The organism is Streptomyces sp. GL_141 (assembly GCF_057834385.1).
In genome coordinates, this window is record NZ_CM174402.1 from 1,587,665 (window position 1) to 1,645,335 (window position 57,671).

At 71.9% G+C, this 57,671-nt stretch carries 17 protein-coding genes and 1 pseudogene (2 of these 18 running past the window's edge); 4 read left to right on the plus strand and 14 right to left on the minus strand.

Annotated elements, in window-relative coordinates; genetic code table 11:
* From AC3IX6_RS06955 to AC3IX6_RS07000, 10 genes and pseudogenes are all read right to left on the minus strand, one after another.
* Positions 1–2,292: pseudogene (locus AC3IX6_RS06955) on the minus strand (type I polyketide synthase); its annotated part reaches 930 nt to the left of the window's first position; the annotation flags it as partial.
* Positions 2,293–2,336: 44 nt separating this feature from the next.
* Positions 2,337–14,000: an SDR family NAD(P)-dependent oxidoreductase gene (locus AC3IX6_RS06960; protein WP_489369359.1), complete on the minus strand. Its 11,664-nt coding sequence runs from the start codon at positions 13,998–14,000 to the stop codon at positions 2,337–2,339.
* Positions 14,001–14,031: 31 nt separating this feature from the next.
* The gene (locus AC3IX6_RS06965) at positions 14,032–25,623 is read right to left on the minus strand and encodes an SDR family NAD(P)-dependent oxidoreductase (protein ID WP_489369360.1); all 11,592 of its coding nucleotides are present in this window, start codon (positions 25,621–25,623) and stop codon (positions 14,032–14,034) included.
* A gap of 2 nt (positions 25,624–25,625) precedes the next feature.
* Complete coding sequence (locus AC3IX6_RS06970; RefSeq protein ID WP_489369361.1) at positions 25,626–44,213, minus strand: SDR family NAD(P)-dependent oxidoreductase; 18,588 nt, start codon at positions 44,211–44,213, stop codon at positions 25,626–25,628.
* A gap of 12 nt (positions 44,214–44,225) precedes the next feature.
* Entirely contained in the window at positions 44,226–45,320 is a 1,095-nt protein-coding gene (locus AC3IX6_RS06975; RefSeq protein WP_489369362.1) for an alpha/beta hydrolase, read from the minus strand.
* Positions 45,317–46,078, minus strand: coding sequence for a 2-oxo acid dehydrogenase subunit E2 (locus AC3IX6_RS06980; RefSeq protein WP_489369363.1), 762 nt, complete (start codon positions 46,076–46,078; stop codon positions 45,317–45,319). Before AC3IX6_RS06980 ends, AC3IX6_RS06975 begins: the two co-directional genes overlap by 4 nt.
* On the minus strand, positions 46,075–46,302 hold the full coding sequence (locus AC3IX6_RS06985; protein ID WP_489369364.1) for an acyl carrier protein: 228 nt from the start codon (positions 46,300–46,302) through the stop codon (positions 46,075–46,077). The genes AC3IX6_RS06980 and AC3IX6_RS06985 overlap by 4 nt, the downstream gene beginning before the upstream one ends.
* Positions 46,299–48,170 carry an HAD-IIIC family phosphatase gene (locus AC3IX6_RS06990; RefSeq protein WP_489369365.1) on the minus strand — a complete coding sequence of 624 codons (1,872 nt, stop codon included), beginning with the start codon at positions 48,168–48,170 and terminating at the stop codon, positions 46,299–46,301. Before AC3IX6_RS06990 ends, AC3IX6_RS06985 begins: the two co-directional genes overlap by 4 nt.
* A gap of 6 nt (positions 48,171–48,176) precedes the next feature.
* Positions 48,177–49,208: a 3-oxoacyl-ACP synthase III family protein gene (locus AC3IX6_RS06995; RefSeq protein WP_489369366.1), complete on the minus strand. Its 1,032-nt coding sequence runs from the start codon at positions 49,206–49,208 to the stop codon at positions 48,177–48,179.
* 145 nt (positions 49,209–49,353) lie between these two features.
* Positions 49,354–49,779, minus strand: coding sequence for a nuclear transport factor 2 family protein (locus AC3IX6_RS07000; protein WP_489369367.1), 426 nt, complete (start codon positions 49,777–49,779; stop codon positions 49,354–49,356).
* 183 nt (positions 49,780–49,962) lie between these two features.
* Here AC3IX6_RS07000 and AC3IX6_RS07005 point away from each other — a divergent pair, with 183 nt between their 5' ends.
* Both AC3IX6_RS07005 and AC3IX6_RS07010 read left to right on the plus strand, forming a co-directional pair.
* Complete coding sequence (locus tag AC3IX6_RS07005; protein ID WP_489369368.1) at positions 49,963–51,165, plus strand: cytochrome P450; 1,203 nt, start codon at positions 49,963–49,965, stop codon at positions 51,163–51,165.
* 5 nt (positions 51,166–51,170) lie between these two features.
* Positions 51,171–51,368, plus strand: coding sequence for a ferredoxin (locus AC3IX6_RS07010; RefSeq protein WP_489369369.1), 198 nt, complete (start codon positions 51,171–51,173; stop codon positions 51,366–51,368).
* Positions 51,369–51,477: 109 nt separating this feature from the next.
* Here AC3IX6_RS07010 and AC3IX6_RS07015 read toward each other — a convergent pair whose 3' ends face one another.
* Positions 51,478–54,426 (minus strand): helix-turn-helix transcriptional regulator, encoded by a 2,949-nt coding sequence (locus AC3IX6_RS07015; protein WP_489371360.1) that lies wholly within the window; start codon positions 54,424–54,426, stop codon positions 51,478–51,480.
* Positions 54,427–54,799: 373 nt separating this feature from the next.
* Here AC3IX6_RS07015 and AC3IX6_RS07020 point away from each other — a divergent pair, with 373 nt between their 5' ends.
* A complete protein-coding gene (locus AC3IX6_RS07020) occupies positions 54,800–55,009 on the plus strand; it encodes a DUF6059 family protein (RefSeq protein WP_489369370.1) in 210 nt (69 codons plus the stop codon).
* Positions 55,010–55,110: 101 nt separating this feature from the next.
* Here the strand turns inward: AC3IX6_RS07020 and AC3IX6_RS07025 are convergent, their stop codons facing one another.
* Positions 55,111–55,335, minus strand: coding sequence for a hypothetical protein (locus tag AC3IX6_RS07025; RefSeq protein WP_489369371.1), 225 nt, complete (start codon positions 55,333–55,335; stop codon positions 55,111–55,113).
* A gap of 114 nt (positions 55,336–55,449) precedes the next feature.
* On the opposite strand from AC3IX6_RS07025, the gene AC3IX6_RS07030 reads away from it, so the two are divergent.
* Entirely contained in the window at positions 55,450–57,012 is a 1,563-nt protein-coding gene (locus AC3IX6_RS07030) for a hypothetical protein (RefSeq protein WP_489369372.1), read from the plus strand.
* 7 nt (positions 57,013–57,019) lie between these two features.
* Here AC3IX6_RS07030 and AC3IX6_RS07035 read toward each other — a convergent pair whose 3' ends face one another.
* Entirely contained in the window at positions 57,020–57,406 is a 387-nt protein-coding gene (locus AC3IX6_RS07035) for a CPCC family cysteine-rich protein (RefSeq protein ID WP_489369373.1), read from the minus strand.
* Between the two features lie 71 nt (positions 57,407–57,477).
* Positions 57,478–57,671, minus strand: the 3' end of a protein-coding gene (locus AC3IX6_RS07040; protein ID WP_489369374.1) for a hypothetical protein. It continues 427 nt past the right edge of the window; the window shows 194 of its 621 coding nt (coding positions 428–621); its start codon lies off the right edge, out of view — the gene reads right to left on this strand; its stop codon occupies positions 57,478–57,480.

Consider the following 57,671-nt stretch of genomic DNA (forward strand, 5'->3'; position numbering starts at 1 on the left):
CGCGGCCACCTGCCGGAACTCCTCCAGGATCGGATCCAGGTGGTGTGAGTGGAAGGCGTGGCTGACCCGCAGCCGCTTGGTCTTGACCCCTTGCCGACGCCAGTGCGTCGTCAGGTCGGCGACCGCCTCCGCGTCGCCGGATATCACCGTCGACTGCGGACCGTTGATCGCCGCCACCGCGACCCGGTGGCCGCTGGACAGCGACTCGTGGACGCGCAGGTGGTCGGCGGCGACGGCCGCCATCGCCCCGCCGGCCGCGACCGACTGCATCAGCCGTCCCCGGCCCGCCACCAGGGCCGCGGCGTCGGAGAGCGTCAGCACGCCCGCCGCGTGGGCGGCGGCGAGTTCACCGATCGAGTGGCCGATCAGGTAGTCGGGCCGCAGCCCCAGGTGTTCCACCAGGCGGAAGAGCGCGACCTCGACGGCGAACAGCGAGGCCTGCGTGTACAGCGTCTGGTCGAGCAGCGCCGCGTCCGCCGAGCGCACGGGGGCGAAGAGCACCGACAGCAGGGGCCGGTCCAGGTGCCGGTCCAGCTCCGCGCAGACCTCGTCGAGCGCCTCGGTGAACTCCGGCACCGACTCGTACAGTTCGCGCCCCATGCCGAGCCGCTGGCTGCCCTGACCGGTGAAGAGGAACGCGGTCCGGCCCGTGGCCGCGGCCTGGCCGCGGACCACGCCGACGGCCGGCTCGCCGGCCGCGATCCCGCGCAGTCCCCTGAGCAGGGCCTCCCGGTCCTCGGCGACGACCGCGGCACGGTGACCGAAGCGGGTACGGGCCGCCAGGGTCGCGGCGACGTCGGCGGAGGCGATCTCGGGCCGGTCGGCCAGGAACCGGCCGAGCCGGTCGGCCGCGTCCCGCACCGCGGTCTCGGTGCGGCCGGAGAGCAGCCACGGCACGACCCGCGGCTGCCGCGGCTCCCCCGCCCCTTCCCGCTCCGCCGGCTCGGCCGCCGGTGCCTGCTCCACGATCACGTGGGCGTTGGTCCCGCTGATGCCGAAGGAGGAGACTCCCGCGCGGCGGGGCGTGTCGGTCCGCGGCCACGGCACCGGCTCGCTGAGCAGTCGTACCTGTCCGGACGTCCAGTCCACGTACGGCGACGGGGTCTCGGCGTGGAGGCTGACGGGCAGGGTCTCGTGCCGGAGCGCCAGCACCGCCTTGATCACGCCCGCCACACCGGCCGCCGCCTGGGTGTGCCCGATGTTCGACTTGACCGACCCGAGCCACAGGGGGCGCTCCTCGGGGCGGTCCTGGCCGTAGGTGGCCAGGAGGGCCTGCGCCTCGATCGGGTCGCCCAGCGTGGTGCCCGTACCGTGCGCCTCGACCATGTCGACGTCCCGCGCGGCCAGACCGGCGTCTTCGAGCGCCCGGCGGATCACCCTTTCCTGGGAGGGACCGTTGGGCGCGGTGAGTCCGTTGCTCGCACCGTCCTGGTTGACGGCCGAGCCGCGGATGACGGCGAGCACGGGGTGGCCGTTGCGCCGGGCGTCCGACAGCCGCTCCAGCAGGAGCAGGCCGGCGCCTTCGCCGAAGCCCGTGCCGTCCGCGTCCGCCGAGAAGGGCTTGCACCTGCCGTCGGGGGCGAGCCCCCGCTGGCGGCTGAAGTCGGTGAACACCGCCGGGGTCGACAGCACGGTCACCCCGCCGGCGAGCGCCAGCGTGCAGTCGCCGCCGCGCAGCGCCTGGATCGCCAGGTGCATCGCGACCAGCGAGGACGAGCAGGCCGTGTCCACCGTGAGGGCGGGGCCCTCCAGCCCGAAGGTGTAGGCGACGCGGCCGGACGCCACGCTGGTCGCGCTGCCGCTTCCCAGGAAGGCCTCGTACTCGGCCGGCACGGTGCGCAGCCGGGTCGCGTAGTCGCCGTACATCAGACCGGCGAAGACACCGGTCTTGCTGCCGCGCAGGCTCCGCGGGTCGATGCCGCCGTGCTCGAAGGTTTCCCAGGCCACCTCCAGCAGCAGCCGCTGCTGCGGATCCATCGCGACGGCCTCGCGCGGGCTGAGCCCGAAGAAGGCCGGGTCGAACTCGTCGGCTTCGTACAGGAAGCCGCCCTCGCGGGTGTAGCTCGTACCGCTCTTCTCCGGATCCGGGTCGTAGAGGGACTGCAGGTCCCAGCCGCGGCCCGTGGGGAACCCGCCGATCGCGTCGGTGCCCTCGGACACCAGGTTCCACAGGTCCTGGGGGGTGCGGACGCCTCCGGCGAAGCGGCAGCCCATGGCGACGATCGCAACCGGCTCGGGGACCGCGGACTCCACCTCCCGCAGGCGCTCGCGGGTCTGGTGCAGGTCTGCGGTGACCCACTTCAGGTACTCGACGAGCTTTTCCTCGTTGTTGTCGCTCATTCGGGCCTCCGGCCTAGCTGCTGATCGATGAAGGCGAAGATGTCGCTGGTCGACGCGGAACTGATCTGGTCGGCGACTTCGGTGGATGTCGGGGCGGTGTCCCACTTCGCGAGGAGCCGCCGCAACTTCTGGGCCACCGCCTCGCGGACCTCCCCGTCGCCGGGCGCCGAGGTCACTGCGGCGTCCAGCCGTTCGAAGCGGTCCAGCTCGGCCAGCAGGCCCTTGGCGTCCGCCGGACGCTCGGCCTCCTGCGGGGCGAGCGCGGTGGCGATGTGTCCGGCGATCGCCGCCGGCGTCGGGTGGTCGAAGACCAGGGTGGCCGGCAGCCGGAGCCCGGTCGCGGCATTGAGCCGGTTGCGCAGCTCGACCGCGGTGAGCGAGTCGAACCCGAGTTCCTTGAAGGCGCGTTCCGGGTCCACCCCGCTCTCGTCGGCGTGTCCGAGCACCGCGGCCACGGTGCCGCGGACCAGGTCCAGCGTGACCTCCAGCCGCTGCTCCGCGGACAGTCCGCGCAGGCGCTGCGACAGGTTCACCGCCCGGGCCTTCGACGTCTGCCGGGACGGCGTCCGCACCAGCCCCCGGAACAGCGGCGGGAGGACGCCCGCGGCCGCCGCGGCGCGCAGCGCCGCCAGGTCCAGGGCGGCCGGAACGACCGCGATGGACCCGTCCGCCAGGGCCCGGTCGAAGAGGTCCAGGCCTTCCTGGGAGGTGAGGGCGCGGGCGCCGCCGCGTGACAGCCGGTCCACCTCTCCCGCGGACAGTCCCCCGGTCAGACCGGAGGTCTCCGCCCACAGGCCCCAGGCCAGCGAGGTACCGGGCAGTCCGGCCGCGCGGCGCTGGGCGGCGAGCGCGTCCAGGAAGGAGTTGGCGGCCGCGTAGTTGCCCTGTCCCGCGTTGCCCAGGGTGCCCGCCGCGGACGAGAAGAGCACGAACGCGCTCGGCTTCAGCTCGCTGGTGAGCTCGTGCAGGTGCCAGGCGGCGTCCACCTTGGGGCGGAACACCGCGTCCAGCCGCCGCGGTGTCAGCGACTGCAGTACGCCGTCGTCGAGTGCGCCGGCCAAGTGCAGGACGGCGGTCAGCGGGTGTTCGGGGTCGATGCCGTCGAGGACCCGGGCCAGCGCCGTGCGATCGGCGGCGTCGCAGGCGACGAGTGCGGCTTCGGCCCCGAGCGTGCCGAGCTCCTCCAACAGCTCGGCGGCGCCCGCCGCGTCCGGCCCCTGCCTGCTGATCAGCAGCAGGTGCCGGACTCCGTACGCGGAGACCAGGTGACGGGTCAGCAGCCGGCCGAGCGTGCCGGTGGCCCCCGTGATCAGGACCGTTCCCTCCGGGTCGATGCCGCCTCCGGGCGAGACGTCCTGCTCCGGCATCGCCCGTACCAGTCTGGGTGCCCGCAGTTGCCCTCCGCGCAGGGCCAGTTGGTGCTCTCCGGATGCCAGTGCGGCATCCAGGGAGACTCCGCCCGTGTCCTGCTCGGCGAGGTCGACGAGGACGATCCGGCCCGGGTTCTCGGACTGCGCCGAGCGGACCAGGCCCCAGACCGCGGCCGCGGCCAGGTCGGGTACCGAGTCGTCCGGGTCGGCGCTCGCCGCGCCACGGGTCACCACGGCGAAGCGGCTGTCCGTGTAGCGCTCGTCGGCGAGCCAGGTCCGGAGGGTCTCCAGTGCCAGCCCCGTCAGTTCGCGGACGGCTTCGGGCCCGGACCCGGGAGCCCCGGCGAGCGGGAGCACCAGCCAGTCCGGTGCCTCGCCGTCCGCGGTCAGGGCCGGGTAGGGCAGGGTGAACGGGTCGGGACCCGCCACCGCGACCCGTACGCCGGGGGCCGGCTGGGGCGCGGCCACGGCCGGCCAGGCGAGCGCGTACAGCGAGCGGTCGTCGCCGCCCAGGGCGCGCAGCTGCTCGGCCGGCATGGCCCGGACGGAGATCGACTCCACCGACGCCACCGGGACGCCCTCGGTGTCGGCGATCTCCAGGGCCATCGCCCGGGAGTCAGCGCCGACGGGCGACAGGCGCACCCGTACGGCGGAGCCGGCCGGCGCGTGCAGCCGGACACCGTTCCAGGCGAAGGGCAGCCGGACGGTGTCGGACACCTCCCCGGAGGCCATCGCGTGCAGGCAGGCGTCGAGCAGGGCCGGGTGCAGGGCGAAGCGGGAGTCCTCGTCGTCCTCGGGGAGCGCCACCTCAGCGAACAGCTCGTCGCCGGAGCGCCACAGTGCCCGCAGGCCCTGGAAGGCGGGCCCGTATTCGTATCCCTGGGCGAAGAGGTCGGCGTACCGGCCCTCGATGCCCACCTGCTGCGCACCGGCCGGCGGCCACTGGCCCGCGGGGAAGCCGGCCGGCCGCGCCGGGTCGCCCGGGGAGAGCAGGCCGGTGGCGTGCCGGACCCATTCGTCCTCGGCCGCGCCGCGCGAGTAGATCTCCACCGTGCGCCGGTCGGATGCCTCTTCGGGCCGGCCGACGGCCACCTGTACCTGAACGGCTTCCTCCGCGGACAGCACCAGCGGTGCTTCCAGGGTGAGTTCGTCGAGGGAGTCGCAGTCGACGCGGGCCCCGACGTGCAGGGCCAGCTCGACGAAGGCGGTGCCCGGCAGCAGTACCGTGCCCGCCACGGCGTGGTCGGCGAGCCAGGGGTGGGTCCGCAGCGACACCGATCCGGTGGCGATCAGGCCCTGGTCGCCCGCCAGGTCGACGCTCGCGCCGAGCAGCGGGTGCACGACCGCGGACATGCCCAGGCCCGCGGCGTCGCCCGCCGCGGCGCCGGTGGCCTCCAGCCAGAACCGGCTGCGCTGGAAGGGGTAGGTCGGCAGGTCCACCCGGCCCCGGTCACGGTCGCCGAGCAGCGGCGCCAGGTCGATCGGGGCGCCGAGGGTGTGCGCCTGGGCGACGGAGAGCAGGAACCTGCCGAGGTCGCCCTCGTCCCGGCGGAGGGAACCGACCACGCCCGCCGTCGCGTTCGCGGCTTCCAGGGTCTCCTGGATGCCGATGGCGAGCACCGGGTGCGGGCTGGACTCGACGAACAGCCGGTGGCCCTGGCCGGCGAGCCGTGCGATCACGTCCTCCAGGCCGACGGTCTGCCGCAGGTTCGTGAACCAGTACTCCGCGTCGAGCTCCGTGCCCCGCAGTGTCGTTCCGGTCACCGTGGAGTGGAAGGCGATGCGCGCCTCGCGGGGGGTGATCCCGGACAGCGTGGCGAGCAGCTCCTCCTTGATCTCGTCCACGTGCGCGGAGTGCGAGGCGTAGTCCACCTGGATCCGGCGGGCGCGGACGCCCTGCTCCACGCAGGCCGCCAGGAAATCGGCCAGGGCCTGCGCGTCACCGGAGACGACCGTGGAGCCCGGGCCGTTCACGGCCGCGACGCCGATCCGGCCGTCCCAGCCCGCGAGCAGCTCGCGGACTTCGGCGACCGGGAGCGGAACCGCGCCCATGCCGCCCTTGCCCGCCATCCTCGCGCCGATCAGCCGGCTGCGCAGTGCGACCACCTTGGCCGCGTCGTCCAGGCTCAGGGCGCCCGCCACGCAGGCCGCGGCGATCTCGCCCTGGGAGTGTCCGACCACCCCGGCCGGGCGGACGCCGTAGGACTGCCACAGCTCGGCCAGCGAGACCATCACCGCGAACAGCACGGGCTGGACCACGTCCACGCGGTCGAGCGACGGCGCGCCCTCGGCGCCCCGCAGCACGTCGAGGAGCGACCAGTCGGTGTACGAGGACAGGGCGGTGGCGCACTCGGCCAGCCGCTCGGCGAACACCGGCGAGCGGTCCGCCAGGTCGAGCGCCATGCCGGCCCACTGGGAGCCCTGGCCCGGGAAGACGAAGATCGCCTCGGCGGGATCGCCGGCCTGTCCCTGGACCACGTGAGGTGCGGGCCGGTCGGCCAGCAGTGCGTCCAGGCCCTGGAGCAGTTCCGTGCGGTCGGCGGCGACCACCACGGCCCGGTCCTCGAAGGCCGACCGCGTCGTCAGCAGGGCGTGGGCCAGGTCCGCGAGGGGCAGCGAGGCATCGGCGGCCACCAGTGCGCGGAGGCGTTCCGCCTGGTCCCGCAGTGCGGGGCCGCCGCGCCCGGACAGGACGAGGGGCACGGGCCCCTCGAAGGGATCGGAGGCCGCCGGGGCCTCCTGGTCCGGGGCCTGCTCCAGTACGACGTGCGCGTTGGTGCCGCTGATGCCGAAGGAGGACACGGCCGCGCGGCGCGGGTGGTCGGTCTCCGGCCATGCCCGGGCTTCGGTGAGGAGGCTGACCGCGCCGTCGGTCCAGTCCACCTCCGCGCTCGGCTCGCCGACGTGCAGGGTTTGGGGCATCCGGCCCGTACGGATCGCCTCGACCATCTTGATGATGCCGGCGACCCCGGCCGCCGCGAGGGTGTGGCCGATGTTCGACTTGATCGAGCCGAGCCACAGGGGATGTTCCGCGGGCCTGTCCCGTCCGTACGTCGCCAGCAGGGCCTGGGCCTCGATCGGGTCGCCGAGGGCGGTGCCGGTGCCGTGCGCCTCGACCACGTCCACCTGCTGGGCGCTCACTCCGGCGTTGGCCAGCGCCGCGCGGATGACCCGCTGCTGCGAGGGGCCGTTCGGGGCGGTGAGTCCGTTGCTGGCGCCGTCCTGGTTGACCGCGGAGCCCCGTACGACCGCGAGGATCCGGTGGCCGTTGCGCAGGGCGTCCGACTGCCGCTCCAGGAGCAGCATGCCGGCGCCTTCGCCCCAGGCCGTTCCGTCGGCGTCCGCGGAGAACGCCCGGCAGCGTCCGCCGGGTGACAGCGCCCGCTGGCGGCTGAACTCCACGAAGTTGCCCGGACCGGCCATGATCGTCACACCGCCGGCGAGCGCGTAGTCGCACTCGCCCTGCCGCAGTGCCTGGGCGGCGAGGTGGACCGCGACCAGGGAGGACGAGCAGGCGGTGTCCACGGTGACCGCCGGACCCTGAAGGCCCAGGGTGTACGAGATGCGGCCCGAGGCGACGCTCGTGGTGTTGCCGGTGGACAGGTATCCCTCGAAGCCCTCGGGAACCTGCGGGAGGCGCGAGGCGTAGTCGCCCGCGATCACGCCGGCGAAGATGCCCGTGCTGCTGCCGCGCAGTGCGGCCGGGTCGATCCCGGCCCGCTCCACGGCCTCCCAGGAGGTCTCCAGCAGCAGGCGCTGCTGGGGATCCATGGCCATGGCCTCTCGGGGGCTGATCCCGAAGAAGTCGGGGTCGAAGACATCGGCGTCGTGGACGAACCCGCCGGCACGCACGTAGGACTTGCCCACCGCGTCCGGGTCCTCGTCGTAGAGGCCGTCCATGTCCCAGCCGCGGTTCGTCGGGAACGGACCGATCGCGTCGGTGCCGTCGGCGACGAGCCGCCACAGGTCCTCGGGCGACGCGACGCCGCCGGGGTACCGGCAGGCCATGCCGACGATCACGATCGGGTCGTCGGAGGTCGCGAGGGCCTGACCGGCACCGGGCTGCGCCGGGCCGTCCTGCCCGCCGAGCAGCAGCTCGGAGCGCAGGAACTCGGCCAGGGCGACGGGGGTGGGGTGGTCGAAGACCATCGTGGTCGGCAGGCGCAGGCCGGTCACGGTGTTCAGCCGGTTGCGCAGCTCGACCGCGGTGAGCGAATCGAAGCCCGACTCGGTGAAGGCCCGCCCGGCGGTGATCGCCTCCGGGCCGGAGTGCCCGAGCACGGTGGCGGCCTGAGCCCGGACCAGGTCCACCAGCCGGCGTTCCCGGTCGGCCTCGGACAGGCCGGCGAGCTCGGCGCTCAGGGAGGAGCCGCTGGTGGCGGCGGCGCTGACGGCGCGACGCCCCGGAGTACGGAGCAGGCCGCGCAGGATTCCCGGCAGCTCGCCGGCCCCGGCCATCCGGCGGAGCGCCGGGAGGTCGAGCGCCGCGGGCACCATGAGGGCGCGGTCGGCCTCGGCCCCGGCCAGGAAGGCCCGCAGCCCCTCGGCGTCGGAGAGCGGGCGGACGGCGCTGCGGCCGATGCGGGCCCGGTCGCCGGCGGCCAGGTCCGCCGCCATGCCCGCACCGGCCCACGGGCCCCAGGCCAGCGAGGTGGCCGGGAGGCCGCGGAAGCGGCGCAGCTGGGCCAGCCCGTCGAGGAACGCGTTGGCGGCCGCGTAGTTGGCCTGCCCCGGGTTCCCGCTGATGCCGGCCAGGGAGGAGAACAGGACGAACATCGCGAGGTCGGTGCCCGCGGTGAGCTCGTGCAGGTGCCAGGCCGCGTCGACCTTCGGGCGCAGTACGGCCGCCAGCCGGTCGGCCGTCAGACCGCCGACCAGGCTGTCGTCGAGCACGCCCGCCGCGTGCACCACGCCGGTGAGCGGGTGCGCCGCGGGAACGGAGTCCAGCAGGGCGGCGAGAGCCGTCCGGTCCGCCGTGTCGCAGGCCTCGATCCGCACGCTCGCTCCGGCGGCCGTCAGTTCGGCCGCCAGCTCGCGGGCGCCTTCGGCCTCCGCACCCCTGCGGCTGGTCAGCAGCAGCCGGCGGACGCCGCGTTCGGTGACCAGGTGCCGGGCGATCCTTGCCCCCAGCGATCCGGTGCCGCCGGTGATCAGCACCGTGCCGTCGGCTTCCACGCCGGACGGCACCTGGAGCACGAGCTTGCCGACGTGCTTCGCCTGGCTCAGGAAGCGCATGGCCTCCGGCGACCGGCGCACGTCCCAGGCGGCGATCGGCAGCGGGCGCAGCACGCCCTGCTCGAACAGGCCCATCAGCTCGATGAGCATCTGCTGGATCCGGGCCGGGCCCGCCTCCATCAGGTCGAACGCCTGGTAGGAGACGCCGGGGTGCTCCTCCGCCACCCGCTCGGGCTCGCGGATGTCGGTCTTGCCCATCTCCAGGAAGCGTCCGCCGCGCGGCAGCAGCCGCAGCGAGGCGTCCACGAACTCGCGCGCGGTGGCGTCGAGCACCACGTCGACTCCCCGGCCCGCGGAGGCCGCCAGGAACTGCGCTTCGAAGTCCAGCGTCCGGGAGTTGGCGATGTGGGCGTCGTCCAGGCCCTGGCTCCGCAGTACCGGCCACTTGCCGGTGCTCGCGGTGCCGTAGACCTCCGCACCGAGGTGACGGGCGAGCTGGACGGCTGCCATGCCCACGCCACCGGCGGCGGCGTGTACGAGCACCGACTCCCCGGAGCGCAGGCCGGCGAGGTCCACCAGCCCGTAGTAGGCGGTCAGGAAGACGATCGGCACGGAGGCGGCCTGCGCGAACGACCAGCCCTCCGGTATGCGCGTGACGAGGTCCCGGTCGGTGACCGAGGTCGGTCCGACGCCACCGGAGAGCAGTCCCAGTACGGCGTCTCCGGGCGCGAGGTCGGTGACACCGGGGCCGACGTCCACGACGACTCCGGCGCCCTCGCTGCCGATCAGCGCACGGTCCGGGTACATGCCGAGGGCGATCATGACGTCGCGGAAGTTCAGACCCGCCGCTCGGACCGCGATGCGGACCTGCCCCTCGCCGAGCGGCTCCTCGGCGGGGACGGGGAGCAGTTCGAGGGCGTCGAGCGTCCCCGGGGTCGTGACGTCGAGCCGCCAGCCGTCCTCGGCGGGGGCCCGCAGGACGTCCTTGGCCGTCCGGCGGGCCAACTGCGGCCGGTAGGCCGCACCGTGACGGATCGCCAGCTCGCTCTCGCCGGCGGTGGCCGCCGCCGCGAGGACCTGGTCGGAGTCCTCCCGGCCGTCCACGTCGAGCAGCACGAAGCGGCCGGGGTTCTCCGACTGGGCCGTGCGCACCAGGCCCCGGACGGCCGCCGCGGCCAGGTCGTCACCGGCGTCGCCGGGGACCGCCTGGACGGCGGAACGGGTCAGGACCACGAGGGTGCTGTTGCGGTAGTGCTCGTCGGACAGCCAGTCCTGCACCAGGGCCAGGGCGCGGCCGACCAGACGGTGGGTGGCCCCGACGACGCCGTCGGGGTCGTCCGTCAGGGCCTCGGGGGCGGTCTGCGCGTACCCGAAGCGGGCAAGTACGAGACCGGGCGCCTTCGCGCCGGCGGGCGCCTGGGCCGCGAGGGAGGCCAGGTCCCGGTCACCGAGCTCCGTGAGGGCCTCGGCGGTGGCGGCCCGCTCGTCAAAGGGGGTGGCCACCCACTCCAGTTCGTAGAGGCCGTCCTGGACGGGCGCCGCGATCGACGCGATCTTGTCCGTGGCGACGGACCGCAAGGTCAGCGCGCCGACCGTGGCCACGGGCTGCCCGGAGTCGTCGGCGACGACGAGCGAGACCGTGTCGTTCCCGGTCGGGGTGAGCGCGACCCGGGCGCGGGTCGCACCGGTGGCGTGCAGGGTGATGTCCGTCCAGGCGAACGGCAGCCGGACCGAGCCGGCCGGCGAGTCCTGCGCGGTGATCGCGAGCGCGTGGAGCGCGGAATCCAGGAGTGCGGGGTGGATTCCGAAGCCGGCGGCGGCCTGGTGCTGCTCCTGCGGCAGCTCGACCTCCGCGTACACGGTGGCACCGACCTGCCAGGCCGCGCGGAGACCCGCGAAGGCCGGCCCGTAGTGATATCCGAGCTGCGCGAGCCCCTCGTAGAAGCCGTCGACGGACACCGCCGTGGCACCCTTCGGCGGCCATGCGGCGAGCGTCGGCGGCTCTTCCGTACCCGGCGCACCGACGAGCTGACCGGTGGCGTGGCGCAGCCAGTCACCCTCCCCGCTCCGCGAGTGCACGGCGACGGTTCGGCGGCCGGACCCGTCCGGTGCGTGGACGGTCACCTGGATCTGGACGCTGCCGGTGGCCGGCAGGACCAGCGGCTGTTCGAGGGTGAGGTCCTCGACGGTGGAGCAGCCGAGTTGGTCGCCCGCACGGATCGCCAGCTCCAGGAACGCCGTCCCCGGAACCAGAACCGTGTCACCGATCCTGTGGTCGGCCAGCCAGGAGTGGGTCGACAGCGAGAGCCGGCCGGTGAGGATGAGCGAGTCGCTGTCGGCGGGCTGGACCGTCGCGGAGAGCAGCGGGTGATCGGCGGCGGCCAGGCCGAGCCCGGCGGGGTCACTGCCGATCGGCTTCTTCAGCCAGTAGGGCTGCCGTTGGAAGGCGTACGTGGGGAGCTCGACGACTGCGGAGCCCGGGAGGAAGCCCTCCCAGTCCACGCCGACGCCGTGCGTGTGCACGGAAGCCAGGGCGGCGAGGAGGGAGCGCTTCTCGACACGGTCCTTGCGAAGCAGAGGGACCACGACGGTGCCCTCGGTGTCGGCCAGGCATTCGTTCGCCAGGCCGGCCAGGGTGCCGTCCGGACCCAACTCCACGAACGCCGTCACGCCGAGACCCGCCAGGGTCGCGATGCCGTCGGCGAAGCGGACGGCCGACCGCGCCTGCACAGCCCAGTACTCGGCCGTGAACTCCTCGATCAACTGCCCCGTGACATTCGAGACCACCGGGATCCGCGGAGCCGAGTACGTCAGCTCGCGGGCTACCTCGGTGAGCTCGCCCAGCATTCCGTCCAGGTGCGCGGAGTGGAAAGCGTGACTCACCTTCAGCCGGGTCGCCTTCACACCCTCGGCGCGGGCAATCTCCAGGACCTCGAGAACAGCCGCCTCGTCACCCGAAATCACCGTGCTGCCAGGGCTGTTGAACCCCGCCACATCCACACCAGTACGGCCCTCAAGCCAACCGGAAACCTTCTCCTCACCCGCATTCAGGGCCACCATCGCCCCACCCTCGGCAATACCGTCCATCAGACGCGCCCGCGCACACACAAGCCGCGCAGCGTCCTCAAGCGAGAGCACACCCGCAACATGGGCGGCGGCGAGCTCGCCGACGGAGTGACCCACCAGATAGTCCGGCGTCACGCCGTAGTGAGAGAGGAGACGGAAGAGGGACACCTCGATCGCGAACAGCGCCGGCTGAGTGAAACCGGTGCGCTGAAGCAGCTCCGGCTCACCCTCGATCACCCCGGCAAGCGAACGATCCAGGTGAACGTCCAGCGCCGCGACAACCTCATCGAACGCCGCCGCGAACACCGGCTCCGCCGCATACAACTCACGACCCATCCCCACACGCTGACTGCCCTGCCCAGAGAACAAGAACGCCACCGAGCCGGCCGATACGGGCCCGCCCGGGATCAGCGTCCGCAGTCCGTCGAGGAGCTCCTCGCGGGACTCCCCCACCACCACCGCACGGTGATCGAAACGAGCACGCGACACCGCCAGCGAACGACCCACCGCCGCGACATCCAGCTCCGGACGCTCCTCCAGGAACGACACCAGCCGGTCCGCCTGCTCCGACAGAGCAGCCCCCGTCTTGGCGGACACCACCCACGGCACCGGACCCGTAACGGGCTCGGCTACGGCTTCCTCGGCCTCGGCCTCGGCGGGAACGGCGACGGCCTGCTCCACGATCACGTGGGCGTTCGTACCGCTGACTCCGAAGGAGGAGACGCCGGCGCGGCGGGGGCGGTCCAGCTCTGCCCAGTCGCGCGGCTGCGTCAGCAGCTCCACCGCGCCGGCCGACCAGTCGACCTCGGGGGTCGGCTCGTCCACGTGCAGCGTGGGGGGCATGATCCCGTTGCGGATGGCCATGACCATCTTGATCACGCCCGCGACACCCGCCGCGGCCTGCGTGTGACCGATGTTCGACTTGATGGATCCCAGCCCCAGCGGGTTGTCGTCCTGGCGGGCCTGGCCGTAGGTAGCCAGGAGCGCCTGTGCCTCGATGGGGTCGCCGAGCTTGGTGCCCGTGCCGTGCGCCTCGACCACGTCCACCTCGGACGCCGACAGGCGGGCATTGGCCAGCGCGGCGCGGATGACCCGCTCCTGGGAGGGCCCGTTGGGGGCGGTCAGACCGTTGCTCGCACCGTCCTGGTTGACGGCGGAACCACGGATCACCGCGAGCACCTGGTGGCCGTTGCGCTCCGCGTCCGACAAGCGCTCCAGCACCAGCAGACCCACACCCTCGGCGAATCCGGTGCCGTCCGCGGAAGCGGACATGGACCGGCAGCGGCCGTCGGCGGACAGTCCGCGCTGCCGGCTGAACTCCACGAAGAGGCTGGGGCTCGCCATGACGGTGACGCCGCCGGCCAGCGCGATCGGGCATTCGCCGTCGCGCAGGGACTGCACCGCGAGGTGGAGCGCGACGAGCGAGGAGGAGCAGGCGGTGTCGACCGTGACCGCCGGACCCTCCAGCCCGAAGGTGTAGGCCAGCCGACCCGAGGCCACGCTGGTGGTGTTGCCCGTCAGCAGGTAGCCCTCCAGCTCGGGCGGGGTCTCACCCGGGCGCGTCGCGTAGTCCTGCGCGATCGCGCCGACGAAGACTCCGCCCTGCCGGCCGCGGACCGAGGCCGGGTCGATACCGGCTCGCTCGAAGGCCTCCCAGGCCGTCTCCAGCAGCAGCCGCTGCTGGGGTTCGATGGCGTCCGCTTCCCGGGGGCTGATGCCGAAGAACTCGGCGTCGAAGCGGTCCGCGTCGTGGAGGAAGCCGCCCTTGGTGACGTAGGTCCGGCCCGGGCTGTCCGGGTCGGGGTCGAACAGCGCGTCGGCGTCCCAGCCGCGGCCGTCGGGGAAATCGGTGATTGCGTCCACGCCTTCGTGGACGAGGTTCCAGAGCGACTCGGGCGAGTCCACTCCTCCGGGGAACCGGCAGGCCATACCGACGATCGCGATGGGCTCGTGCCGGCCGGCCTCGGCGTCGCGGAGCTCCCGGCGGGCCTTCTGCAGGTCGGTCGTGACCCGCTTCAGGTAATCGCGAAGCTTCTGCTCATTGGACATCGTGCGTCAACACCTTCGAAAGAGAGGCAGGTCAGGCAGAGCCGAGTTCACTGTCGATGAAGTCGAAGATCTCGTCGTCCGTGGCGGACTCCAGATCCCGCTCGTCATCGGGGGCCGCTTCCGCGTGGCTGTCCAGCGTCCGCAGGAGGTCCCGCATCCGGTCGGTCAGCAGTTGGCGGGCGGCTGCGTCCAGCAGGTCGAGCTGGAGCCGGTCCAGGTCGGCAACGACCGACTTGGCGGTGGTCTCCCGCTGCGGGACGACCTGGGTGTGGAGGAACTCGGCGAGTGCCTCCGGGGTGGGGTGGTCGAAGACCAAGGTGGCCGGCAGCCGCAGCCCGGTGGCGTTGTTCAGCCGGTTGCGCAGTTCGACCGCGGTCAGGGAGTCGAAGCCGAGCTCCTTGAAGGCCCGGTCGGCGGTGACCGCCTGGCCGTCCACATGTCCGAGGACGGTGGCGACCGCGCCGCGCACCAGGTCCAGCAGGGCCTTGTGCTGCTGCGGTTCGGGCAGGGCGATCAGCCGCTCGGCCAGCGAGGCCGTGCCCGCCGGGCCCGCCTCGACGACCCGGCGCCGGGCCGGTGCGCCGTTCGGCGCGTCGAGCGCCGCCAGCAGTTCGGGCAGTGCCTGCCCGCTCGCCCGCAGCTTCGTCATGTCGACGGGCGCGGCCACCACGAGCGGCCGGTGCAGGCCCGGCGCGGCGTCGAGCAGGTCCAAGCCCTGTTCGTCGGTGAGCGCGGCCATGCCCATCCGGTCGAGTCGGCGCAGGTGCGCGTCGTCCAGGTGTCCGGTCATCTCGCTGGTCTGCGCCCACAGGCCCCAGGCGATGGAGGTGGCGGGCAGGCCCAGAGTGGCACGGTGGGCGGCGAGGCCGTCGAGGAACGTGTTGGCCCCGGCGTATCCGCCCTGTCCCGCGTTGCCCAGGATTCCGGCCAGCGAGGAGAACAGGACGAAGGAGGACAGGTCCAGGTCCTTGGTGAGCTCGTGCAGCTGCCAGGCGGCATCGGCCTTGGCGCGGAACACGGTGGCCAGCCGTTGCGGGGTGAGGCCCTCCAGGGTGCCGTCGTCGATCACGCCCGCGGCGTGCACGACGCCGGTGAGCGGGTGCGCGGCGGGGATGGCGGCGAGCACCTCGGCGAGGGCCCGGCCGTCGGCCGCGTCGCAGGCCGTGATGGTCACCTCGGCTCCGGCGGAGCGGAGTTCGGCTTCGAGTTCGGCGGCGCCGGGCGCCTGCGAGCCGCGCCGGCTGAGCAGCACCAGTCGGCGTACTCCCTGCTCGGCGACCAGGTGACGGGCGACCAGTGCCCCCAGTACACCCGTTCCGCCGGTGACGAGGACCGTCCCCTCGGGGTCGGGCGGGCACGGCACGGTCAGGATCACCTTGCCGATGTGGCGGGCCTGGCTGAGGTAGCGGAAGGCCTCCGGCGCCCGGTGGATGTCCCAGGCCGATATCGGCATGGGCTGCAGTGCTCCCTCGTCGAAGAGGGAGCGGATCTCGTCGAGCATCCGGCCGATCCGCTCGGGGCCGGCGTCCAGTACGTCGAACGCCTGGTACCGCACTCCCTCCCAGTCGGCGCCGACCTCCGCCGCGTCACGGATGTCGGTCTTGCCCATCTCCAGGAACCGGCCGCCGCGCGGCAGCAGCCTCAGCGAGGCCTCCACGTACTCGTGGGCCAGGGAGTTGAGCACGACGTCGACGCCCGCTCCCCCGGTCGCGGAGAGGAACTGCTCCTCGAACTCCAGCGTCCGGGAGTTGGCGATGTGGTCGTCGGCGAATCCCAGTCCGCGCAGGGTCTCCCACTTGCCGGTGCTGGCGGTGCCGTATACCTCGACGCCCCAGTGCCGGGCCAGCTGGATGGCCGCGAGCCCGACCCCACCGGTCGCCGCGTGCACGAGCAGGGACTCGCCCGACCGCAGCCCGGCCAGGTCGGTCAGTCCGTAGTACGCGGTCAGGTACACCACGGGGATGCCGGCCGCCTGTGCGAAGGACAGGCCCTTGGGCATCTGCGCGATCAGTCGGTGATCGGTGATCGCGACGGGTCCGACGCCGCTGGAGAACAGGCCCATGACCCGGTCTCCGGGAGCGAATCCGGCCACGTCCGGTCCCACTTCGAGGACCACGCCCGCGCCCTCGCCCACCGGCGGCCGCTCGTCGTCGGGGACCATCCCGAGCGCGAGCAGCACGTCGCGGAAGTTCAGGCCGCCCGCCCGGACCGCCACCCGTACCTGACCGGGCCGCAGGGGCTCCAGCACCTCGGGGCAGGCGGTGAGGGAGAGGCTGTCGAGCTCGCCCTTGATGGTCAGCGACAGGCGCCAGGGCTCCTGTCCGGCGGGTTCGGCCAGTACGGCGCCCGGGTCGGCCCGCACCAGCCTCGGTGCCAGGACGGTGCCGGTGCGCAGGACCAGTTCGGAGGCCTCGGCGGCCACGGCGGCCGGCACCGCCTGCCGGCTGTCGGGGTGGCCGTCGACGGCCAGGTGCTGTACGCGGCCGGGGTTCTCGGTGCGCGCGGTGCGGATCAGGCCGGTCAGCCCGGCGTGCGCCAGGTCCCCGGACCGGGTGACCACGGTCAGTCGGGCGTCGCCCGCCTCCGGGGCGGCGAGCCACTGCTGGAGGAAGGAGAGCACGTCGACGGCGAGTTCCCGGGCCGAGTCGGCCACGTCCGCACGGCCCGCGGGTACGCACCAGAGCGCCCGCTCCGGCGCGGCCGCCCCGGCGGCGGTCAGCTCGGCCAGGTCGGCGTACTCCGCTACGGAGACACCTTCCTCGGTGAGGACCGGGGCCAGGCCGAACGGGTCGGCCCCGAACAGGGCCCACCGCTCGCCGGACCGTACGGCGCCGGTCACGTCCGCCGTGACGAGGTCCACCGCGAACAGGGACTGCGGACCGGCCTCGCGGTCCGCGCCGAGCTGGTCCGCGCTCACCGCCCGTACGGTCAGGGTGTCGACGCTCGCGACGGGCGTGCCCGTTGCGTCGGCGATCAGCACCGAGATCGCGTCGGGGCCGGCGGGCGTGAGCCGGACGCGCAGCGACCGGGCGCCGGCGGCGTAGAGGTGCACTCCGGCCCAGCTGAACGGCAGGCGGACCTGGCCGGTGTCGTCGGCGAGACCGATGGCGTGCAGGGTCGCGTCGAGCAGGGCCGGGTGGAGGGTGAAGCCCGAGGCGTCCGCTTCGTCGGCGAGCCGGACCTCCGCGTAGACGTCCTCACCGGCCTGCCATGCGGCGTGCACGCCCTGGAAGGTGGGGCCGTAGTGGTAGCCGCGTCCCTCCAGCCGCTCGTAGAAGCCTTCGACGGGCAACGGGGCGGCGTCGGCCGGCGGCCAGACGGCCAGGTCGGTCGCCGGCTCGGGAGCCGTGTCGGTCATGGTGCCGGTCGCGTGCCGGACCCAGTCTCCCGCTCCACCGCTGGGGCGCGAGTGGATGCTCAGCTGCCTGCTGCCGTCGGCGTCGGCCGTGCCGAGGAGCACCTGGAGGTCCAGGTCTCCGCTCTTCCCGAACAGCACGGGAGCCTGGAGGGTGAGTTCCTCGACGTGGCTGCAGCCGACCTGGTCGCCCGCGTGGACGGCCAGTTCGACCAGAGCGGCTCCGGGCAGGAGCACACTGCCCAGGGCCGCGTGCTCGGCCAGCCAGGGCTGGGTGGAGCGGGACAGCCGCCCGGTGAAGATCAGGGCTTCGGTGTCGGCGGTGCGGATCGCGGCGCCGAGGAGCGGGTGCTCCGAGCGCTGGAGTCCGAGGGAGCCCGCGTCACCGGTGCCCGCGGTCCCCGTGAGCCAGTGCCGTCGGCGCTGGAAGGGGTAGGTCGGCAGGTCGACGACCGCGCCGGGTCCGCCGAGTACGGCCGCCCAGTCGACGACCACTCCGTGGACGTGCGCCTCCGCGACCGAGGTCAGGAAGCGGTCCTGGCCGCCGTCGTCGCGCCGGAGCGATCCGACGACGACGGTGCCGTCCGCTCCGGCCTCGTCGGCCGTGTCGCTGAGGGACGAGGTGAGCACCGGGTGGGCGCTGGCCTCGATGAAGACGCGGTGGCCGTCGGCGAGCAGGGCCCGCGTGGCCGGGACGAGCTGGACGGTCTGGCGCAGGTTGCGGAACCAGTACGTGCCGTCGAGCTCGGTTCCGTCCAGCGGCTGCCCGGTGACGGTGGAGTAGAACGCGATGTCGCCGGTACGCGGCGTGATGCCGGCCAGCAGCTCGCGCAGCTCCTCCTCCAGGAGGTCGACGTGGGCGGAGTGGGAGGCGTAGTCGACCGGGATGGTGCGCGCCCGGTACCCCTCGGCCTCGCCGCGGGCGACGAGGTCGGCGAGGGCCTCCGGGTTGCCGGAGACGACCGTGCTGACCGGGCCGTTGTGTGCGGCGATGTCGATGGCGCCGCCCCAACGGGTGATGAGCTCACGGACCTCGTCGGCCGGCAGCGCCACCGAGACCATGCCACCCGTACCCGCGAGCTTCACGATCGCCCGACTGCGCAACGCCACGACCTTCGCCGCATCGTCCAGGGACAACGCCCCCGACACGGCCGCCGCCGCGATCTCACCCTGCGAGTGACCGATCACCGCGTCCGGCTCGATGCCCACCGACCGCCACAACGCGGCCAAAGACACCATCACCGCCCACAACGCCGGCTGGACCACATCCACCCGGTCGAACCCAGGCGCACCCTCAACACCACGCAACACATCAAGCAGCGACCAGTCCGCGAACGGAGCCAACGCCCGCTCGCACTCCACCAGACGCGCGGCGAACACCGGGGAGGAGTCGAAGAGTTCCAGCGCCATGCCCTGCCACTGCGAACCCTGACCCGGGAACACGAACACCGTCTTGCCCGCACCGGAGACCGCGCCCTGCACCAGATTCGCCGCCGAACCGCCCGAAGCCAGCGCCTCAAGACCCGCCAGCAACTCATCCCGGCCCGTGCCCGAAACCGATGCACGGAAGGGGAGATGCGGAACCCGCGTCGCGAGCGCCGAAGCCACCCGCACCGGATCCACCAACTCCGAAGCCAGCAGCTCACGCACCTGACCGGCACGCGCCGCCAGCGCCGCCTCGCTCTTCGCCGACACCACCAGCGGAAGCCCCACCACCACCGGCTCATCGACCTCGACCGGCTCCGGGCCCTGCTCCAGGACCACGTGGGCATTGGTGCCACTGATACCGAAGGAAGAGACGGCCGCACGGCGCGGACGCGACAGCTCGGGCCACGCCCGGTGCTCGGTCACCAGTTCCACGGCGCCCGTCGACCAGTCGACGTGCGGGGTCGGCTCGTCCACGTGCAAGGTCGCCGGAAGCTCCCCGTTGCGCATCGCCATCAGCATCTTGATGATGCCCGCCACACCCGCGGCGGCCTGCGTGTGACCGATGTTCGACTTGATGGAACCGAGCCACAAGGGCTGGTCCGCGGACCGGTCCTGGCCGTAGGTGGCCAGCAGCGCCTGCGCCTCGATCGGGTCGCCCAGCGTGGTGCCCGTGCCGTGCGCCTCCACGGCGTCGACCTCGGAGGCTTCCAGTCCCGCGTTCGCGAGGGCCTGGCGGATCACCCGCTGCTGGGAAGGCCCGTTGGGGGCCGTGATGCCGTTGCTCGCACCGTCCTGGTTGACCGCGGAACCACGGATCACACCGAGGATGGTGTGGCCCAGCCGCTGAGCGTCCGACAGGCGCTCCAGCACCAGAACACCGGCGCCCTCGCCCCAGCCCGTACCGTCCGCCGAGGACGAGAAGGCCTTGCAGGTCCCGTCCGGGGACAGGCCGCGCTGACGCGAGAACTCCACGAAGGTCGTCGGGGTGGACATCACCGTGACGCCGCCGGCGAGGGCCATGGAGCACTCGCCCTGGCGCAGGGCCTGAGCCGCCAGGTGTACGGCCACCAGCGACGAGGAACACGCCGTGTCCAGCGTCACCGCAGGACCCTCGAGACCGAACGTGTAAGACACCCGCCCCGACAGGACACTCGCGATCGTCCCCGTCAGCAGATGCCCCTCGAAGCCCTCCGGAGCACTGCCCAGCCGCAGCCCGTAATCGTTGTACATCACACCGGCGTACACACCGGTCGAGGAGCCGCGCAGCGAGGCAGGATCGATACCGGCCCGCTCCAGCGCCTCCCACGCGACCTCCAGCAGCACCCGCTGCTGCGGATCCGTGGCAGTGGCCTCACGGGGACTCAGGCCGAAGAACTCGGCATCGAACTCGGCGGCCTCGTGGAGGAACCCACCCTTACGGACATAGGACTTGCCGATCTTCTCGGGGTCCGGGTCGAAGATTCCTTCGACGTCCCAGCCGCGGTCGGACGGGAACTCGTCGATCGCGTCCCGGCCCTCCGCGACCAGCCGCCACAGGTCCTCGGGCGAGGCGACCCCGCCCGGATAGCGGCAGCCCATCCCGACCACCGCGATCGGCTCGTCGGTGGAGACCGCGGTGACCACGCGGGTGCGCGTGGACGCGGCCGACTGGGAGGTCTCGCCCACCAGGTACTCGGCCAGGACGGCCGGAGTCGGGTAGTCGAAGACCAAGGTGGCCGGCAGTCTCAGGCCGGTCAGTTCGTTGAGGCGGTTGCGCAGTTCCACCGCGGTCAGGGAGTCGAAGCCGAGCTCCTTGAACGCGTGGTCGGGCGTGACCGCCTCGGAGCCGGTGTGGCCGAGCACGAGGGCGACCTCCGCCCGGACCAGGTCCAGCACGGTGCGGGAGCGGTCTTCGGCGGAGAGGCCCGCGAGCCGGTCGGCCAGCACGCCCGATCCCTTGCCGGAGCCCGCGCCGGGGCGCCGTACGGCCTGGCGCACCAGACCGCGGAACAGCGTGGGGACGACCGGCATCCGGCGGACGGCGGCCAGGTCGAGGGCGACCGGGACCAGCAGCGGCTCCGCCGAGGCGAGCGCCGCGTCGAAGAGCGCGAGGCCTTCTTCGTTGCCGAGCGGGGCGATGCCCGACCGGCTGATGCGCTCGCGGTCGGCGGCGTCGAGCGAGCCGGCCATCCCGTCCTCCGCCCACAGACCCCAGGCGAGCGAGGTCGCGGGCAGGTTCTGGGCGCGGCGGTGCTGCGCGAGGGCGTCGAGGAAGGTGTTCGCCGCCGCGTAGTTGGCCTGGCCGGCGTTGCCGACGAGCCCCGCGATGGAGGAGAAGACCACGAAGGCGGACAGCTTGTGGTGCCAGGTGAGGCGGTGGAGGTTCCAGGCGGCGTCCACCTTGGGACGCATCACCCGCTCCAGATGACCCGCCGACAACGACGAGACCGTCGCATCGTCCAGCACACCCGCCGTGTGCACCACAGCCGTCAACGGCCGCCCGACCGCAACCTCGTCCAGCAGCCCCGCCAACGCATCGAAGTCCGACACGTCACACGCTGCGACCTCGGCGCGAGCGCCCAACTCCGCCAGCTCCGCCACGAACTCCGCCGCACCCGGAGTCTCACCACCACGACGCGACACCAACAACAGATGCCGCGCACCGTGATGCGAAACCAACCGACGCGCCACCAGCCGACCCAACGTCCCCAGAGCACCGGTCACCAAGACCGTACCCTCCGGATCCAACCCCTCCACCACACCCGCAACCGCACCCGCACCCGCGGCACGAGCAAGCCGCGGCACGAACAACCCACCACCACGCACCGCCACCTCGGGCTCACCCGAAGCCAACACCGCCGGCAGCAACTCCAGACCACCCTCATCGAGGTCGGCGAGCCGGAAGCGTCCGGGGTTCTCGGAGCGGGCCGACCGGACCAGACCCCAGACCGGAGCCTGGGCGAGGTCCCGGATCGGTTCGCCGGCGGTGGCGGCCACGGCTCCCTGCGTGACCAGGGTCAGCTCGCTGTCGGCGTACCGCTCTTCGGCGATCCAGTCCTGGATCAGGGTGAGTACCGCGCCCGCCACCTGGTGGGCGTCCACCGGCGTCGCGTTGTCGGTGACGGGGAGTACGGCGACGACCTGTGCCGGAACCGGGTCCGCGAGGGAGGCCGGCAGGTCGGCGCGGCCGTCGGGGCCGAAGGCGATCTCGACGACGGTCGGCAGATCGCCCTGTTCGACGGCCACCGGCGTCCAGTTGATCTGGAACGGCACCGGCGCGCCGGTGTTCGCCGCCTGGGCCTGCACGTCGAGCCGGGAGATCGTCGCGACCGGCGAGCCGGCCGTGTCCGCGAGGTCGAGCGCCACGGAGTTCTCGCCCAGCCGCTTGACGTGCACCCGGAGCGCGGTCGCTCCGACCCGGTGCAGCGTGACGCCGCTGAACTCGAACGGCACCCGGAGCGGGCCCGTCTCCGCTTCGAGGAGAAGGGGGTGCAGGGCCGCGTCGAGGAGGGCGGGGTGCACACCGAAGCGAGCGGCTTCGCCGTGCAGCCGGTCGGGCAGGGCGACCTCGGCGAAGAGGTCGTCACCGGAGCGCCAAGCGGCACGCAAGCCCTGGAAGGCCGGCCCGTAGCCGTAACCCAGGTCGTCGAGGCGCGGATAGAAGTCGTCCACCTCTACGGGAACGGCGTCCGTAGGGGGCCATTGCGTCAGCCCGGCGCCCTCGGCGGGCGCGCCGGCGGCGATGCGACCGGTGGCGTACCGGACCCACTCGTCCTCGCGCTCGGCGAAGACGGAGATGTCACGCCGACCGTCCTGACCGGCCGGGCCCACGGCCAGGCGGATCGAGACGGGGGCGGTACCGGTCAGGGTGAGGGGTGCCTGGAGGGTGAGTTCCTCGACGGTGGCGTAACCGAGCTGCTCGGCCGCGGCGCCCGCCAGCTCCAGGAACACCGTCCCCGGAACCAACACCGTCCCACCGATCGCATGATCAGCCAGCCACGGATGCGAAGACAACGACACCGACGCCGAGAACTGCACCGCGTCACCATCAGGCTCCGTGATCACCGCGGCCAACAACGGATGATCCACAGCCGTCAGACCCAGACCCGCCGCATCACCAGAACGCGGCGCATCCAACCAAAAACGCTCACGCTGGAACGCGTACGTGGGGAGCTCGACGAAGGCTGAGCCCGGGAGGGAGCCCTCCCAGTCCACACCCACACCGTGCGCGTGGACAGAGGCCAGGGCGGTCAGGAGCGACCGCTTCTCCGCACGCTCCTTGCGGAGCACCGGGACCACGACCGTGCCCTCGATCTCCGCCAGGCACTCACCGGCCAGACCGGCCAGGGTGCCGTCGGGGCCCAGCTCCACGAACGCCGTCACGCCGAGACCCGCCAGGGTCGCGATGCCGTCGGCGAAGCGGACGGCCGAACGCGCCTGCACAGCCCAGTACTCGGCCGTGAACTCCTCGATCAACTGCCCCGTGACATTCGAGACCACCGGGATCCGCGGAGCCGAATACGTCAGCTCGCGGGCTACCTCGGTGAGATCGCCCAGCATTGCGTCCAGGTGCGCGGAGTGGAAAGCATGGCTCACCTTGAGGCGAGTGGCCTTCACGCCCTCGGCCTTGGCTATCTCCAGGACTTCGAGAACAGCCGCCTCGTCACCCGAAATCACGGTGCTGCCAGGGCTGTTGAACCCGGCCACATCCACACCCGAACGGCCCTCAAGCCAACCGGAGACACGCGCTTCACCAGCGTTCAGGGCGACCATCGCCCCACCCTCGGCAACACCGTTCATCAGACGCGCACGGGCACACACAAGCCGCGCAGCGTCCTCAAGCGAGAGCGCACCCGCAACATGGGCGGCGGCGAGCTCGCCGACGGAGTGACCCACCAGGTAGTCGGGGGTCACGCCGTAGTGAGCGAGGAGACGGAAGAGAGCAACCTCGATCGCGAACAGCGCCGGCTGAGTGAAACCGGTCCGCTGAAGCAGCTCCGGCTCACCCTCGATCACCCCGGCAAGCGAACGATCCAGGTGAACGTCCAGCGCCGCGACGACCTCATCGAACGCCGCCGCGAACACCGGCTCCGCCGCATACAACTCACGACCCATACCCACACGCTGACTGCCCTGCCCAGAGAACAGGAACGCGACCGACGCACCCGGCACCACACGACCGGACACCACACCAGCCGCCGGCACACCCGCCGCCAACGCCCGTACACCCTCAAGGAGTTCCTCACGGGACTCCCCCACCACCACCGCACGGTGATCGAAACGAGCACGCGACACCGCCAGCGAACGACCCACCGCCGCGACATCCAGCTCCGGACGCTCCTCCAGGAACGACACCAGCCGACCCGCCTGACCCGCCACGGCGTCGACCGACTTGCCCGACACCACCCACGGCACCGGAACCGAATCGGGCTCGGCTACGGCTTCCTCGGCCTCGGCCTCGGCCTCGGCGGGAACGGCGACGGCCTGCTCCACGATCACGTGGGCGTTCGTACCGCTGACTCCGAAGGAGGAAACGCCGGCGCGGCGGGGGCGGTCCAGCTCGGCCCAGTCGCGTGCCTGCGTCAGCAGCTCCACCGCGCCCACCGACCAGTCGACCTCGGGGGTCGGCTCGTCCACGTGCAGCGTCGCGGGAAGCACTCCGTTGCGCATGGCCATGACCATCTTGATCACGCCCGCGACACCCGCCGCGGCCTGCGTGTGACCGATGTTCGACTTCAGCGAGCCGAGCCATACCGGGTTGTCTTCCCGGCGGGCCTGGCCGTAGGTGGCCAGCAGCGCCTGGGCCTCGATCGGGTCGCCCAGCCGGGTGCCCGTGCCGTGCGCCTCGACGACGTCCACCTCGGAGGCGGACAGGCGGGCATTGGCCAGTGCGGCGCGGATGACCCGCTCCTGCGCCGGTCCGTTCGGTGCGGTGAGCTGGCTGCTCGCGCCGTCCTGGTTGACGGCGGAACCACGGATCACCGCGAGGACCTGGTGGCCGTTGCGCTCCGCGTCCGACAGCCGTTCCAGCACCAGCAGACCCGCGCCCTCGGCCCAGCCGGTACCGTCCGCGGCCGCCGAGAACGCCTTGCAGCGTCCGTCCGGCGACAGCCCGCGCTGTCGGGAGAACTCCACGAAGGTGCCGGGCGTGGCCATGACGGTGACGCCGCCGGCCAGTGCGAGGGTGCACTCCTCCTGGCGCAGGGCCTGCGCCGCGAGGTGGATCGACACCAGCGAGGAGGAGCAGGCCGTGTCGACCGTGACCGCCGGGCCCTCCAGCCCGAAGGTGTAGGCCACTCGGCCCGAGGCGATGCTGCCGGTGCTGCCGGTCAGCAGGTAGCCCTCGAAACCCTCGGGCGCGTTGGGGATGCGGGAGCCGTAGTCGTCGTACATGACACCGGCGAAGACGCCGGTTCGGCTGCCCCGCAGTGCGGCGGGGTCGATGCCGGCCTGCTCGAAGGCCTCCCAGGCCGTCTCCAGCAGCAGCCGCTGCTGGGGGTCGATGGTCGTCGCCTCTCGGGGGCTGATGCCGAAGAACTCGGCGTCGAACCGGTCCGCCTCGTACAGGAAGCCGCCTTCGCGGGTGTACGAGGTCCCGAGGTGGTCGGGGTCGGGGTGGTAGAGGTTCTCCAGGTCCCAGCCGCGCCCCTCCGGGAAGGGGCCGACCGCGTCGCGCTCGGCGCTCAGCAGCTCCCACAGGTCCTCCGGGGAGGCGATGCCGCCCGGGAGCCGGCACGCCATGCCCACGATCGCGATCGGCTCGTGTGCGCGCTCCTCCAGGTCCTGCACGCGCTGACGGCTCTCCCGCAGGTCGACCGTTGCCCGCTTGAGGTAGTCGCGAAGTTTCTGCTCGTTGTCCATGTCTACCTGCCGAGTTCGTTGTCAAGTGCTGCGAAGAGTTCGTCGTCGGTTGCCAGGCCGAGATCGGTGTCGGTGTCGCCGGAAGCGCCGTCCACCGTCCGAAGCAGGCCGCGCAGGCGCGCGGCGTACGTTCCTGCCGGTCCGTCGCCGTCCGACGGGGCGGCGGCCGAGAGAGCGGCCTCCAGTGCGTCCAGGGCGGCCTGGACCGGGTCCGCCGCTTCGCCGACCAGTTCGCCCCGCAGGTGCTCGGCGACGGCTTGTGTGGTCGGGTGGTCGAAGACGAGCGTGCTGGGCAGCCGCAGTCCGGTGGCGGTGTTCAGCCTGTTGCGGAGTTCGACCGCGGTGAGCGAGTCGAAGCCCAGGTCCAGCAGTCCGCGCTGGACGTCGATCGTCCGCGGGGCCGGGTGGGCCAGGACGATGCCGACCTGTTCCCTGACGAAGTCGAGCAGCTGCTGCTGCTGCTCCGCCGCCTCCAGGCCCGCGAGCCGCTGCGCCAGCGGGATCTCCGCCGGAGCGGAGGCCCTCCGGGTGGCCCGGGGCCCGGTGCGCACCAGGCCCCGGTACAGCTCGGGCAGTGCGTCCCCGAGGGTGCGCAGGACCGCGAGGTCGAGTGCCACGGGCGCGAGCACCGGCCGGGTCCCGGCCCCGCCGTCGGCTTGTGCCGTCCCGCCTGCGCTCAGGGCCGTGTCGAGGGCCGCGAGTGCCTGGCCGGTCGGCATCGGGAGGATCCCGGTGCGTGCGAGCCGGGCGCGGTCGGCTTGGTCGAGGTCGTTCGCCATGCCGTCCTGCCACATGCCCCAGGCGAGGGACACGGCGGGCAGGCCGTCGGATCGCCGGTGTTCGGCGAGCGCGTCCAGGAAGGTGTTGCCGGCGGCGTAGTTGGCCTGTCCGGCGTTGCCCACCAGGCCGGCGACGGAGGAGAAGAGGACGAAGTCCGTCAGCTCCGGTCCGGCGGTCAGCTCGTGCAGGTTCCAGGCGGCTTCCACCTTGGGCCGCAGGACCCGGGAGAGGCTCTCCGGGGTCGTGGCCTCCAGCGTGGAGTCCTCGATGACTCCGGCCGCGTGCACGACCGCGGCGAGCGGGTGCTCGTCCGGGATCGTGGCGAGCAGTGCGGCCAGCGCGTCGCGGTCGGCCGCGTCACATGCCGCGACCCGTACGTCCGCGCCGAGTGCCGTCAGTTCGGCGACCAGGTCCTGTGCCCCGCCGCGCCGGCTGGTGAGCAGCAGGTGGCGGGCGCCGCGGGCGGTCACCAGGTGCCGGGCGACCTGGGCTCCGAGTGCGCCGGTGCCACCGGTGATCAGCACCGTGTGCTCGGGGTCGAACGCGGCCCCGGCGTCCGGGGTCCGGTCCGGTTGCAGGTCCGGGTGCGGGGTCCGGTCCGGGTGCGGGACCTTTGCGAGCCGGGTCACGTAGGCCTGTCCGTCGCGCAGTTCGAGCTGCGGCCGGGGGTCGGCCAGGGCTGCTGCGAGCAGCTCGCGGCCGGCCGGCGGTCCGGCCGTGATCACGTGCTGGAAGCGTCCGGGGTGTTCCGACGCGGCGGTCCGCATCAGCCCGGACAGCGCGCTGTGCGCCAGTTCCCCGGTGCTGAGCACGGCGAGCCGCGTTCCGGCCGGTGCGTCGGTGGCGAGCCACTCCTGCAGGACGGCCAGCACCTCCTCGGTGACCTGGCCGGTCTCCTGCGGAGCGGCGGGGCGTACCGGAAGGACGACCACGTCGGGTGCGGCGGCGCCGTCCGCCGTCGAGGCCGCGAAGGCGGCGAGGTCGGCGTGGTGTTCCGCGAGGAGCCCGAGGTCGGTCGAGCCGAGGACCGCGAGGGTCGTGCCGCTCCCGGCGGGGAGTTCCACGGCGGCCCGTTCCACCCCGTACACGTGCTGGTCGGCGGGGCGGGACAGCGCGGTCCCCGCCGGCAGGGCCCGCAGTGCGAGCGATGCGACGGTGGCGACCGGTGCGCCCGTGTCGTCGGCGAGGGTGACGGCGACGGTTCCGTCCGGGCCGGCCGACAGCTTCACCCGCAGGGTGTCGGGCCGTGACCCGGTCAGCTGGACGCCGCCGAAGGAGAAGGGGAGCCGGAGTTCGGCCGTCTCTTCCAGGAGCAGCGCGTGCAGCGAGGCGTCGAACAGTGCCGGGTGCAGGGCGAATCCGTCGGGGTCGACGGGCAGCCGCACTTCGGCGTAGAGGTCGTCGCCCGACCGCCATGCCGCCTGGAGGCCCTGGAAGGCGGGGCCGTAGCCGTAGCCCTGGTCGGCGAGGCGGTCGTACAGGTCCTCGACGGGCTGCGGTTCGGCGCCGGCCGGAGGCCAGGACGCAAGGTCGGGGTCGGGGTCGGGGCTGACGCCGAGGGCGGCCACGACGGTTCCGGTGGCGTGCCGGTTCCAGACGTCGCCGTCCCGGTCCCCGCGCGAGTGGACGGCCAGGGGCCTGCGGCCGTCCTCGTCGGGGCCGCCGACGGTGATCTGGAGTTGGAGCAGTCCCTCGTCGGGAAGGACCAGGGGCGCCTGCAGGGTGAGCTCCTCCAGGCGCTCGCAGCCGAGTGCGGCGCCCGCGTGCAGGGCGACCTCCACCAGGGCGGTGCCCGGGAGCAGGAGGGTGCCGGAGACGGTGTGGTCCGCGAACCACGGGTGGCTGCGGGCCGAGATCCGGCCGGTGAACAGGACACCGTCGGAGTCGGCGAGCGGAACCGCGGCTCCGAGCAGCGGGTGCCGTGCGGAGTCCAGTCCGGCCGAGCTGACGTCACCGCCGCCGGGCCCTTCCGTGAGCCAGTAGCGCCGGCGCTGGAACGGGTAGGTCGGCAGGTCCGCGGTGGGTCCGGCGTTCTTGCCGAACAGTGCCGGCCAGTCCACGGGCACCCCCCGGACGTGGGCGTGGGCCAGGGCCGTGACGGCGGTGTGTGCCTCCGGGCGCCCGCCGCGCAGCATCGGCACCAGGAGGGATCCCTCGTCGAGGAACTCCTGCGCCATCGCGCTGAGCACGCCGTCCGGACCGAGCTCCAGGAAGGTGCGTACGCCTTCGGCGTGCAGGGCGCGTGCCGCGTCCAGGAAGCGCACGGGCCGGCGGACGTGCCGCACCCAGTACTCGGGCGTGGTCAGTTCCTCGGCGCCGACCGGCTGCCCGGTCAGGGTGGAGACGATCGGGATGGTGGGTGCAGAGAACGCGAGTCCCTTCGCGACCGTCTGGAACGCGTCCAGCATCGCGTCCATGTGCGGGGAGTGGAAGGCGTGGCTGACGCGCAGCCGCTTGGTCTTGCGCCCCCGGGCCGCGAGTTCGGCTCCGATGGCATCGACGGCTTCCGCGTCGCCCGAGAGCACCACGGAGGTGGGGCCGTTGACGGCGGCGATGCCGAGCAGGTCCTCCCGTCCGGCGAGCAGCGGGAGCAGCTCCTGCTCCTCGGCCTGTACGGCGAGCATCGCGCCGCCGGCGGGCAGTGCCTGCATCAGCCGGCCACGGGCCGCGACGAGCTGCGCCGCGTCGGCCAGCGAGAGGACGCCGGCCACGTGCGCGGCGGCCAGTTCACCGATGGAGTGGCCTGCGAGGAAGTCCGGCCGTACCCCCCAGCTTTCGAGGAGCCGGTAGAGCGCGACCTCGGTGGCGAACAGGGCGGCCTGCGTGATGCCGGTCCGGTCGAGGGGCGCGGGGTCCTCGCCGAAGAGGACGTCGAGCAGCGGCGTTTCCAGCCACCGGTCGAGCTCTTCGCATACGGCGTTCAGGGCCTGGGCGTAGGCGGGGTAACCGGTGTACAGGTCCCGGCCCATGCCCAGCCGCTGGCTGCCCTGGCCGGTGAAGAGGAAGGCCGTACGACCTTCCACGGGGGTGCCCCGCACGGTCAGTGCCGCGAGTCCGTCGACCGCCTCCGTGGTGGTGGAGGCCACCACCACGGCGCGGTGCGCCAGTCCGGCGCGCCCGACGGCCAGGGTCCGGCCCGTCGAGGCCAGGTCGGGCTGCCCGGTGTCGGCGAGGGTCGCGCCCACCTGGTCGGCCTGCGCCAGCAGGGCCGCGTCGTTGTGTGCGGACAGCACCAGCGGCACGACCGGCATCGGCTCGGCCGGCGGGAGCGTCGCCCCGGTCGGCGGCTGCTCCACGATGACGTGGGCGTTGGTGCCGCTGATTCCGAAGGAGGACACGCCGGCCCGGCGCGGCCGCTCGGCCTCGGGCCACGGCACCGTCTCGGTGAGCAGTTCCACCTCGCCGGAGGACCAGTCCACGTGGGGGCTGGGCTCGTCGATGTGGAGGCTCTTGGGAAGGACCCCGTGCTGCATCGCCATGACCATCTTGATGACGCCGGCCACACCGGCGGCGGCCTGGGAGTGTCCGATGTTGGACTTCAGGGAGCCCATGAGGAGGGGCGACGGACGCTCCTGCCCGTAGGTGGCGAGGACCGCCTGGGCCTCGATCGGGTCGCCCAGGGTGGTGCCGGTGCCGTGGGCCTCCAGCGCGTCCACGTCCGCGGTGGTCAGACCCGCGTTGGTCAGGGCCTGGCGGATCACCCGCTCCTGCGACGGCCCGTTGGGGGCGGTGAGGCCGTTGCTCGCGCCGTCCTGGTTGACGGCGGTTCCGCGGATCACGCCGAGGATCCGGCGGCCGTTGCGCTGTGCGTCGGAGAGCCGCTCCAGGAGGAGGATTCCGGCGCCCTCGGCCCAGGCCGCCCCGTCCGCCCGCGCGGAGAAGGACTTGCACCGGCCGTCCGGCGCCAGTCCGCGCTGCCGGCTGAACTCTACGAACAGGGTCGGTGCGGCCAGTACGGTCACACCGCCGGCCAGGGCCAGCCCGCACTCACCGCTGCGCAGCGCCTGGGCGGCGAGGTGGAGCGCGACGAGCGAGGAGGAGCAGGCGGTGTCGACGGTGATCGCCGGACCCTGCAGGCCGAAGGTGTAGGCGACCCGGCCCGAGGCGACACTGACCGTGCTGCCGACCGACAGGTAGCCCTCCAGGCCTTCGGGGGCGTCCTTCAGGCGTGCCGCGTAGTCGTTCGCCATGACACCGGCGAACACACCGGTCTGGCTGCCCTTGAGCGAGGTCGGGTCGATGCCCGCCCGCTCGAAGGCCTCCCAGCAGATCTCCAGCAGCAGGCGCTGCTGCGGGTCGATGGCAGTGGCCTCGCGGGCGCTCACCCCGAAGAGCTCGGGGTCGAACTGCGGGGCCTCGTAGAGGAATCCGCCGTGCCGGGTGTACGAGGTGCCCAGGTGGTCGGGGTCCGCGTCGTACAGGCCGTCCAGGTCCCAGCCGCGGTCGTCGGGGAACGGGCCGATGGCGTCCCGCTCGTCGGACAGCAGCGACCACAGCTCCTCGGGGGAGGTGACCTCGCCCGGGTAGCGGCAGGCCATCGCCACGATCGCGATCGGCTCGTCGGAGGCGCCGGCGACCGGTTCGGCGACGGCCGCCGCGGCGGGCGCACCGAGCAGTTCGGTGCGCAGGTAGCCGGTCAGCTCGACCGTGTTCGGGTAGTCGAACACCAGCGTCGCGGGCAGCTTCAGGCCTGCGGCCGCGTTCAGCCGGTTGCGCAGTTCCACCGCCTTGAGCGAGTCGAAGCCCAGCTCGTTGAAGGCGCGGTCGGGCGCCACCTGGTCGGAGTCGGTGTGCCCCAGTACGGAGGCCACCACGCCGCGGACCAGTTCGAGCAGGGCACGCTCCTGGTCCTGCGGGGCCAGGGCCGCCAGGCGTTCCCGGAGGGAGTTGCCGCCCGTCTGCTCGCCGGCGGCGGCGCGCCGTGCCGGGCGCACCAGACCGTGGAAGAGCTCGGGGAGCGTGCCGTCCTCGCTCTGTGCCCGCAGTCCGGCGTAGTCCAGCAGTGCCGGGACGAGCACCGGCCGGCGGGTGGCGAGGGCCGCGTCGAACAGCGCCAGCCCCTGCTCGCTGCCGATCGGGGCGATGCCGCTCCGGGACATGCGGGCGAGGTCGGCGTCGTTCAGGTGACCGGTCATCCCGCTGCCCTCGGCCCACAGGCCCCAGGCCAGGGAGGTGCCGGGCAGGCCCAGGGCCTGGCGGTGAACCGCGAGGGCGTCCAGGTAGGTGTTGGCCGCCGCGTAGTTGGCCTGTCCCGCGGCGCCGACCGTACCGGCCAGCGAGGAGAACAGGACGAAGGCGTCCAGCCGCAGGTCCGCCGTCAGCTCGTGCAGGTGCCGGGCCGCATCGACCTTGGGCCGCAGTACGGTGTCCAGCTGCTCGGCCGTGAGGGCCTGCAGCGTGCCGTCGACGAGGACGCCGGCGGTGTGCAGGACCGCGGTGAGCGGGTGCTCCGCGGGGATCGCCCCCAGCATCGCGGCGACGGCGGCGCGATCGGCCGTGTCGCAGGCGACCACGGACACGTCGGCTCCGTGTGCGGTGAGCTCCGCCTCCAGTTCGAGCATGCCGGCGGCCTCCCGGCCGCGGCGGCTCGCCAGCAGCAGGTGCCGTACGCCGTGTTCGGCGACGAGGTGGCGGGCGAACAGCTGGCCCAGGGTGCCGGTGGCGCCCGTGATGAGCACGGTGCCCTCGGGGTTCAGGGCGGGCACGGTGTCGCCCGTCGTGGGCGACTTGACGAGGCGCGGTACGAGCAGTGCCCCGTCCCGCAGGCTCACCTGTGCTTCCGGTACGGCCAGCGCACGGCCGAGCTCGGCCTCGGAGAGGTCCCAGTCCGTCAGGTCCAGCAGGCCGAACCGGCCGGGGTTCTCGGCCATGGCGGTACGCACCAGTCCCCAGACGGGAGCCGATCCGAGGCCGGCCTCCGTGCGGGCGGTGGTCGCGTCACGGGTCACGAAGACCAGGCGCGAGTCGGCGAACCGCTCCTCGGTGAGCCATGCCTGGGCCAGCCGCAGGGCGCGGTGTGCCGCGGCGCCGGGGCCGTCCTCGCCGGGGAAGGGGACCACGACGAGTTGCGGGGTTCCGACGATGCCGGCGAGGTCCGAGTAGCTGCCCAGGGGGGCGGGCAGACCGTGGCCGGTCTCGTCGAGGACGGCCCACTCGGCGACCGGGGCGGTCTGCGGGGCGGTGGTCCACTCGACCTGGAGCAGCGGCCGGCCGGGGGTGCCCGAGCCGGTCAGCTGCGCGGGGTCGACGGCCCGCAGGCTGAGCGTCCGCACCGAGGCGATCGGCGCACCGCTCGCATCGGCGAGGGACAGGGCGGTGCCCGAGCCCTCGGGGGTGATCCGTACGCGCAGCACGCTGGCGTTCACCGCGTGCAGCCGTACTCCGGTCCAGGCGAACGGCAGCACCAGGCGGCCGTCCTCCGCGAGCGCGAGCGGGTGCAGGGCGGCGTCGAGGAGGGCCGGATGGATCCCGAAGTCGCCCAGGGGGACGTCCTTGGGGAGCGCGACTTCGGCGAACGTCTCCTGTCCTGCGCGCCACAGCGCCCGCAGGCCCTGGAAGGTGGGTCCGTACTGGAAGCCCCGCTCGGCGAGCGTGTCGTACGCCGCCGTCAGGTCGACCGGCTCGGCGCCGGCCGGGGGCCACGCCGTGTCGGCCGGTACGCCCGCCGGTCCTTCCGCGTGGCCCAGTACACCGGTGGCGTGCAGGGTCCACTGGTGGACGGGGGCGTCGTCGGACTCGGGCTCCGGGCGGGAGTGGACCGACAGGGCGCGCCGGCCCTCCTCGTCCGGAGCCTCGACCACGACCTGGAGCTGTACTCCGCCCCGGCCTGCCAGCACCAGCGGTGCCTGCAGGGTCAGCTCGTCGAGCTGGTCGAGGCCCGTGTGGTCACCCGCACGGATGGCGAGGTCCACGAAGGCGGTGCCGGGGAGCAGTACGGTGCCGGCCACGGCGTGGTCGGCCAGCCAGGGCTGCGTGTTCAGGGCGATCCGGCCGCTGAGGACCAGCTTGTCCTCGTCGGCCATCCAGAGCGCGGCGCCGATCAGCGGGTGCCGCTCGGCGGCCATGCCGAGCCCGCCCGCGTCACCGGCGAGCGCCGGGCCCTCCAGCCAGTGCCGTCGGCGCTGGAAGGGGTAGGTCGGCAGGTCGACGACCGCGCCGGGTCCGCCGGTCACGGCGGCCCAGTCGAGCGGGGCGCCCGAGACGTGGGCCTGCGCCGCGGAGGCGAGGAAGTCGTCGAGTCCGCCCTCGTCACGGTGGAGCGAGGGCACGGTGACGGCGCTGTCGTACGCGCTGTCGTCGATGGTCTCCTGGAGCGCGATGGTCAGCACCGGGTGGGCGCTGGCCTCGATGAAGACGCGGTGGCCCTGTTCGAGCAGGGTCAGCGTGGCCTCTTCCAGCTGGACGGTCTGGCGCAGGTTGCGGAACCAGTAGGTGCCGTCGAGCTCGGTGCCGGCCAGCGGCTGCCCGGTGACGGTGGACAGGAAGGGCACCTTGACGGGGCGCGGGGTGAGCGAGGACAGGGCGTCCAGGAGCTCGTCCCGCAGGCTTTCGACGTACGCGGAGTGGGAGGCGTAGTCGACGGGGATGCGCTTGGCGCGCACATGGTTGGCCTTGCAGTGGGCGATCATCTCCTCCAGAGCGGTCACCTCGCCGGCGACCACGACGGAACGCGGGCCGTTGTGTGCGGCGATGTCGATCGCGCCGCCCCAACGGGTGATGAGCTCACGAACCTCCTCGGCCGGCAGCGCCACCGAGACCATGCCACCCGTACCCGCGAGCTTCACGATCGCCCGACTGCGCAACGCCACGACCTTCGCCGCATCGTCCAGGGACAGTGCCCCCGACACCGCCGCCGCCGCGATCTCACCCTGCGAATGGCCGATCACCGCGTCCGGCTCGATGCCCACCGACCGCCACAACGCGGCCAAGGACACCATCACCGCCCACAGCGCCGGCTGGACCACATCCACCCGGTCGAAACCAGGCGCGCCCTCAACACCACGCAACACATCAAGCAGTGCCCAGTCCGCGAACGGAGCCAACGCCCGCTCGCACTCCACCAGACGCGCGGCGAACACCGGGGAGGAGTCGAAGAGTTCCAGCGCCATGCCCTGCCACTGCGAACCCTGACCCGGGAACACGAACACCGTCTTGCCCGCACCGGAGACCGCGCCCTGCACCAGATTCGCCGCCGAACCGCCCGAAGCCAGCGCCTCAAGACCCGCCAGCAACTCATCCCGGCCCGTGCCCGAAACCGATGCACGGAAGGGGAGATGCGGAACCCGCGTCGCGAGCGCCGAAGCCACCCGCACCGGATCCACCAACTCCGAAGCCAGCAGCTCACGCACCTGACCGGCACGCGCCGCCAGCGCCGCCTCGCTCTTCGCCGACACCACCAGCGGAAGCCCCACCACCACCGGCTCATCGACCTCGACCGGCTCCGGGCCCTGCTCCAGGACCACGTGGGCATTGGTGCCACTGATACCGAAGGAAGAGACGGCCGCACGGCGCGGACGCGACAGCTCGGGCCACGCCCGGTGCTCGGTGACCAGCTCCACGGCGCCCGTCGACCAGTCGACGTGCGGGGTCGGCTCGTCCACGTGCAAGGTCGCCGGAAGCTCCCCGTTGCGCATCGCCATCAGCATCTTGATGATGCCCGCCACACCCGCGGCGGCCTGCGTGTGACCGATGTTCGACTTGATGGATCCCAGACGCAGGGGCTCGTCGCGGTCCTGGCCGTAGGTGGCCAGCAGCGCGTTGGCCTCGATCGGGTCGCCGAGCCGGGTACCGGTGCCGTGCGCCTCGACCGCGTCCACCTCGTGCGGAGCGAGGCGGGCGTTGGCGAGGGCCTGGCGGATGACGCGTTCCTGCGAGGGCCCGTTGGGGGCGGTGAGGCCGTTGCTCGCACCGTCCTGGTTGACCGCGGAACCGCGGATGACGCCGAGGATGTTGTGCCCGAGGCGCTTCGCGTCCGACAGGCGCTCCAGCACCAGCATGCCCGCGCCCTCGGCCCAGCCGGTACCGTCCGCCGAAGCGGCGAAGGACTTGCAGGTCCCGTCCGGGGACAGGCCGCGCTGACGCGAGAACTCCACGAAGGTCGTCGGGGTGGACATCACCGTGACGCCGCCGGCGAGGGCCATGGAGCACTCGCCCTGGCGCAGGGCCTGAGCCGCCAGGTGTACGGCCACCAGCGACGAGGAACACGCCGTGTCCAGCGTCACCGCAGGACCCTCAAGGCCGAACGTGTAAGACACCCGCCCCGACAGGACACTCGCGATCGTCCCCGTCAGCAGATGCCCCTCGAAGCCCTCCGGAGCACTGCCCAGCCGCGACCCGTAGTCGTTGTACATCACACCGGCGTACACACCGGTCGAGGAGCCGCGCAGCGAGGCAGGATCGATGCCCGCCCGCTCCAGCGCCTCCCACGCGACCTCCAGCAGCACCCGCTGCTGCGGGTCGGTCGCGATCGCCTCGCGCGGGCTCAGCCCGAAGAACTCGGCGTCGAACTCGGCGGCTTCGTAAAGGAATCCGCCCTTGCGCGTGTACGACTTGCCGATCTTCTCGGGGTCCGGATCGAAGAGGACCTCCACGTCCCAGCCGCGGTCGGACGGGAACTCGTCGATCGCGTCCCGGCCCTCCGCCACGAGCCGCCACAGGTCCTCGGGCGAGGCGACCCCGCCCGGATAGCGGCAGCCCATCCCGACCACCGCGATCGGCTCGTCCATTCCCGGCGCATGGGCGACGACCGACGGGGTGGCGGCCGTTCCGGTCGCGTCGAGCTGGTCCAGCAGGAAGTCCGCCACGGCCCGGGGCGACGGGTGGTCGAAGACGAGGGTGGTGGGCAGTCGCAGCCCGGTCACCGAGTTGAGCCGGTTGCGCAGTTCGACACCGGTGAGGGAGTCGAAGCCGGTGTCCTTGAAGGCCTTGGCCGGGTCGATGTCGGCGTTGGCTCCGTGCCCGAGGACCAGCCCCACGGTCTCCCGTACGGTCTGGAGCACGGCCTGCGCGCGCTCTTCCGCGCCCAGTGCGATCAGCCGCTGGACCCACGACGAGTCGGCGCCGCGGGCGGCACCGGCCGCCTGGCGGCGGCGGACCCGGACCAGGCCGGTGAACAGCTCGGGAAGCGCGTTCTCCTCGGCGCGGGCGCGCAGGGCGCCCAGGTCGAGTTCGGCGGGGACCAGCAGCGGCTCCGCCGAGGCGAGCGCCGCATCGAACAGTTCGAGACCCAGTTCGGGCGTCAGCGGGACGATTCCGCTCCGCTTCCACCGCGCGACGTCGGCGTCGGCGAGGGTTCCGGCCATGCCGTCGGCGCTGTCCCACAGGCTCCACGCGAGGGAGGTGGCGGGCAGGTCCTGGGCGCGGCGGTGTTCGGCGAGGGAGTCGAGGAAGGTGTTCGCCGCCGCGTAGTTGGCCTGGCCGGCGTTGCCCATGAGTCCCGCGATGGACGAGAACATGACGAACGAGGCAAGGCCGAGGGACTCGGTGAGGCGGTGGAGGTTCCAGGCGGCGTCCACCTTGGGACGCATCACCCGCTCCAGATGACCGGCCGACAACGACGAGACCGTCGCATCGTCCAGCACACCCGCCGTGTGCACCACGGCCGTCAACGGCCGCCCGACCGCAACCTCGTCCAGCAGCCCCGCCAACGCATCGAAGTCCGACACGTCACACGCCGCGACCTCGGCGCGAGCGCCCAACTGCGCCAGCTCCGCCACGAACTCCGCCGCACCCGGAGTCTCACCACCACGACGCGACACCAACAACAGATGCCGCGCACCGTGATGCGAAACCAGCCGACGCGCCACCAGACGACCCAACGTCCCCAGAGCACCGGTCACCAAGACCGTACCCTCCGGATCCAACCCCTCCACCACACCCGCAACCGCACCCGCGGCACGAGCAAGCCGCGGCACGAACAACCCACCACCACGCACCGCCACCTCGGGCTCACCCGAAGCCAACACCGCCGGCAGCAACTCCAGACCACCCTCATCGAGGTGGACGAGGACCAGCCGGCCCGGCTGCTCGGTCTGCGCGGTACGGATCAGGCCGACGAGCGGGGCCGTGTGCAGCGCCCCGTCCGGCACGACGAGGACGAGCCGACTCTCCGCGAGCTGCGGTGCAGCCAGCCATTCCTGTACCGCCTCCAGCCCGCGCGCCGCCGTGGCATGGGTCCGGGCGAGTACATCACCGGTGGCGCCGGCGACGAGTTCCTGCTCGCCGATCACCACGAACTCCGGTACGGCCGAACCGGCGTCGACCGCGGCTCCGAGCGCGGCAAGGCCTGTGTAGGGCGCCTCGCCCAGCCGGACCCACCGCTCGTCGGCGACCGGCCCGGCCGTCGGGACGGCCTCCCAGGCCAGTCGGTACAGCGACTCCACGGCCGGACCGGCCACGGCGAGCTGATCGCGGGCGATCGGCCGCAGGGCGACCGACTCGATCGCCGCCACCGGAGCGCCGGCCCCGTCGGCGAGGGCGAGGCGGGCCGTGTCCTGTCCGGTACGGGTCCAGCGGACGCGCAGCACCGTGGCACCGACCGCGTGCAGTACAAAGCCGGAGAACGAGAAGGGGAGACGGATCGTGCTGTCGTCCTGCGCCGCGGCCGCGGCCTCCAACACCAGCGGGTGCAGAACCGCGTCGAGGAGAGCGGGGTGCACGCCGAAGCGAGCGGCTTCGCCGTGCAGCCGGTCGGGCAGGGCCACCTCGGCGAAGACCTCGTCGCCCGCGCGCCAGGCGGCGCGCAGGCCGTGGAAGGCCGGCCCGTAGCCGTAACCCAGTTCGTCGAGGCGGTCGTAGACGCCGTCCAGCGGGATGACGGTGCCATCGGCCGGGGGCCACTGGTCCAGGGACACGCCCGGCGAGGGGACGGAGGACGTGAGCAGGCCGGCCGCGTGGGCGGTCCACTGCTCTTCGCCGGTCCGCGAGTACACCGTGAACTGCCGGTCGCCGCGCGCATCGGCCCGGTCGACGGTCAGTCGCAGCTGGGCACTCGCCGTCGACGAGAGGGCCAGGGGTGCCTGGAGGGTGAGTTCCTCGACGGTGGCGTAACCGAGCTGCTCGGCCGCGGCGCCCGCCAGCTCCAGGAACACCGTCCCCGGAACCAACACCGTCCCACCGATCGCATGATCAGCCAGCCACGGATGCGAAGACAACGACACCGACGCCGAGAACTGCACCGCGTCACCATCAGGCTCCGTGATCACCGCGGCCAACAACGGATGATCCACAGCCGTCAGACCCAGACCCGCCGCATCACCAGAACGCGGCGCATCCAACCAAAAACGCTCACGCTGGAACGCGTACGTCGGCAAGCCCACGACTGCGGAGCCCGGCAGGAAGCCCTCCCAGTCCACACCCACACCGTGCGTGTGCACGGAAGCCAGGGCGGCGAGGAGGGAGCGCTTCTCGACACGGTCCTTGCGAAGCAGAGGGACCACGACGGTGCCCTCGGTGTCGGCCAGGCATTCGTTCGCCAGACCGGCCAGGGTGCCGTCCGGACCCAACTCCACGAACGCCGTCACGCCGAGACCCGCCAGGGTCGCGATGCCGTCGGCGAAGCGGACGGCCGAACGCGCCTGCACAGCCCAGTACTCGGCCGTGAACCCCTCGATCAACTGCCCCGTGACATTCGAGACCACCGGGATCCGCGGAGCCGAATACGTCAGCTCGCGGGCTACCTCGGTGAGCTCGCCCAGCATTGCGTCCAGGTGCGCGGAGTGGAAAGCGTGACTCACCTTCAGCCGGGTCGCCTTCACACCCTCGGCGCGGGCAATCTCAAGGACCTCGAGAACAGCCGCCTCGTCACCCGAAATCACCGTGCTGCCAGGGCTGTTGAACCCCGCCACATCCACACCCGAACGGCCCTCAAGCCAACCGGAAACCTTCTCCTCACCCGCATTCAGGGCCACCATCGCCCCACCCTCGGCAACACCGTCCATCAGACGCGCCCGCGCACACACAAGCCGCGCAGCGTCCTCAAGCGAGAGCACACCCGCAACATGGGCGGCGGCGAGCTCGCCGACGGAGTGACCCACCAGATAGTCCGGCGTCACGCCGTAGTGAGAGAGGAGACGGAAGAGGGACACCTCGATCGCGAACAGCGCCGGCTGAGTGAAACCGGTGCGCTGAAGCAGCTCCGGCTCACCCTCAATCACCCCGGCAAGCGAACGATCCAGGTAAACGTCCAGCGCCGCGACAACCTCATCGAACGCCGCCGCGAACACCGGCTCCGCCGCATACAACTCACGCCCCATCCCCACACGCTGACTGCCCTGCCCAGAGAACAAGAACGCCACCGAGCCGGCCGAGACGGGCCCGCCCGGGATCAGCGTCCGCAGTCCGTCGAGGAGCTCCTCGCGGGACTCCCCCACCACCACCGCACGGTGATCGAAACGAGCACGCGACACCGCCAGCGAACGACCCACCGCCGCGACATCCAGCTCCGGACGCTCCTCCAGGAACGACACCAGCCGACCCGCCTGCTCCGACAGAGCAGCCCCCGTCTTGGCGGACACCACCCACGGCACCGGACCCGAAACAGACGGCCCCTCCACCGGAGCTTCGATGTCCGCGGCCTGTTCGACGATGAGGTGCGCGTTGGTACCGCTGATGCCGAAGGACGAGATGCCAGCCCTGCGCGGGCGGTCGAGCTCCGGCCACTCCTGGGCCTGGGTCAGCAGCTCCACCGTGCCCGCCGACCAGTCGACGTGCGAGGTCGGCTCGTCAGCGTGCAGCGTCGCGGGGAGAACCCCGTTGCGCATGGCCATGACCATCTTGATCACGCCCGCGACGCCCGCCGCGGCCTGCGTGTGACCGATGTTCGACTTCAGCGAGCCGAGTCGAAGCGGCTCTTCGCGGTCCTGGCCGTAGGTGGCGATCAGGGCCTGTGCCTCGATGGGGTCGCCGAGCTTGGTACCCGTGCCGTGCGCCTCCACCGCGTCCACCTCGGACGCGGACAGGCGGGCATTGGCCAGCGCGGTCCGGATGACCCGCTCCTGGGAGGGCCCGTTGGGGGCGGTCAGACCGTTGCTCGCACCGTCCTGGTTGACGGCGGACCCGCGGATCACCGCGAGGACCTGGTGGCCGTTGCGCTCCGCGTCCGACAGCCGTTCCAGCACCAGCAGACCCGCGCCCTCGGCCCAGCCCGTACCGTCCGCGGCCGCCGAGAACGCCTTGCAGCGTCCGTCCGGCGACAGCCCGCGCTGACGGGAGAACTCCACGAACATGCCGGGCGTGGCCATCACGGACACACCGCCGGCGATCGCCACGGAGGACTCGCCCTGGCGCAGCGACTGCGCGGCGAGGTGCAGCGCCACGAGCGAGGACGAGCAGGCGGTGTCGACCGTGACCGCCGGACCCTCCAGCCCGAAGGTGTAGGCCAGCCGACCCGAGGCCACGCTGGCGGTGTTGCCCGTCAGCAAGTAGCCGTCGTATCCGCCGGACGGCTCGTGCAGCCGCGGCCCGTACTCCTGCGCCACGGCGCCCACGTACACGCCGGTACGGGTGCCGCGCAGCCCGGCGGGGTCGATGCCCGCCTGCTCGAAGGCCTCCCAGGCCGTCTCCAGCAGCAGCCGCTGCTGGGGCTCCATCGCCGCCGCTTCGCGGGGGCTGATCCCGAAGAACTCGGCGTCGAACGTGTCCGCGTCGTGCAGGAAGCCGCCCTTGGCGACGGAGGACTTGCCGGCACGGTCCGGATCGGGGTCGAACAGCGCGTCGAGGTCCCAGCCACGGTTGGTCGGGAATCCGTCGATGGCGTCGAAGCCGCTGCTGACCAGGCGCCACAGGTCCTCGGGCGAGGCGATGCCGCCCGGGAGCCGGCAGGCCATGCCCACGATCGCGATCGGCTCGTCGAGCGCGACGGCCTCGTACGCGTCGTCGTCCTGGTCCAGGCCGAGGAGCTGGTCGCCGAGGTGCTCGGCGAGGACGGAGGGGGTCGGGTAGTTGAAGAGGAGGCCGGCGGGCAGGGCGAGCCCGGTGGCCGCGTTCAGCGCGTTGCGCAGCTCGACCGATGAGAGGGAGTCGAAGCCCAGGTCCTTGAAGGTCGTGTCGACGTCCACGTCGCGGGCGGAACCGTGGCCGAGCACGGCCGCCACGTGCGCACGGACCAGTTCGAGTTCGTCGCCTCGTGGGGCGGACCGCTTCGGCTCGTTCCGCCGCGCGGCGGCGGGCCGGACCCGTACCGGCTCGTTCGCCGAGCCCTCCAGCCAGTAGGGCTGCCGCTGGAAGGCGTACGTGGGGAGCTCGACGACTGCGGAGCCCGGGAGGAAGCCCTCCCAGTCCACGCCGACGCCGTGCGTGTGCACGGAAGCCAGGGCGGCGAGGAGGGAGCGCTTCTCGACACGGTCCTTGCGAAGCAGAGGGACCACGACGGTGCCCTCGGTGTCGGCCAGGCATTCGTTCGCCAGGCCGGCCAGGGTGCCGTCCGGACCCAACTCCACGAACGCCGTCACGCCGAGACCCGCCAGGGTCGCGATGCCGTCGGCGAAGCGGACGGCCGACCGCGCCTGCACAGCCCAGTACTCGGCCGTGAACTCCTCGATCAACTGCCCCGTGACATTCGAGACCACCGGGATCCGCGGAGCCGAGTACGTCAGCTCGCGGGCTACCTCGGTGAGCTCGCCCAGCATTCCGTCCAGGTGCGCGGAGTGGAAAGCGTGACTCACCTTCAGCCGGGTCGCCTTCACACCCTCGGCGCGGGCAATCTCCAGGACCTCGAGAACAGCCGCCTCGTCACCCGAAATCACCGTGCTGCCAGGGCTGTTGAACCCCGCCACATCCACACCAGTACGGCCCTCAAGCCAACCGGAAACCTTCTCCTCACCCGCATTCAGGGCCACCATCGCCCCACCCTCGGCAATACCGTCCATCAGACGCGCCCGCGCACACACAAGCCGCGCAGCGTCCTCAAGCGAGAGCACACCCGCAACATGGGCGGCGGCGAGCTCGCCGACGGAGTGACCCACCAGATAGTCCGGCGTCACGCCGTAGTGAGAGAGGAGACGGAAGAGGGACACCTCGATCGCGAACAGCGCCGGCTGAGTGAAACCGGTCCGCTGAAGCAGCTCCGGCTCACCCTCGATCACCGCAGCAAGCGAACGATCCAGGTGCACATCAAGAGCAGCGACAACCTCATCGAACGCCGCCGCGAACACCGGCTCCGCCGCATACAACTCACGACCCATACCCACACGCTGACTGCCCTGCCCCGAGAACAAGAACGCCACCGACGCACCCGGCACCACACGACCGGACACCACACCAGCCGCCGGCACACCCGCCACCAACGCCCGTACACCCTCAAGGAGTTCCTCACGGGACTCCCCCACCACCACCGCACGGTGATCGAAACGAGCACGCGACACCGCCAGCGAACGACCCACCGCCGCGACATCCAGCTCCGGACGCTCCTCCAGGAACGACACCAGCCGACCCGCCTGACCCGCCACGGCGTCGACCGACTTGCCCGACACCACCCACGGCACCGGAACCGAATCGGGCTCGGCGACAGCAGCGGGCTTCGCGGCGGGCTCGGCGTCGCTCACGTCCGACAGGACGACGTGGCAGTTGGTGCCGCCCATGCCGAACGAGCTCACGCCTGCGTAGAGCGGCTGGTCCGGGCGCGGCCACGGTTCGCGGCTCAGCTGGACGGAGAGCTTCAGCTCGCCGAGGGGGATCTCCGGGTTGGGGGTCTCGAAGTTCAGGCTCGGCACGAGCTCGCGGTTGCGGATGCAGAGGGCGGTCTTGAGCAGACCGACGATGCCGGCGGCGCCCTCCAGGTGCCCGACGTTGGTCTTGACCGATCCGACGCGCAGTTCGGTGCCGTCCACGCGGCCGTCTCCGAGTACCGAGCCCAGGGCCGAAGCCTCGATCGGGTCGCCGAGCTTGGTTCCCGTGCCGTGCAGTTCCACGTACTGCACCTGGTCGGCGGAGACTTCGGCGCGCTGGTAGGCCTGGCGCAGGACGTCCTGCTGGCCGGCCGGGCTCGGCACGGTGAGGCCTTCGGTCGTGCCGTCGTTGTTCATCGCGCTGCCGTGCAGCACGCAGTAGACCGGGTCTCCGTCGGCGATGGCGGCGGACAGCGGCTTGAGGACGACGAACGCGCCGCCCTCGCCGCGCACGTACCCGTTGGCCCGCGCGTCGAAGGTGAAGCTGAGGCCGTCCGGGGACAGTCCGCCGAACTTCTCGGCGCCGATGGTGCTGTCCGGCACCAGGTTGAGGTTGACACCGCCGGCGATGGCCATGGAGGACTCGCCGCGGCGCAGGCTCTCGGCGGCCAGGTGCACGGCCACGAGCGAGGAGGACTGGCCGGTGTCCACGGCGGCGCTGGGTCCGTGCAGGCCCAGCGTGTAGGAGATCCGGTTGGCGATGATGCCGCGGTTCAGGCCGGTCAGCGTGTGGTGGGTGATGCCCTCGATCCCGTACTGACGGGTGAGGGCGGCGTAGTCGTCGGCGATGACGCCGACGAAGACGCCGGTCCGGCTGTCGGCGAGGCCGGACGGGAGGATCCGGGCGTCCTCCAATGCCTCCCACGCGAGTTCGAGCATCAGCCGCTGCTGGGGATCCATGGACGAGGCCTCACGCGGACTGATGCCGAAGAAGCCCGCGTCGAATCCGCTGACGTCCTCGAGGTAGCCTCCCGGCCGGGAGGGCAGTTCGGGACGGCCCGCGGGCGGCTCGCCGATCGCGCTGCGGCCGTCGCGCAGCAGCTGCCACAGCTGGGCGGGGTTCTCCGCGTGCGGCAGCCGGCAGGACATTCCGACGATGGCGATCGCTTCGGCCGATGTCGACGTGTGCGCCTGGAATTCACCCATGGTCGAGCTTGCCTACCTATCGTTGTGTGCGAAGCGTGAGCGGAGGCGCAGCAGCCGCAGCAGTGCGCCGAGCAGCGCCGGTTTGATTCCGTGGTGGCCGGTCAGCCGCATGAGGGACTGGACGATCCACAGCCGGCTCTCCAGAGCGTGGCGGGGGGATCCGTGCACGTCGTCGTTGTCCAGTACGTGCAGGTCGCGGACGTTCCTGCGCAGCATGGCCAGGTCCTCGGGCGGGATCACCTCGTCCCGGCGGCTCGCCAGGTAGTACACCGGGATGTCCAGCGCCTTGAGTTGTTCCTCGATGAGTGCCAGGCCGGGCAGGAGTCCGCCCAGTTCCTCGGTGGTGGTGCGGGCGAGGTGGGCCAGCGTGTCCACCGTGACCCGGGGGACCTGGCGCTGCCACTCGCCGTCGGTGAAGAAGGCGCCGACCGGTGCGCCCGCGGTGATGACTCCGCGGATGCGGTGGTCCGTGAGCGCGCAGCGCAGCGCGAGGTGCCCGCTGAAACTCAGCGCCAGCGCGGTGGTGTTCGCGGCGTCGGCGCGGTCGGCGACCGCGTCCAGCACGGCTGTGATCATGCGCCAGCTGTCCGTGTCGTACCGCATGGTGTTCTCGCCGACGCCGGGCATCTCCGCGACCACGGCCGCCAGTCCCAGGCGGTTGGCCAGCCTGAGCGTCGGAGCCCACTGCTCCTTGACGCTGATGATGCCGCCCATGATGAGCACCAGCGGGCGCGGGGCGGAGGCGTTCAGTCCGGTGGCCCAGCAGCGGACGCGGCCGCCGAGGACGCTGAGCTCCAGCGATTCGATGTCCTGCTGGGTCTTGCTCCAGCGTTCGAAGGCGCTGAGGTAGCTCTCCTGGGCGCCGGCCCGGCCGGGCCCGTCCACGTAGGGGAAGCGGGCCATCACGTAGCGGCGGTTGGCCTCCAGGAGGTCTCCGCCCTCTTCCAGGGCCTCGCCGGCCGCGCGCCAGACGGCGGCCCAGGAATCGGGTGCGCCGTCCGTGTCGCTGCCGATCCGGTCCAGGATCGGCTGGTACTGGGCGGCGCTCAGGCCCTGGGCCTTGGCGTGTACGACGATGAACTGTTTCAGTTCCGCGATGTCGTTCATGCCCAACCGCCCGGCCTCTCCAGCGCGTTCTTGATCTCGGTGAGGATGTCGGCCGCTTCGCCGCCGTCGATCACCCGGTGATCGAAGGAGAGGCTGAGCCGCATGACCGGGGCGGTGGTGACCTCGCCGTCCCGTACGACGGGCCGGGTGAGGATCCGTCCGACACCGAGGGTGATCGTGGTCCCGCCGACGGAGTGGAAGCCGTCCACCGCCCGGTGGCCGAGCGAGGTCACCGCGAAGGTGCCGAAGACCTCGGCGCGCCGGGCGAGTGGCTGGACGAAGCGCCGGAAGACGAACCTGCCCACGGGGGTCGGCAGGCCCTGGAGCTTGCGGACCCCGGCGAATTCGGCCATCTGCTCGGCGTCGCCGTCGCGGTAGTACGAGACCCGCTCCTGGATCTGTGCCAGGTCGGCCTTGGCCAGGTCGGGGAGGACCGCGGAGAGTACCGCCCGCTGTCCGTCGAGCGTCCGGTCCAGCGCCAGCTTGGCGTTGACCTCGGAGTAGTGCGCGATCCGGGGAAGCCTGCGGCCCTTGATCGCCGCGTTCGCCTGGGGGTGCGCGGCGAGGATCCGGGCGCCGGCGTGGAGCACGTAGCTGACCAGCGAGTAGCGCTGTCCCTGTTCGCGCGCCGCCTCCCGGTGCCGCAGCACTTCGTCCATGTCGACCTCGGTGTCGAGGAAGACCGGGGAGAACGAGCGGATCTGTTCGAGGAAGTACAGCGTCTGTCGTCGCTGTCGGACCACGGGCCGACCGGTCACGGACCGACCGCCAGCCTGTAGACGTCACCCAAGGTCGGTGCTTCGAGCAGGTCGGGGACGGAGACGGGCCGGCCGGTGCTGCGTTCGAGCGCCATCACCAGGGTGAGGAGGTGCACCGAGTCCCATCCGGGGACCCGGTCGAATCCGGTTTCCAGGTGATCGGCGGTGATCGGTAGTCCCACCTCGTCGCACACAAGGGTGACGAACTCGTCGACGGTGTTCACTCTGCGGTCCCTTCGGCGGGGGTGATCAGCTGGATGTGCTCGGGAGTCGGCGGGATCCCGGTGAGGTCGTGGGCGAAGACGGCTCCCGTGTCGTCCCGGGAGATCGGGGTGAAGCCGTTCCGGGTGTAGAAGTCGGCGACCTTGCCGTTCTTGGCGGTCGGCCGGTAGTGGCCGACGACCCGGTCCGCGCCGGTCGCCGCGGCCTGACGCAGCACTTCGGCCAGGCAGGCCTGCTCGATGCCGCGGGCGAAGACCCGGCAGCTGAGCAAGAAGTTCTCGATCTCGACGGTTGATCCGGTGCGGCGCAGGAACACCGCTCCGACCAGTCCGTTGGCGCCGAAGCGGTCGCCGGAGTGGATGCCGAGCACGGTGGTCGAGGCGTCGTCCAGCAGACGGCTCACGTCGGCCTGCTGGAGTCGCTCGGTCGTGAGGTTGAACTGGTTGGTGCGCAGCGTGATCTGTGCGGCGCGGGCCACCTCGGCCGGTTCCACGGGGCCGAAGCGCACCCACACTTCCAGCTCGCGGAGGTAGTCCTGGAGCGAGTCGAAGCTCTGCAGGAAGTCGTTGCGGACCAGCTCGTCGCGGTACGTGGCGGGCCGGGCCCGGTCCTCGTCGGTGACCTGTACGACGTCGAACCACCCGTCGTGCAGCAGCCGTTCCACGTGCCGTGCGGGCTCCCTGTCCACCTGTACGACGGCCACCTCGGGCAGCTCGTGTCGTACCAGCCCGCATTCGAAGGGGCTGTCGTCCACGAAGACGAAGCTGTCGACACCGATGTTGAGGTCGGCGGCCAGGTCGTTGAGGTTGTCGTGCTTGGGACGCCAGTTGGCGATCACGCGAACGAAATCGGGTTCGCGGAGCGTCATCTCGGGGTGCGTGCGCAGCGCGTCGCGGACCGGCTCGATGTCGTTCTTGCTGACCGCGGCCAGCAGCACGCCCTGGGAGCCCAGTTGCTTGGCTACCTTCTGGAACGTGCGGAATGCCTCGCCCTTGTAGCTGCCGGCGACCTCGATGCCCTCGGGCCCGCACTCGCCGAGAATGCCGCCCCAGACGGTCTCGTCCAGGTCGAGGACCAGGCACTTCTTGCTCCGGCCGGCGATGTTCCTGGCGAGGTGTCCCGCCTGCCTGGCGTACCGGGCCAGCAGGGCCGGCGAGAGGTTGGCCTTGGCGTAGCTGCTGAGCCGGGTCTCGGTGAGGAGGATGCCTTCGGTCAGCAGGGCGTCGAGGTCGAGCACCACGACGCCGGGATGCGCGTCGACCAGCCTCAGCAGGGCGGCGTTGGCCTCCCGCCACACGGCCCCCAGCTGGGCCCGGGAACGGTGGTCCACCAGTTGGGCGAGCACGGTCTGCGGCAGGGGCAGCGTGTTCAGGACGAGCGTTCCGCTGCCGTGGGCGGCGAACCGGTCGACCAGCCCGCGGATCAGAGCGACCTTGGCCTCGACGGCCTTCGCCACGTCGGCGACGTGCCAGGGGGTGGGTACCTCGTCGAGGACCGCCTTGTGGTCCAGGACGCACAGCACCAGGTCGGGCGATGCGGCCCACAGTTCGCTGTCGGGTGCGGACAGCTCCGGGACGTAGCTGCCGAAGTCGGTGAAGTGCGGTCGCAACAGCAGTCCGTGCCGGGCGAATTCGGCGGTCAGTGGTGCGAGCAGGCCGGAGAGGGTTCCGTTGCCGGTGACCGCCACCCGGATCTGGGGCGCGTCCGGGTTCTCCTTGCCGACCTGTTCGGCGTCGAGGCCGGCGAGCAGTTGCCCGGCCCGGGCGAGCTCGTCGTCCGCAAGTCCGGTGAGGACGCGGCGTACCTCCGGGTACCGCTCCGCGAGCGTGCCGGAGCGGTGGGCGGCGGTGAGATCAGCGAGCGTTTCCATGTCGGTTCAGACCTTCCCCAGGGCGAAGCCGGCCTTGATCCACTTGCTCGACTCGATCGCGATGCCGATCGCCCGGTCCCCGGGGGCCATCTCCGGCAGCAGCCGCTCCAGTTGGACGAAGGGCGCCGCGTTCCCGATGTTGGCGATCTCGGCCACGCAGCTGATCTCCTCCGCGCCGGGCAGACCGAGCTCCTTGACGATCCGGGCGGTCATCGTGCCGGAGAGCTGTGGTGCGAGCAGGTAGTCCACGTCGGTGTCGGTCCAGTCCAGCTCGTCCAGCAGTTCCCTGAGCACCTCCACCGCCATGCCGGGCACCAGCTGCTCGATGGCCTTGTAGTCCTCCTGGAGCGCGGGGGTGCCGGGGCGTCGGTTCGCCTGTCCGTACCAGTCCACGACCTGACCCGGCGGACGGCCCAGCCCGACGAGCCGGTTGAGGACGCTGTGCACCACGGCGGCGTCGGCAACGGGTTCGGTCGTCAGGACCGCGGCCCCCGCCCCGTCCCCGAACAGCACCACGTTGACGAGTTCCGTGGGAGCCATGGTCTTCAGGTCGAAGTCCACGTCGAAGTGCTTCGCGCACACGTCGCCGCCCAGTACCAGGGCGGTCCGGTACTCCCCGGTCCGCAGGAGCTGGCGACCGAGGTCGAGCGCGCCGACGGCTCCGGTGCAGCCCGACTGGAGCTGGTAGGTGGGGATCCCGTCGATGCCGAGCCGCTCGGCCACCATGTTGACCGTGGCCGGCATGAGCTGGTCGGGCGTGGCGGTGCCCAGGACCATCACGTCGACGTCCTCGGGCCGCAGGCCGGCGGAGTCCAGCGCCCGCCGTGCCGCCGTGGCGGCGAGCTCGGCGAGGGAGGAGCGGACTTCGCCGCTCTCCAGGTCGACGGCCAGGTGCCGGGACCGGGTGCCGATGAAGACGTCGACCCACTGCTCCCAGGAGGTGTCCATGTTGAACCGCCGGGCCAGGGCCGCATTGTCCACGGGCTGCCCCGGCAGCGCCGAGCCGGCCGCCATGATGCGTACCTCGGGCATGCTCATTCAGTCGGTCCCTTCGGCAAGTCCGCGTGGATCGTTGAGAGATGGTTGGTGTACTCACGAATCTGGACGGTGCGGCTAAAGCCACCCTGAAGGTGTTCCGAAGCCGTCCCCGGGGCCGGCCCGGCCGGCCCCGCAGACCGCCCTGTCAGGTGGTCGGGGCCATCCGCTCGGCCATCTGCGCCTGGAAGGCCTGCAGGTAGGCGAAGTCGAGGTACTCGTGCCCGCCGGTCACCAGACCGTCGCGCAGCTCGAGGAAGAAGGCGTAGCTGTTCCGGAAGTTCAGGCCGAGGGTCGAGCCCTCGGCGGAGGCCCGGATCGCGACCCGGTCCCCGTCGGCCAGCACGCTGTGGACCTGGTAGACGAGTCCGTCGACCCACACGGCCCGCATCCCGCCGACGCCCGTGAGGAATTCGGCCTTCGTCTGGAGCTCGGGCAGCGGGTGATGGCTCGCCGGGGTGGCGGCGGCGACCCGCCACGTGAAGTCGGCGGCCAGCAGCTTGTCGACCGCCGCCACGTCGCCCTGGCCGACGGCGTGCAGAAGTTCCTGCGCGATCTGCTTGTTCTGCTCCATTGCTTTCCTTCTCTCCCTGACGTCCACCTGTGAGCAGGGACGTTAGGAAGGCCCCCTTAAGCGGCTCTGTGCCGGAGCTAAGGCGCGCACGGCCGGTCGCCTTTAGACATCGACAAGGGAGGCCTAAGCGCCGCCGGTCAACGTCGGCGTGCAAGCGTGCCCAGGACTTATGAGGAGCCGACCATGCTGACCGAACCGCCGCAGACAGTTGAGGAACTCGGACGCCGGTGGAGCCTCTTCCAGCCGTGGCTCCAGGAAGACCCGGTCTCGCAGTTCGACAAGCTCCGCGAGTCCGCACCGATCGTGCGGTCGGAAGAGCTGGGCGGCTTCTGGATCCTGACCCGGTACGAGGACATCGAGTGGGCGGCCAAGAGCCCCGAGATCTTCTCGAACTCGAAGGTCAGCATTCCGCACATCCAGCTCTACGCCGGCAAGCAGATCCCCGTCCAGCTGGACGGGGAGGAGCACCGGCTGTGGCGCCAGACCCTCACGACCGTGTTCAACCCCGCCGTCGTCAACCAGATCACCCCTCAGATCCGCCAGGCCGCCGTCGAGCTGATCGAGCCGATCGCGAAGCGCGGGACCTGCGACGCGATCGCCGACTTCGCCATCCCGCTGCCGGCCGAGACCTTCCTGATCAACTTCGGCATCGGGCGCGAGAACCTCCAGCAGCTGCTCGACCACAAGGACTGGCTGCGCAAGAACGCGATGCGCGGCACCGACCAGGACCGCTACGCGGCCAGCAAGCCGCTGTGGGGCTTCTTCTCGGAGGCCGTCGACAAGCGCCGGGCCGACGGCTTCGAGGACGGCTTCGACGTCGTCAGCCTTCTGCTGAAGTCGAAGTTCGAGGGACGGGACCTCACCCAGGACGAGATCGTCAACGTGGTCTTCATGACCATGCTGGCCAGCCTGGACACCACGAACTCGATCCTGGGCCTGATCCTCCTGTACCTGGCCGAGCACCCCGAGATCCAGGAACTCATCGCCACCTCACCGGACAAGATCCCGCTGATCATCGAGGAACTGATCCGGTACCAGGCCATGGGCAGCTCGGCCCGCGTCCTGACGCAGGACGTCGAACGCCACGGGGTCACCATGCGCGCCGGTGACCAGGTGCTGATGTCCTGGGGCATGTCGGGTCGCGACCCCGAGGCCTTCGATCACGCGGACCAGGTGGACTTCGACCGGTCCGCGGTGCGTCACCTGAGCTTCGGCATCGGCCCCCACCGCTGCCTGGGCATGCACCTCGCCCGGCGCATCCTCAAGGTCGCGCTGGAGGAGTGGCACCGGCTCATCCCGAGCTACCACGTGACTCCCGGCTCGAACCGTACCCACCACTACCTCCCGGTCCGCGGCATGGACCGCCTCGACCTGACGGTCGGGTGAAGCGGGTGGTCACCGTCCAGGTCGACGAGTCCGCGTGCAACGGCCACGGGCTCTGCCAGGTGATGAGCCCGGCGGTCTACGAGGTCAACCCCGACACGGCCAAGAACGAGGCGGGCCGTTTTGAGGTGTCCGCGGCGCTCAGGTCGGCCGCGCTGAACGGCGCGAACGCCTGCCCGGAGCGGGCGATCACCGTCCTCGAGTAGCCGCGCCCGTCCGGGGGACGGGGACGGGCCGCATGCCCCCCCCCTCCCCCGGACCGCGCACTTCCGACCGAGCCCGTACGACCGGTCGGCCGGAAGCCGCTGGGCCCTGTCAGTCCTCGGCGGTTCCCCGCGCACCGCTTCGCTCGCTGATCCAACTGGCGAGATGCGCACGGGACTTGACTTGCAGCTTGCGATAGATGTGCGTCAGATGGGCCTCGACGGTTCGCGGGCTCAGGGACAGCTGGAGTGCGATGTCCTTCGTCCGTTCGCCGCTTCCCGCGAGTCGGGCGATCTCCGCCTCGCGCGCGGTCAGGAGGTCCATCCCGTCATCCTCGCCGGCGATCTGCTCCTCGCCGCCGAGCGGATGGTCCAGTTCCCACCGCAGATCCCTGACCTGCTCGTACGTCCGCCAGGCACCGCTCTTGCGGGCCAGCTCCCCGGCGAGCGCCAGCAGCGCCGGCGCTTCCTCCCGCGCGCCCGAGGCCATCGCGCACTGGGCGGCCAGGACCGCCATCCGCGCCTGCGGCACGTCCATGCCGACCTGGGCGAGGATCTGCGCGGCCTCCAGGTAGGCCCCCGTCGCCGCCCGGTGATCGCCCCCAGCGCGGAGCGCGTGCGCCCGCGCACCCAGAGCGAAAGCCCGGTGCGACCGCAGACCGGTGCGACCCGCGACGGTGAGGGCCTCGGCCGCCCAGGTGTCGACCGAGGCGGCGCCCACCAGGGAGGCCGCCATGGCCAGCACCTCCAGGCAGCGCGCGCGCTGCACCAGGGGGACACCCGGCAGGCCCGCGCCGTTGCCCATGTTCAGCATCAGGTCGATGCAGCGCTGCGGCTCCCCCGCCTCCAGAGCCGCCTCGGCCAACGCCAGCATGGCCGGGGCGCGCCCGTAGGTGAAGTCCGCCGGCAGGAGCGCCACGGAACGCTCGGCGAGGTCCACCGCCCTCTTGTGGCTCCTTCCGTCCATTGCGGTGGCGATGGTGGACTGCCGCGCGAGCGCCAGGCTCCGCAGGTGGACGGCGCCCATCTCCCGAGCACCCCGGTCCGCCTCGGTGGCGGCGCGCATGGCCTCGTCCAGCCTTCCGACCGGGGAGTACAACGCACTCAGCCCCAGCATCACGGAGGGCAGGTAGTGGAGGTATCCGTGGGAACGCGCCAGCATCCTGGCCCGCAGGAGGTGCCGTTCGGCATCGACGAAACGATCCAGGTACACCTCCACCCAGCCGAGCGTCGCAAGGTACTCGACCCTCGGGCCGAACTCGGCGTGCGGAAGCCGGTCGACCATCGGCACGCAGGCCTCGACGGCCTCGACGGCGCTCCCCAGGTCGCCGTCGACCAGCCGGTCCCGCGCGACCGCTATCAGGGCGCCGACGCGATCGGTACGGCTGCCCTGGCTGACCGCCAGCCGCAGGCAGCGCTCCGCCAGGATGCGCGACGCGGCGCTGTCCCGCTGGTCCCCGGCGAACGCCCGCGCCAGCATCAGCTGCATGCGCTGGGCCGGGGCGCCCGGAGGCAACTGGTCCAGTTCCTGCTGGACCAATTGACCCGCCTCGGCGTGACCGCCCAGTGCGCATTCCAGCTGCACGCACAGGGCCACCACGGCGGTGCGGACGTCCAGGGGCTCCGCCGGCATCTCGGACAGAACCTCCCGGTAGATCTCCCGGCTCCGCGCGGCCTGACCGGTCGCGACGAGGGCGCCGGCCAACTGCAGCCGGATGGCGACCCGCTCGGCCCGGTACCGGTCGCTGTTCCGAGTCACCTTCAGCATGAGCTCCAGCCAGCGCGTGGCCGTCACGGGACTGACGACGACGACGCGTTCCAGTGCGCGGGAGAGCAGCTCCAGGTCGCCCGGGCGAGGGTGCTCCAGCAGCCGCTCGACATGGACGCAGAGGTCGTCGGCGTGCGCGTTCCGGTCGAGGAGGACTTCGAGGACCCTTCGGTGGGCCGCTCTCCGCCAGCCCGGATCGGTCTCCCTGCGCACCGCCCTGCGCACCGTCGAGTGCCGGAAGGCGTATTCCAGCAGCGAGTCGGCCCGCTGCCGGACGAGATCGCGCGCCACGAGTCCGGATATCGCCACCGCCACCCGGGCGGCGTCCAGTTGGGCGACGGCCGCGACGGCGTCCAGGTCGAACCGGTCTCCGATGACGGCCGCCGCCATCAGCACCCCGTGTTCGGCCGTGTCGAGCGCCTCGACTTCGCCGAGCAGACGATCGGCCTGGTCGTCGTGGACACCGCCGATCAGGTCCGGCCGGTCTTGGTTGCCGACCTGCGCAAGGGTCAGCAGGTACGCCGGTACCCCGTCGCTCTGCCGGTGCAGCCGGCGTAGCTCGTGGTCGTCCGGCGCCATTCCCAGGATCTCCGCCGCCTGTACGACCGAAAGCGGACCGAGCCGGACCCGCTTCACGGTGCCCAGTTCGACGCCGTGGGAGAGCGTGCTGCGCAGGCGCGGCGAGGTCTGCCTGGGCCGGTGCGCGACCACCAGGAGGAGCCGGGATATCGGGAACCTCGCCAAGTGGTCGAGGAACTCGACCGACTTCGTGTCGGCGTGGTGGAAATCGTCTAGCACGGCCAGCATGCCCCTGCCGGCGCAGTGCTCGAGGAACACGCGCATCGCGTGGTTCAGGCGTGGCAGTTCGGACTCCGAGACGCTTCTGCGAACATCCCCGACCCGAGGCCGGGAAAGCAGCTTCCGCAGCACCTCCGCGCATCCGGCGGGAAGTTGGTCGAGCACGCCGAGCGCGGGACCACTGCGCAGGATCTCGACGAACGGATGAAGCCCGATCCCCTTCTCCGACTCGGAGCACCGGCCGACCAGGACCTCGATGTTGCGCCGCTCCGCTTCCCGCACCAACGCGGCGACGAGCCGGGTCTTGCCGACCCCGGGATCCCCCGCCACCTCCACGATGCGACCCGGTTGCCGCTCAACCGCCTCAAGCGTTTCCGCCAGAGTGTCCAGTTCTGTGCGATATACCGAATTTGATAGTAATTGCAACTGTGCATCATTCATTCCGCGCGTCACCTCCCCCGTACAAATGATCAACCTACACTCGGGGCCTCTCATCAGGGCAAACACTGCCGGAGTCCATGTCAAGTCCTGTATGGATGTGAAGATTCGGAAAATTCACGCTGGAATATCTCACCTATCTGCAATTCATCCGGAGCGCGGCCGTCCGGGGTCGGGGGGCCTCTGCACGGGCCGAGGGTGACACACACCCATGAGGCTGGATATTTCCAACAGGTTTCCACTGCCCGCCACTTGAGGTCCAGCCGTCGGCCACCCCCGGAACCTCCGATGCGTCCCGCCCGCGCGCCGCCCAATGATCGCTTAAGAGCCTGTCGTCATTCTTGTGCCGACCTGCAGCAGCGATCCGAAGCGGAGGCACGTGATGGGCAGGAGCCTCTGGTCAGCCGTCCTCCGGGGAATTCGAAAGATCGTGCCGGACTGGGAAACGCTCGGCCTGTGCTGGGCATCGATCTCGGTGGGAGCGGTGGTCCTTCCCCCGGTCCCCCCTTCCACCGACGCCGCCGACCCCCTCGCGGCCGACGCCTCCCTGTCGGGTCCACCTTCAGGCCATCCGGAGCGCGTGGATCCGTCCGCCCCCCTCAGCGACGTCGAGCGCGCGCTGTGGTCCCAGCTGACCTGACAGCGCCCGGACCTACTGGACGAGACCCACGTCGTGTCGGGCGTGGCTCGGTTCCCCCGCATCACACCCGTTGATCGCCGCGCGAGCGCCGGTGGCGTGACCTAGTGGCGCTCCCGGCTGGTGAGCAGCAGGCCTCGGGTCCATGCGGTCAGCTGGCGGACGATGGTGGTGGCCTGTGGGCTGCGGCGGCGGGAGAACGGGAGCACCAGGAGGGCGGGTACGGAAGCGAGCGTCACGATGACGACGGGCACGAGTGCGAGCCCGACGATGAGGACCCGCGCGGCCCATCGGGCGCCGGCGATGGTCGAGGTCCAGACGGTGGCCATGGATCGGGGTCCTTCCGGTGCGGCTGATGGACGACCTCAGCGTGGGAGGGCCGGGCTAGGCTGCGACAGCCGCAAGGCTTGCCGGTACGGGTGCAAGGCAATGAGGAGGCCGGGATGCCGGAGATGGCCCGCTCAGCTGCGAGTTCGTCCGCGACCGAGCGGGGCGAGGTGCCGGAGGTTGCGGCCCTCGGCAACACGTTGACGGGGCTGTTCAAGACCCTGGGCGTCTCGCAGGAGGCGTACGCGGTCCGCGTCACCTTGGACGCCGCCACCGTCTCCCGCTTCCTGCGCGGGCGCCGGGTCGCCACCGAGGACTTCATCGGCCGCCTGATCCGCGAGGCGGAGCACAAGCTCGGGGCCCCGCTCACGGAGGAGGCCAAGGCCGAGGTTCACCGCCAACGCCTCGCGGCCTTGCACGCCACCAACCCCTCCGGCTACGAACTGGAGTGCCTTCGCGACGAGATGATGCGCTCCCAGCGCACCATCACCCGGCTGACCCGTCAGGAGGAGGCGCTGCACGACCTGTTGGCGAAGCGTGAGTCCGAGGTCCTGGCCGTGAGGGGCGAGCTCGACGCCCTCAGCCGCGACTGGTCCGCGGACCTGACCGCCGCCACCCGCCGCGAGGTCGAGCTCCGCACCGCGCTCGACCAGCACACCTCCGTCCGCGACACCCTCCTCGCCGAGATCGCGAGGCTCCGCGCCGATCTGGCCGACACGTCCGCCCTGCGGGCCGACGCGGAGACCCGCTGCCGGGACCTGGAGGACCGGGTTCTGGCCATGGAGGAGGAACTGGCCGGGCTCCAGAAGCCGGATGGCGAGGGGCCGATCGAGTTGCTGTTGGAGCGACTTGAGGCGTTCCGTTCCAGCGGTGATGTACGCGCGCTGGGCCGCGAGTTGGCCGACGTGGCGTGGGCACGTCCGGCCGAGGAGATCGTGATGGTGCTGCAATGGCTCGGGGACGCGCGTGAGCGTTCCAGGGGGCAGTCCTTGCTCAGCGATGTCGCTCAGGCCCGGTCTCTCGCCGTGGTCACGGAGATCGGGGACCTGGTACTGCAGGGGCCGTTCTCGGCAACCTTCACACACCATCTCGTCGAGTGCGCCGCCCGATTCCGGTCCGTGCCCGAGCTGGCCGCGCTGCTGCGCGACTGGCAAGGCGGGCCCTGGCCCACATCGCCCGACGTCCTCGTTTGCCTGATGGATACGGACCGACCTGCCGCTGAGGTGTTGGAGGTGCTCTCGCTCCTGTCCGACGAACGAAAACTGGTCGGGCGGAGTCTGCTGGCAGCCGCAGGTACCTACCGTCCTCCCCAGCACATGGTGGCCGTTCTCGCGGAGCTCGCCCATCGCGGTGACAGACACCTCATCCGCATTCCGCTGGGAGACCTGATGAGGCGCATCCACGCCATGGGGCTGGGGCAGCCCTTTGCCGCCGATCTGATGACGCTCCCCGAGGACCGGCGGCGCGCACTGCTGGAACACATGGCCGAGGCACCGATGAGGACCCTGCTGGACTTCCTCGACACGCTCAACTCTTCGCCCGGGACGACACGAGCGGCCAGGGCGCTGCTCGACCGGATCACGGCTGCAGGCCGCGGGTCCGATGTGCGTTCGTACCAGGGAAAGCGCGCCCGGGCGTACCCGAACCACGAACCGGAGGACGTGCCGGACGGTCTCTGACCGGGGGTCACGGTGTCGGGTGGTCGCGGCGCCAGAAGGTGGGGAGCCACCAGCAGAGGCTGGAGCGGTCGTCGGGCCAGGGGATGCGTTCGTCCGCGTCCCAGTCCTCGAAGGAGTCCCGCGTCGGGTCGATGGGGCGCCAGGCGGGATCGAGTGGCTCGTCCTCGGCCGGAGGCCGGACGTACTGCCGGCCGTGCTCGTCGCAGGCGCCGAAGGTGCGGTAGTTGAGCTGGGCCTCGATGAGGGAGACCCGGTTCGCACCGGTGGACGTGGCCGGCCAGCGGAACTGGACCCCGTCGTCCTCCCAGAAGCAGACGGGGCAGATCTCGTAGGAGCCGGGCATGGAATCCAGCACGCGGTGTCCGCAACAGGGACAGGGGTAGCAGTCGCTCACCCGCGCAGTCTCGTCGCAGGTCCGGCCCGCGCGCCATCGGGATTCCCCGCCTCGGCGTGCCCGGGTGCCCCCTAGGACAGGTGGTTCAGCAGCCAGGTGACTTGGGCTCCGGGGATGAGCAGGCCTTCCGGGTCCGCGGGAGCCGTGGTGGTGTCGTCGAAGTCCTCGTCGCTCAGGCCGTCGGGGACGTCGCCGACGGTCAGCTTGACCCTCTTCGGTATCTGCGGCCAACTGCCCCGTCCGGCCAGGTCGGTCCGCTCCTCCG

Coding starts and splice junctions, on each gene's coding strand:
- AC3IX6_RS06970 (WP_489369361.1), bottom strand. CDS start 44,213: ATGGGTGAATTCCAGGCGCACACGTCGACATCGGCCGAAGCGATCGCC.
- AC3IX6_RS06975 (WP_489369362.1), bottom strand. CDS start 45,320: ATGAACGACATCGCGGAACTGAAACAGTTCATCGTCGTACACGCCAAG.
- AC3IX6_RS06995 (WP_489369366.1), bottom strand. CDS start 49,208: ATGAGCATGCCCGAGGTACGCATCATGGCGGCCGGCTCGGCGCTGCCG.
- AC3IX6_RS07025 (WP_489369371.1), bottom strand. CDS start 55,335: ATGGCCACCGTCTGGACCTCGACCATCGCCGGCGCCCGATGGGCCGCG.
- AC3IX6_RS07030 (WP_489369372.1), top strand. CDS start 55,450: ATGCCGGAGATGGCCCGCTCAGCTGCGAGTTCGTCCGCGACCGAGCGG.
- AC3IX6_RS07005 (WP_489369368.1), top strand. CDS start 49,963: ATGCTGACCGAACCGCCGCAGACAGTTGAGGAACTCGGACGCCGGTGG.
- AC3IX6_RS06990 (WP_489369365.1), bottom strand. CDS start 48,170: ATGGAAACGCTCGCTGATCTCACCGCCGCCCACCGCTCCGGCACGCTC.
- AC3IX6_RS07015 (WP_489371360.1), bottom strand. CDS start 54,426: ATGAGAGGCCCCGAGTGTAGGTTGATCATTTGTACGGGGGAGGTGACG.
- AC3IX6_RS06965 (WP_489369360.1), bottom strand. CDS start 25,623: ATGGACAACGAGCAGAAACTTCGCGACTACCTCAAGCGGGCAACGGTC.
- AC3IX6_RS06960 (WP_489369359.1), bottom strand. CDS start 14,000: ATGTCCAATGAGCAGAAGCTTCGCGATTACCTGAAGCGGGTCACGACC.
- AC3IX6_RS07000 (WP_489369367.1), bottom strand. CDS start 49,779: ATGGAGCAGAACAAGCAGATCGCGCAGGAACTTCTGCACGCCGTCGGC.